The organism is Belliella filtrata, from assembly GCF_022549775.1.
GTDB classification, from domain to species: domain Bacteria; phylum Bacteroidota; class Bacteroidia; order Cytophagales; family Cyclobacteriaceae; genus Belliella; species Belliella filtrata.
Genome location: NZ_JAKZGP010000001.1, coordinates 1 through 57,671 on the forward strand (window position 1 = coordinate 1; position 57,671 = coordinate 57,671).

General features: G+C 38.6%; 55 protein-coding genes (1 of these 55 running past the window's edge). 18 read left to right on the forward strand and 37 right to left on the reverse strand.

The window, feature by feature from the left end; all coding sequences use genetic code 11:
* Positions 1-640 precede the first annotated feature (640 nt).
* The 5 genes from MM239_RS00005 to MM239_RS00025 all read right to left on the reverse strand — a co-directional run bounded on the left by MM239_RS00005 (position 641) and on the right by MM239_RS00025 (position 6,426).
* A complete protein-coding gene (locus MM239_RS00005) occupies positions 641-1,438 on the reverse strand; it encodes a DUF3050 domain-containing protein (protein ID WP_241345705.1) in 798 nt (265 codons plus the stop codon).
* 59 nt (positions 1,439-1,497) lie between these two features.
* A complete protein-coding gene (locus MM239_RS00010) occupies positions 1,498-2,028 on the reverse strand; it encodes a hypothetical protein (RefSeq protein ID WP_241345706.1) in 531 nt (176 codons plus the stop codon).
* A 9-nt stretch (positions 2,029-2,037) separates the two neighbouring features.
* Complete coding sequence (locus tag MM239_RS00015; RefSeq protein ID WP_241345707.1) at positions 2,038-3,828, reverse strand: ABC transporter ATP-binding protein; 1,791 nt, start codon at positions 3,826-3,828, stop codon at positions 2,038-2,040.
* Between the two features lie 206 nt (positions 3,829-4,034).
* Entirely contained in the window at positions 4,035-4,367 is a 333-nt protein-coding gene (locus tag MM239_RS00020; RefSeq protein WP_241345708.1) for a DUF6787 family protein, read from the reverse strand.
* A gap of 313 nt (positions 4,368-4,680) precedes the next feature.
* A complete protein-coding gene (locus MM239_RS00025) occupies positions 4,681-6,426 on the reverse strand; it encodes a M14 family metallopeptidase (protein ID WP_241345709.1) in 1,746 nt (581 codons plus the stop codon).
* Between the two features lie 268 nt (positions 6,427-6,694).
* On the opposite strand from MM239_RS00025, the gene MM239_RS00030 reads away from it, so the two are divergent.
* Both MM239_RS00030 and MM239_RS00035 read left to right on the forward strand, forming a co-directional pair.
* Positions 6,695-7,198: an ATP-binding protein gene (locus tag MM239_RS00030; protein WP_317235591.1), complete on the forward strand. Its 504-nt coding sequence runs from the start codon at positions 6,695-6,697 to the stop codon at positions 7,196-7,198.
* Between the two features lie 69 nt (positions 7,199-7,267).
* Positions 7,268-7,597 (forward strand): hypothetical protein, encoded by a 330-nt coding sequence (locus MM239_RS00035; RefSeq protein WP_241345711.1) that lies wholly within the window; start codon positions 7,268-7,270, stop codon positions 7,595-7,597.
* A gap of 291 nt (positions 7,598-7,888) precedes the next feature.
* Here the strand turns inward: MM239_RS00035 and MM239_RS00040 are convergent, their stop codons facing one another.
* The 4 genes from MM239_RS00040 to pdhA form a co-directional block, all read right to left on the reverse strand.
* Positions 7,889-9,208: an aspartate kinase gene (locus MM239_RS00040; RefSeq protein ID WP_241345712.1), complete on the reverse strand. Its 1,320-nt coding sequence runs from the start codon at positions 9,206-9,208 to the stop codon at positions 7,889-7,891.
* Between the two features lie 31 nt (positions 9,209-9,239).
* Positions 9,240-9,716: a 6,7-dimethyl-8-ribityllumazine synthase gene (gene ribH, locus MM239_RS00045; RefSeq protein WP_241345713.1), complete on the reverse strand. Its 477-nt coding sequence runs from the start codon at positions 9,714-9,716 to the stop codon at positions 9,240-9,242.
* Between the two features lie 99 nt (positions 9,717-9,815).
* Positions 9,816-10,523 (reverse strand): tetratricopeptide repeat protein, encoded by a 708-nt coding sequence (locus tag MM239_RS00050; protein WP_241345714.1) that lies wholly within the window; start codon positions 10,521-10,523, stop codon positions 9,816-9,818.
* 173 nt (positions 10,524-10,696) lie between these two features.
* Complete coding sequence (gene pdhA / locus MM239_RS00055; protein WP_241345715.1) at positions 10,697-11,716, reverse strand: pyruvate dehydrogenase (acetyl-transferring) E1 component subunit alpha; 1,020 nt, start codon at positions 11,714-11,716, stop codon at positions 10,697-10,699.
* 105 nt (positions 11,717-11,821) lie between these two features.
* Between pdhA and recF the strand changes: the two genes are divergently transcribed.
* Positions 11,822-12,934: a DNA replication/repair protein RecF gene (gene recF, locus MM239_RS00060; protein WP_241345716.1), complete on the forward strand. Its 1,113-nt coding sequence runs from the start codon at positions 11,822-11,824 to the stop codon at positions 12,932-12,934.
* Here recF and MM239_RS00065 read toward each other — a convergent pair.
* Entirely contained in the window at positions 12,928-13,344 is a 417-nt protein-coding gene (locus MM239_RS00065) for a DoxX family protein (protein WP_241345717.1), read from the reverse strand. The two genes, recF and MM239_RS00065, sit on opposite strands and share 7 nt — an antisense overlap.
* 105 nt (positions 13,345-13,449) lie before the next feature.
* Here MM239_RS00065 and MM239_RS00070 point away from each other — a divergent pair, with 105 nt between their 5' ends.
* Positions 13,450-14,592: a TlpA family protein disulfide reductase gene (locus tag MM239_RS00070; protein ID WP_241345718.1), complete on the forward strand. Its 1,143-nt coding sequence runs from the start codon at positions 13,450-13,452 to the stop codon at positions 14,590-14,592.
* Between the two features lie 374 nt (positions 14,593-14,966).
* On the opposite strand, the gene MM239_RS00075 is transcribed toward MM239_RS00070, so the two are convergent.
* On the reverse strand, positions 14,967-15,872 hold the full coding sequence (locus tag MM239_RS00075) for a nucleotidyltransferase family protein (protein WP_241345719.1): 906 nt from the start codon (positions 15,870-15,872) through the stop codon (positions 14,967-14,969).
* Positions 15,873-16,192: 320 nt separating this feature from the next.
* Between MM239_RS00075 and MM239_RS00080 the strand changes: the two genes are divergently transcribed.
* Together MM239_RS00080 and MM239_RS00085 are read left to right on the forward strand one after the other, a co-directional pair.
* Positions 16,193-16,531 carry a P-II family nitrogen regulator gene (locus MM239_RS00080; RefSeq protein WP_241345720.1) on the forward strand — a complete coding sequence of 113 codons (339 nt, stop codon included), beginning with the start codon at positions 16,193-16,195 and terminating at the stop codon, positions 16,529-16,531.
* Between the two features lie 47 nt (positions 16,532-16,578).
* Positions 16,579-17,811: an ammonium transporter gene (locus MM239_RS00085; RefSeq protein WP_241345721.1), complete on the forward strand. Its 1,233-nt coding sequence runs from the start codon at positions 16,579-16,581 to the stop codon at positions 17,809-17,811.
* A 57-nt stretch (positions 17,812-17,868) separates the two neighbouring features.
* Here the strand turns inward: MM239_RS00085 and nadC are convergent, their stop codons facing one another.
* Together nadC and MM239_RS00095 are read right to left on the reverse strand one after the other, a co-directional pair.
* Entirely contained in the window at positions 17,869-18,729 is an 861-nt protein-coding gene (nadC, locus tag MM239_RS00090; RefSeq protein WP_241345722.1) for a carboxylating nicotinate-nucleotide diphosphorylase, read from the reverse strand.
* A 41-nt stretch (positions 18,730-18,770) separates the two neighbouring features.
* On the reverse strand, positions 18,771-19,169 hold the full coding sequence (locus MM239_RS00095; protein WP_241345723.1) for a DUF4783 domain-containing protein: 399 nt from the start codon (positions 19,167-19,169) through the stop codon (positions 18,771-18,773).
* A 306-nt stretch (positions 19,170-19,475) separates the two neighbouring features.
* Between MM239_RS00095 and gpmI the strand changes: the two genes are divergently transcribed.
* Both gpmI and MM239_RS00105 read left to right on the forward strand, forming a co-directional pair.
* Positions 19,476-21,002, forward strand: coding sequence for a 2,3-bisphosphoglycerate-independent phosphoglycerate mutase (gene gpmI, locus MM239_RS00100; RefSeq protein WP_241345724.1), 1,527 nt, complete (start codon positions 19,476-19,478; stop codon positions 21,000-21,002).
* Positions 20,999-21,559 (forward strand): hypothetical protein, encoded by a 561-nt coding sequence (locus tag MM239_RS00105; protein WP_241345725.1) that lies wholly within the window; start codon positions 20,999-21,001, stop codon positions 21,557-21,559. Before gpmI ends, MM239_RS00105 begins: the two co-directional genes overlap by 4 nt.
* A 133-nt stretch (positions 21,560-21,692) precedes the next feature.
* Here MM239_RS00105 and MM239_RS00110 read toward each other — a convergent pair whose 3' ends face one another.
* From MM239_RS00110 to dxs, 6 genes are all read right to left on the reverse strand, one after another.
* The gene (locus MM239_RS00110) at positions 21,693-22,454 is read right to left on the reverse strand and encodes an alpha/beta fold hydrolase (protein WP_241345726.1); all 762 of its coding nucleotides are present in this window, start codon (positions 22,452-22,454) and stop codon (positions 21,693-21,695) included.
* Between the two features lie 105 nt (positions 22,455-22,559).
* Positions 22,560-22,775, reverse strand: a complete 216-nt coding sequence (locus MM239_RS00115; protein ID WP_241345727.1) for a (4Fe-4S)-binding protein — start codon at positions 22,773-22,775, stop codon at positions 22,560-22,562.
* A 77-nt stretch (positions 22,776-22,852) separates the two neighbouring features.
* Entirely contained in the window at positions 22,853-23,716 is an 864-nt protein-coding gene (locus MM239_RS00120; RefSeq protein ID WP_241345728.1) for a pirin family protein, read from the reverse strand.
* Between the two features lie 456 nt (positions 23,717-24,172).
* Complete coding sequence (locus tag MM239_RS00125; protein ID WP_241345729.1) at positions 24,173-24,664, reverse strand: VOC family protein; 492 nt, start codon at positions 24,662-24,664, stop codon at positions 24,173-24,175.
* 41 nt (positions 24,665-24,705) lie between these two features.
* Positions 24,706-25,287 (reverse strand): Crp/Fnr family transcriptional regulator, encoded by a 582-nt coding sequence (locus tag MM239_RS00130; RefSeq protein ID WP_241345730.1) that lies wholly within the window; start codon positions 25,285-25,287, stop codon positions 24,706-24,708.
* A gap of 132 nt (positions 25,288-25,419) precedes the next feature.
* Positions 25,420-27,336, reverse strand: coding sequence for a 1-deoxy-D-xylulose-5-phosphate synthase (gene dxs, locus MM239_RS00135; protein ID WP_241345731.1), 1,917 nt, complete (start codon positions 27,334-27,336; stop codon positions 25,420-25,422).
* 177 nt (positions 27,337-27,513) lie between these two features.
* Between dxs and MM239_RS00140 the strand changes: the two genes are divergently transcribed.
* From MM239_RS00140 to MM239_RS00150, 3 genes are read left to right on the forward strand one after another with little or no spacing between them, the layout of a single operon-like run.
* The gene (locus MM239_RS00140; RefSeq protein ID WP_241345732.1) at positions 27,514-28,263 is read left to right on the forward strand and encodes a segregation and condensation protein A; all 750 of its coding nucleotides are present in this window, start codon (positions 27,514-27,516) and stop codon (positions 28,261-28,263) included.
* Positions 28,264-28,266: 3 nt separating this feature from the next.
* A complete protein-coding gene (locus tag MM239_RS00145) occupies positions 28,267-29,328 on the forward strand; it encodes a lysylphosphatidylglycerol synthase transmembrane domain-containing protein (protein ID WP_241345733.1) in 1,062 nt (353 codons plus the stop codon).
* Positions 29,329-29,347: 19 nt separating this feature from the next.
* The gene (locus MM239_RS00150; protein ID WP_241345734.1) at positions 29,348-31,819 is read left to right on the forward strand and encodes a bifunctional UDP-N-acetylmuramoyl-tripeptide:D-alanyl-D-alanine ligase/alanine racemase; all 2,472 of its coding nucleotides are present in this window, start codon (positions 29,348-29,350) and stop codon (positions 31,817-31,819) included.
* 117 nt (positions 31,820-31,936) lie between these two features.
* On the opposite strand, the gene MM239_RS00155 is transcribed toward MM239_RS00150, so the two are convergent.
* From MM239_RS00155 to MM239_RS00210, 12 genes are all read right to left on the reverse strand, one after another.
* Positions 31,937-34,936, reverse strand: a complete 3,000-nt coding sequence (locus MM239_RS00155) for an AsmA-like C-terminal region-containing protein (RefSeq protein ID WP_241345735.1) — start codon at positions 34,934-34,936, stop codon at positions 31,937-31,939.
* Between the two features lie 124 nt (positions 34,937-35,060).
* Positions 35,061-35,864, reverse strand: a complete 804-nt coding sequence (locus MM239_RS00160) for an inositol monophosphatase family protein (RefSeq protein ID WP_241345736.1) — start codon at positions 35,862-35,864, stop codon at positions 35,061-35,063.
* Positions 35,865-36,069: 205 nt separating this feature from the next.
* The gene (gene rsmI / locus MM239_RS00165; protein ID WP_241345989.1) at positions 36,070-36,759 is read right to left on the reverse strand and encodes a 16S rRNA (cytidine(1402)-2'-O)-methyltransferase; all 690 of its coding nucleotides are present in this window, start codon (positions 36,757-36,759) and stop codon (positions 36,070-36,072) included.
* Position 36,760: 1 nt separating this feature from the next.
* The gene (locus tag MM239_RS00170) at positions 36,761-36,988 is read right to left on the reverse strand and encodes a 4a-hydroxytetrahydrobiopterin dehydratase (protein ID WP_241345737.1); all 228 of its coding nucleotides are present in this window, start codon (positions 36,986-36,988) and stop codon (positions 36,761-36,763) included.
* Positions 36,989-37,036: 48 nt separating this feature from the next.
* Positions 37,037-37,303 (reverse strand): DUF493 family protein, encoded by a 267-nt coding sequence (locus MM239_RS00175; RefSeq protein ID WP_241345738.1) that lies wholly within the window; start codon positions 37,301-37,303, stop codon positions 37,037-37,039.
* Between the two features lie 116 nt (positions 37,304-37,419).
* Positions 37,420-39,531, reverse strand: coding sequence for a peptidylprolyl isomerase (locus tag MM239_RS00180; RefSeq protein WP_241345739.1), 2,112 nt, complete (start codon positions 39,529-39,531; stop codon positions 37,420-37,422).
* 74 nt (positions 39,532-39,605) lie between these two features.
* Positions 39,606-40,892: a hemolysin family protein gene (locus MM239_RS00185; protein ID WP_241345740.1), complete on the reverse strand. Its 1,287-nt coding sequence runs from the start codon at positions 40,890-40,892 to the stop codon at positions 39,606-39,608.
* Positions 40,892-41,101 carry a hypothetical protein gene (locus tag MM239_RS00190; RefSeq protein WP_241345741.1) on the reverse strand — a complete coding sequence of 70 codons (210 nt, stop codon included), beginning with the start codon at positions 41,099-41,101 and terminating at the stop codon, positions 40,892-40,894. The genes MM239_RS00185 and MM239_RS00190 overlap by 1 nt, the downstream gene beginning before the upstream one ends.
* An 8-nt stretch (positions 41,102-41,109) precedes the next feature.
* Positions 41,110-41,652 (reverse strand): LPS export ABC transporter periplasmic protein LptC, encoded by a 543-nt coding sequence (gene lptC, locus MM239_RS00195; RefSeq protein ID WP_241345742.1) that lies wholly within the window; start codon positions 41,650-41,652, stop codon positions 41,110-41,112.
* Positions 41,653-41,736: 84 nt separating this feature from the next.
* A complete protein-coding gene (locus MM239_RS00200; protein ID WP_241345743.1) occupies positions 41,737-43,041 on the reverse strand; it encodes a tetratricopeptide repeat protein in 1,305 nt (434 codons plus the stop codon).
* Positions 43,042-43,052: 11 nt separating this feature from the next.
* Entirely contained in the window at positions 43,053-44,336 is a 1,284-nt protein-coding gene (locus MM239_RS00205; protein WP_241345744.1) for a hypothetical protein, read from the reverse strand.
* Positions 44,320-45,045, reverse strand: coding sequence for a type III pantothenate kinase (locus MM239_RS00210; protein ID WP_241345745.1), 726 nt, complete (start codon positions 45,043-45,045; stop codon positions 44,320-44,322). Before MM239_RS00210 ends, MM239_RS00205 begins: the two co-directional genes overlap by 17 nt.
* Positions 45,046-45,212: 167 nt before the next feature.
* On the opposite strand from MM239_RS00210, the gene MM239_RS00215 reads away from it, so the two are divergent.
* The 3 genes from MM239_RS00215 (at position 45,213) to MM239_RS00225 (ending at position 49,410) form a co-directional block, all read left to right on the forward strand.
* Positions 45,213-46,274: an anhydro-N-acetylmuramic acid kinase gene (locus MM239_RS00215; protein ID WP_241345746.1), complete on the forward strand. Its 1,062-nt coding sequence runs from the start codon at positions 45,213-45,215 to the stop codon at positions 46,272-46,274.
* Positions 46,275-46,488: 214 nt separating this feature from the next.
* On the forward strand, positions 46,489-47,715 hold the full coding sequence (locus MM239_RS00220; protein WP_241345747.1) for a Glu/Leu/Phe/Val dehydrogenase dimerization domain-containing protein: 1,227 nt from the start codon (positions 46,489-46,491) through the stop codon (positions 47,713-47,715).
* A 192-nt stretch (positions 47,716-47,907) separates the two neighbouring features.
* Entirely contained in the window at positions 47,908-49,410 is a 1,503-nt protein-coding gene (locus MM239_RS00225; protein WP_241345748.1) for a sodium:proton antiporter, read from the forward strand.
* A gap of 58 nt (positions 49,411-49,468) precedes the next feature.
* Here the strand turns inward: MM239_RS00225 and MM239_RS00230 are convergent, their stop codons facing one another.
* Complete coding sequence (locus MM239_RS00230; RefSeq protein ID WP_241345749.1) at positions 49,469-50,881, reverse strand: DASH family cryptochrome; 1,413 nt, start codon at positions 50,879-50,881, stop codon at positions 49,469-49,471.
* A gap of 133 nt (positions 50,882-51,014) precedes the next feature.
* On the opposite strand from MM239_RS00230, the gene MM239_RS00235 reads away from it, so the two are divergent.
* On the forward strand, positions 51,015-51,599 hold the full coding sequence (locus MM239_RS00235) for a hypothetical protein (RefSeq protein ID WP_241345750.1): 585 nt from the start codon (positions 51,015-51,017) through the stop codon (positions 51,597-51,599).
* Positions 51,600-51,617: 18 nt separating this feature from the next.
* Here MM239_RS00235 and MM239_RS00240 read toward each other — a convergent pair whose 3' ends face one another.
* The 3 genes from MM239_RS00240 to MM239_RS00250 all read right to left on the reverse strand — a co-directional run bounded on the left by MM239_RS00240 (position 51,618) and on the right by MM239_RS00250 (position 54,435).
* Positions 51,618-52,574 (reverse strand): Fic family protein, encoded by a 957-nt coding sequence (locus MM239_RS00240; protein WP_241345751.1) that lies wholly within the window; start codon positions 52,572-52,574, stop codon positions 51,618-51,620.
* A 244-nt stretch (positions 52,575-52,818) separates the two neighbouring features.
* A complete protein-coding gene (locus MM239_RS00245) occupies positions 52,819-53,241 on the reverse strand; it encodes a secondary thiamine-phosphate synthase enzyme YjbQ (protein WP_241345752.1) in 423 nt (140 codons plus the stop codon).
* Positions 53,242-53,421: 180 nt separating this feature from the next.
* Positions 53,422-54,435, reverse strand: a complete 1,014-nt coding sequence (locus MM239_RS00250) for a dipeptide epimerase (RefSeq protein ID WP_241345753.1) — start codon at positions 54,433-54,435, stop codon at positions 53,422-53,424.
* An 80-nt stretch (positions 54,436-54,515) separates the two neighbouring features.
* Here MM239_RS00250 and MM239_RS00255 point away from each other — a divergent pair, with 80 nt between their 5' ends.
* The 3 genes from MM239_RS00255 to MM239_RS00265 all read left to right on the forward strand — a co-directional run bounded on the left by MM239_RS00255 (position 54,516) and on the right by MM239_RS00265 (position 57,334).
* Positions 54,516-55,988, forward strand: a complete 1,473-nt coding sequence (locus tag MM239_RS00255) for a M14 family metallopeptidase (RefSeq protein WP_241345754.1) — start codon at positions 54,516-54,518, stop codon at positions 55,986-55,988.
* 77 nt (positions 55,989-56,065) lie between these two features.
* The gene (locus MM239_RS00260) at positions 56,066-56,797 is read left to right on the forward strand and encodes an SIMPL domain-containing protein (RefSeq protein ID WP_241345755.1); all 732 of its coding nucleotides are present in this window, start codon (positions 56,066-56,068) and stop codon (positions 56,795-56,797) included.
* 75 nt (positions 56,798-56,872) lie between these two features.
* Entirely contained in the window at positions 56,873-57,334 is a 462-nt protein-coding gene (locus MM239_RS00265) for a YehS family protein (protein ID WP_241345756.1), read from the forward strand.
* An 89-nt stretch (positions 57,335-57,423) separates the two neighbouring features.
* On the opposite strand, the gene MM239_RS21125 is transcribed toward MM239_RS00265, so the two are convergent.
* On the reverse strand, positions 57,424-57,519 hold the full coding sequence (locus MM239_RS21125; RefSeq protein WP_394801469.1) for a helix-turn-helix domain-containing protein: 96 nt from the start codon (positions 57,517-57,519) through the stop codon (positions 57,424-57,426).
* Between the two features lie 85 nt (positions 57,520-57,604).
* Positions 57,605-57,671, reverse strand: partial view of a hypothetical protein gene (locus MM239_RS00270; RefSeq protein ID WP_241345757.1) — the final stretch only. The gene runs 1,070 nt beyond the window's last position; only the last 67 of its 1,137 coding nucleotides appear in the window; the start codon falls outside the window, past its right edge; it ends in the stop codon at positions 57,605-57,607.

Below are 57,671 nucleotides of genomic sequence, written 5' to 3' on the forward strand. Positions count from 1 at the left end.
TGTTAATAAGGTTGTCGGCATTGTTTCTGGATCCCATCTTGAACAATGACAGGCAAAGGCCTGCCATGATGATTTCGGCAACGGAGTAGGTACAGCGTTTCCTGTGGTCGGGAATGGAATCCAACAACGTTGTAAAGTCGGGGTAATGCCTTTTTAACACTATAAGAACAAAGATGACCAGTTGTTTTCCCTGGAATTTTCCCAGTTTTTGTCTGCACGAGATTTTTGATTGCTTCCTCTAATTAAAAAGAATGAAAACACGAAAAAAATCGACATAAAACGGCCAAAAAGTGGGTTATTCAGCCAGAAATCGCTATTTTAGAAGAAGAAAAAGGGGCTGAATAAGTCTTGCAAGACCAGCCCCTTTTAAAACATATAATAAAATATGAGACCAAAGATAGGTATTTCCACTGGAAAGTGGAAATTCTATGCATGTGACTCAGGTTCAGTTATATAGGATTTTTTACGTTCCTTTTGAATAGCCCGAAGATTAATTCTTAAGCATAGTTGTAACAACCTAACAATCAACTTGAAAATTTATGCTCGGAATTGCTGTAATTCAGAGAATCAATTCACCAAAAAACCTGATTTTTGGTGAATTGAAACTAGCAAAGCCTCCATTCGGGAAATCTACCTGATATTAATGAATGGGATTTTCAGCAGCTATTCTATTTCTTACTGCTGCATGTATACCATCCCAAAGGACTTTTCTAGCCTCCAAAGCTTCAATGGCTGCTTGCTTCGTTTGATCCCACTTTAGCTCATTATCTCCACAAAGATGTGCAAGCATTTTCATGGCTAAAGGTCCGTGATGATCTTCATCAAGATGAATATGTCTTTCAAAATAGTACTCTAATGTCTTCAACTCACCTGGCTTACTTTGGATCAAGTCATTGACAAGTTGGCGAAACAAGTCTGGGATCAATTCTTCTCTTCCCAAAGTAAAGGAAGCTGCAATTTGATGAGGCTTTCCTAATTGAACTACTTCATAATTGACTTGTAAAAAATGTTTGACTTCACTAGACAGATCGGCATTTTTCAAAATTTCTTCGAAAGTACTTCCACTTTTTATGCTTTCAATTAAATCGCTGATTTTGGATGTGTCAGCACCAGCTTCTTTCATAGCTCTTAGGTATAGCTCAAAGTGACTACAATACCCCCCTTGACCATCTTCGTCACTTTCTTCTGCGAGCACGATATCATTGATCAACCTGGTGACCATCGGCTCGTCAGACGGAACCCATGGTATACTGACACCAGTTAGTTTCAGTTGCAAAGCCTTCAATAAGGTCATAAAGTCCCAAACTGCATACACATGCTGCTCCATAAAAATCCTAAAGTCTTCCAAACTTTTCAGGTCATTATAAATCGGGTGATTTAATAATGCATTTCTATAAGGAGCTACTTCCGCAAGAAGTTTATCTATTCTTTGATTCATTGTATTTTAGGGTGTTTTAATTCTAAGTGTTAACCTTCTGCAAAACGATATGTTTATGATCAGAACATTAGACCAACCTTGATAGGGATTAAGCTTGCATTTTGTTGTATCATCATACCAGATTTGAGAGAAATACGAGTACTGCCTGTCAAACGAATCATCGGGCCTACCAATATTTCTCCATAAAAATTTTGTGTTCCACTTTCATATTGATTCCATAGTCTAGCAGTTCCCAATTTCAAATTGAATACTGGGGAAATCTTGCTCTTGTAATTTGCAAATTCGAAGCTAAAAAAACCTGACAACCCATGATATGATCTTGAAGCACTATCGAAAAAATTTTGATACCCTAAACCTAATCCCGCATAGAAGAACTCCTTCCATACTAATCCATTGATCAAGGAAAATTCAAATCCATCTCTATTTTCCAAGTGATGTCCTTGCCAATTAGGCCCCGGATCAACATCTAGCAGCGTATTTTGAAATATAAGGTAACCAGTCTCTACACCTAAAGCGTATCTTGCTTGGCATAAAGCTAAATTACTAAATGCCATCAAACAACAAAAGAATACTAGTATAGATATTCTCATTTCATTTTTCTATTCTGCAAACTGCAACCTTACCAGATTAGCATAAAACCCCTGATCTTGGTTGGCTAGGACATCATGAGTGCCTTCTTCTACAATTTCGCCTTCTTTGAGTACGTAAATCTTATCTACCTTTCGGATAGTAGATAGTCTGTGGGCTATGATGATGGTTGTCCTATTTTTCATCAACTCGTCCAACGCTTCCTGTACCAACGCTTCAGATTCTGCATCCAAAGAAGATGTCGCTTCATCCAAAATTAAAATTGCAGGATTTTTCAATATTGCTCTTGCTATGGCAACACGTTGTCTCTGACCACCAGATAACTTGATCCCACGCTCACCTACTTTGGTCTCAAGCCCCTCTGGAAATTGCTGGATAAACTGCCAGGCATTGGCTTTTTTGGCTGCCGCAATGATTTCAGCTTCTGTGGCATCGGGTTTTGCATAGGCTATGTTTTCCCTGATACTTCCACCAAACAACAGCACCTCCTGTGGGACAATACCAATATTTGACCTCAATTGTCGAAGGTTCCATGCATTGACAGACTTTCCATCGACAGTCAGTTCACCACTACTTACTGGATAGAAATTCAACAACAACTGAATGATCGTAGATTTTCCAGCTCCACTGTGCCCCGCCAGTGCCACTTTTTCTCCAGCAGCTATATTCAAATTAATGTTTTTGAGAACTTCAATCTCTGGTCTTGTTGGGTAATGAAATCTGATAGAAGAAAAAGAAACTTCACCTCTCATAGGCACCTGTTGAAAGTCCGCCGTAGCAAGCTCTGGCGTCTCTTCCAAAATCTCCAACACACGTTCTGAAGAACCAATTGCCTTCTGAATCTGTCCATAGATATCACCCAGACCAGCTATGGATCCACCAATAAATGTGGTATATAACACAAAAGAAACCAAATCACCTATACTCATCGCTCCAGAAGCCACCAGACTAGCACCATACCACATTACAGCTACTATGCCACCAAACAATGCGAAGATGATAAAGGATATAAATGCTCCCCTATAACCTGCAGCTTTCAAAGCAACCTTAACTACCCTGTCAAGCCCTGTTCGGTATCTAGCTGACTCATACTCTTCACCAGCAAAGGACTTGACCGTCATGATAGACTGCAAAGTTTCCTCCACAATAACATTGGCCGCAGCTAGCTCATCTTGTGCTTGCTTGGAAAGTGTACGAATAAACTTCCCGAAAACGATGGCTATAATCACCAGGATAGGAAATGTGGCCAACATAAATAAAGTTAGTTTTGGAGTAGTCAGCATCAGAAAAATTACGCCAGCCACAAGGGTAATCAGCTGTCTAAATAGTTCTGCCAAGGTCGTCGAAAATGTATCTTGTAGCATGCTCACATCGGCAGTAATTCTTGAAATCAGCTCACCTGTCCTTCTTTTGTCAAAAAAAGTCATCGGTAATTGTACCAGCTGTCTATAAAGGGATGTCCTCACATCTCGCATGCTACGCTCCGAGACCTTTGCAAACAACCACACCCTAAAGAATGAGAAAATACTCTGAATCAATAAAATCCCTAGCAAAAGCATCGCAATGCTGTTGATCCCATTGATCAGCCATGTTTTGCCAGATGCTGTATCAATTAGCTTACCTGCTACAAATGGAAATGTCAATAGTGTAAGACTAGATAGCAACAAAAAAAACAGACCTAAAGCAAATGTCCATTTATAAGGCAAGATAAACCTGAAGATACCCCCTAACTTCCCTAGACTCTCTTTGTTAAGCTTACGCTTTTCGTGTTCTTCTAGGGCATTACCTTTCTTCTTAGCCATTATTATTTTTTTTCAAAATTAAAATAGTCCGCAAATTTACACAATGATTGCTGCTAAGACTACCTGAGATATGATTTTTTTGAAAAGATTGATTTGAGTAAATTTCACTGAGAAATAGCTTTTTACAATTTCTAAACGAGAAAACCTTGAGGCTTTGCTAAACCTCGAAAGGTTTTATGGCCAAATGAAATTGTCTGGAGTTGACATCACTCTTTTTTCTTTCTCCCAAAGATTCTTCTAAAGAATTGCTTCTCTTTCTCCCAAAAAAAATCAAATTGGCCTAAAACAAAACCCCAAAACAATAACACCAACTGATATAAAGGAAGTACGAGAAGTAAATAGAGAACAGTTTTCCAAAAACCACCACGGTCCATACTCACACCAAGCAAATCAAAAATTGGCTTTTTGATAAACAAAATTGTAAATCCTGTCAAAGCGAAAACCAACAAAACCAAGAGTACTTGCTTAAGACTCTTCAATTTCCATTTTGCTTGAAGTTTTTGCAAAAATGTGGGTGATTCGTTTTTTGATTCAGACATACCTGTTTTTTTTCATTTGATTCTTTTCAACATGCACTTTGAGAAATTGGTTTATAGTTTGGTAAATTATGTGGTATTAAAATGAAATCATCAATCTATGTCGATTAGTTTAGACCTGCCAGGTGGCGTGTTAAATTTGACAGAAATTTCAAAATTTCTTCAGCCCATTTATAATATGGTGTTAATCAAAACATGGGAAAACAGCGTATTTGATCCAATTTTCAAATGTTCCAGTACAAGCAATGAATTCACTTTTTGTCATAGTTTACACCCCACTTGGCAGGTCTTCCCAACTTAACTAATCAACATTAAATTATCTATTACCATTATATTCGAGTCTGTAGACTGGATATCTATTGTGCTCTTTTTCTTTCCATGGAGAGCGATCATATACCCATCTCAACTGAGCTGATCCGTTGCTTGCCAACTTCTCATCTTCTTTTTTGGCACGCTCCAGCTCCTGGCGCAAGCTAGGGTTTTCTTTCAAAAATGCTGCTGCCAAATCTTCAAAAACATAAGCCGAATATCCTTCCTTGGACTGAAGAATCATGTCAAAATAGTTCCAAGCAAAAAAACTATCCTCACCCTCTGGTTCTAATACTTCGATTATGAAATTATTAGCTTCTTGGTCCATCATTACCACTACATCTCCTTTGCGAAAAGTAATTGACTCTGAAGATTTCTCTACTGTTACATTACTGTGCATAAAATGTCCCTCATATGGTCTCTGACTTGTTTGAAAATCTTTGATCTGATATACAGTCACTACCATACTCGAATCTTGCTGTAAAGCCTTCACCTGAACACCATTCCTACGAAGATTATCTATCACGGTATGCCATCCCTGTGGAATGATATAAGCTTTGGGCTTTTCTATCGTCAAGCCTGACTCGTAAGCATCATAATACTTGATTTCGGTACTGAATGGTTTTTGTCTATCATAAAATAACCTAGGGTGTCCAGAGATTTCAGAGGGCTTTTGACCTGATTCATAACCATGAAACTCCATCAGCTTGAACTTACTCCTGTCAGACTTGTGATTAAGTTCAAATACGCTCTGTTGCTTGACTGCTTCCCTGTCTGCCTTCGACATGGAGACGATTTTCTCCCCATCTCGCTCAAACATGTCGACAAAAACCTCAAAGAGTGCATATGTAGAAGCAACCCTTTGATCATAAGACTTCAGCATGTGCGTCTCAGGCATGAAGCTCAAAGTCTTAAACAAAGCCGCATACCCACTACTGTACCGACCTATATCTTTGAACTGCGGCCACCCATCTTCTGGCTTGCTGCCATAAGCATTGACATATGGGATCATTGGAAAACCACGATCTTTCATTCTGGAGTATAGCTCAGGATTCAATGATTTCTCCAAATATGCTCCCAATTGCCCTCCCAATCTATCATGCTGTGTAGAGATCAAGGTCATCACATGCTGATAGTCTGCTCCATTACTCACATGTGTATCTATGAATACATGCGGCTTCATCCAATTGAAGATTTGATGAAATGAACGTGCGTTTTTGGTGTCTGCTTTGATGAAGTCTCTATTGAGATCATAATTTCTAGCATTACCCCTAAATCCAAATTCCTCTGGACCATTTTGGTTGACACGACTATGAGAGCCCCTGTTGAGGTGACCTCCGATATTGTATACAGGAGTGATCGCTAGTACAACATTGTCAGGAAAAGACTTCTTTCCTAACAGGATGTCTCTAAGCAACATCATCGATGCATCTATTCCATCTGGTTCGCCAGGATGTATGGCATTATTGATATATACTACTAGCCTATCGTGATCATGCCAAATACCTGGATCAAATTCACCCTTGGTATCATAGATCACGACATGAAGTGGTAGCCCTGCATCAGTGACTCCCATTTCCACCATCTTGACATGTTCAAAATCCTTTGCCAATAGCGCAAAATATTCTATAACCTCTTCATAGCTTGGTGTTTTTAGCCCTTGAGATTTTTCAAATAAAGTCTCGTAAGATTCTTGCGCAATGATCTCAGATCCAAAAAGACACGCAACAGCTATCAATAATAATTTCTTCATGTCCGAATTTGATAAAAAAGTACCTAAAACGCTAAAAAGATTTTATAATCGGTTTTGAAAACGCAAGATTCATTGCGTAAAGTGCTTAACGCAAAGTAAGTAACACAAAAAAAAACTACATGTTCACGGAAGCGTATTCATAACGCCAATAAAGTATGAAAAAGCCAGACAACCTATTTGTACTCAACACCTATCACGGAAAGCATACTTCTGAGACAGAGAGGAAGACCTCATCAGACTAGTGTGACATATTAGAAACGGACGAAATATCGAACTATATGCTTGGAGAAGACTGGGGAAATCAGCACTGGTGCATAGGTTCTTCGAGGAGCTAGAAAGTTCAGGTGACCATGAAACAGTATATGTAGACTTTCTTGGTGCTATCTCCATGGGTAATGCTGTCAATGAATTGGCCAAAGCCATTTTTGAAAAATTTGGAAAAACAAAAACTGGTCTTCATACAACCATTCAAAAAATGATCTCACCCATCGGAGCCACTGTAGGGTTTGAACCCATATCAGGAACACCTACACTGAATATTGGAGTCAACAGTCCCCAAAAAGAAGAGCAATCTCTACATGCACTAGGGGAATTTCTCAATGAAAGAAAGAAAAAAATTGTAATCGCAATAGATGAGTTTCAACAAGTATCCACGTACAACAAAGCCAATGCTGAAGCCATATTCCGAGCCTGGACACAGAAATTCCCAAGTATCGGATTCATATTCTCAGGCAGTCACAGAGGGGTGATGACGGAGATGTTTTTAGAATAAAACAGGCCCTTCTATCTCAGCGCACAGCTTCTTTCATTGACTCCTATCCCTGTTGAAAAATACATTCCTTTGATCCAAGGACACTTGCAAGCTAAGAGAAAATCAATCTGTAAAGAAATTATCCAATCTATCATTCATTGGGCTAGAGGGCAGACATATACCATGCAATTGATTTGTAACTTCCTCTACTCCCAATGTCAAGACGTAAAAATGACTGACGTAGAAAGGGTAAAGGCAGATATCTTGGGACAACAACAGGCAATTTTTGTTAACTTTCCAAAAATGTTCAACAAAACCCAATGGAAAGCCTTTCAAGCCATTGCTAAAGAGGAACCCCTACAAAATCCACTTTCAAAGGATTTCATCAATAAATACAGACTTGGGCGACAAGCTCGGTGAATACAGCGATCAAGTCTCTTCAAAAACAAGAACTTGTCGTTGTAGCCGATAACATTTACCTGGTTCGTGAAGTATTACTAGCCAGGTGGATGTCGAGGATATAAAAAGCCCTCTTGGAAAAATTTCCAAAGAGGGCTTCTTTCATTTATTGACTAGCTAAAATCCGCAAGGGAATGTTGTAATCGATTGATTTACATTGACAATAGACCTTCCAGTTTTCACTCGATTATCTAATAACTGATTAGTAGTAAATAAAAACCCGAATGGTCTGCGGATTTTATTGACTAGGTTTTACCAAGTAAACAAGCCATCATTGAGGCTTTGTAAAGCTTGCTTTTTGTATTGTGTATCTACCAAGAGAGATACATTGTGCCTACTACCACCATATGAAACCATACGAACTGGATACTCAGTAAGGCAATTCATGATTTGAGCAACACTACCTTTGGACTCAGCTATAAGGTTACCTACTATAGAAATGATTGCTTGATCACTGTCTACTTCCACAGAACCATAAGTTTCTAATTCTTTTATGATCTCCTTTAAATGAGTCGTATCATCTATGGTGACAGACACCGCTACTTCCGAAGTTGTGATCATATCGATTGAAGTCTTATACTTTTCAAATACTTCAAATACTTTTCTCAAAAAGCCATACGCCAAAAGCATTCTGCTTGACTTGATCTTGATAGCAGTAATTCCATCTTTAGCTGCCAAAGCTTTTACTCCTGTACCTTGCTCTTTGGCAGTAATCGTTGTACCGGCTGCGTCTGGCTCCATGGTATTGAGAAGTTTGACTGGTATATTATATTGCTGGGCAGGCCAAATGGACGCTGGGTGTAGAATTTTGGCACCAAAATAAGCCAACTCAGCCGCTTCATCAAATGAAAGTTGCGCGATAGGACGAGTCTTGTCTACGATTCGAGGATCATTGTTATGCATCCCATCGATGTCCGTCCATATTTCTACAACCTCTGCATTGATCGCTGCACCCATGAGAGAGGCAGAGTAATCAGAACCTCCTCTCTTGAGGTTATCCACTTCATTTCTGTGATTTTTACAAATGTATCCTTGAGTGACAAAAATGCTTTCTTCCGGGTAATTAACCAGAATGCTTTTAACCTTGTCTGAAATCTTTTTGAGTTCTGGCTCATTGTTTTCATCAATGCTCATAAAGTCTAATGCAGGTAAAAAAACCGCTGGAACATCAAGTTCTTGAAGTAAAGTGTAAAACAGCTTGGTGGACAAGAGTTCCCCTTGCGCAAGAATATCCCTGTTGATAGCTTCATTGAAAGAAATCTTGAGGATAATATTCAAAAACTCAAAATGTTCTGCAATGATCTTTTCAGCTTTTTTCTGTGCAGGGCTTGTCTTTAGCAACTCCTTATAGAAGGCCAAATAATGCCTATGCAAAGTGTCTATTCTCTCTTTTGCTAAATCCTTATTAGCATCTGCAAGTGCTTCCCCAATACCAACTAGCGCGTTAGTCGTTCCGGACAATGCCGAGAGAACAACAATCTTCTTCTTGTTATCTCTTGTGATCAAATCTTTGACTTGATGCATTCTTTCGGGTCTACCTACAGAGGTACCACCGAATTTCATGATTTTCATGGTTTATACTAGGTTTGATTTGTTTTAATCCTTAAAATCCAAGCATTTTGACAGCTGTTATGGCTGCTTCATCGCCTTTATTGCCATGTTTACCACCTGCTCTATCTAATGCTTGTTGCATTGTATCTGGAGTCAAGACTCCAAAAATGACTGGTTTGTTATATTTCAATCCCACATTGGTAATTCCATGAGCGACTGCATCACATATGAAATCAAAGTGCCTTGTCTCTCCTTGAATAACACAACCTAGGCATATCACTGCATCTATCTCTTCTAATTCAGCTAGCCATTGCGCACCAAGCGTCAACTCAAATGAGCCAGGCACCTCCTTTTTAAAGATATTCTCCTTTTTCACACCATATTTGAGTAAGGTTTCCAATGCGCCACCAAAGAGAGCTGAAGTGATTTCATCATTCCATTCTGATACTACAATACCAAACTTTTTGTTTGACATGTCTACAATATTATTCTCAGAATATTCACTGAGACTTTTGAGAGAAGTTGCCATATGCTGATTTTTTTTTATTTCTGATATAAGATATGTATATAAAAAAAGAGTAAGACCTGTGAGGCCTTACTCTTCTCTAATGCTTCATGTACACAAGCATTACCTAGAAGCAAGACCTTCTAAGCGCGCTTTGTGCTTTCGTGCATTTGTAAATTCGTATGATTCGAAGTATTTCTCTTCAATAGTTTCATAAGTTTTGATCGCGTTCTCATTATCTCCAGCTTCCTCATAAGCGACAGCTAACTTATTCAAATATCTAGGCGTAAAATATTTGTTTTCATTTTCACTTGCAGCTCTCTTATAATATGCGATCGCTTCTTTTGTATTATTTAACTCTAAGTATGCATCGCCGATCAAAGCATATGCTTTGGCCTGAACAAAGTAATCATCAGATGAGAATTTCTTTAAATAATTGATAGCATCGTCAAACTTACCCTCAGAAAGATAAATTGACCCAATGTAGAAGCTAGCTAGTTTTGCAGCATCAGTACCTGAATACTGATCTGCAATTTTGATCAAACCAGCATTGCTACCATCTCCATTCAAGGCTAAATCTGTCTGATCTTGCTCAAAGTAATAGACAGCTTGGAACATTTCTGCTTGTGCTTTTTTACTTTGATTCTGCTTGTTGATCTGTATGAACAATACTCCTGCTATGACAAGCACAAGGACGATTAATATCCCGCCAAAGATCTTTGAGTTCTGCTTCACAAAATTCTCTCCTCTCTCTAATCTGCTTGCAATCACTTCTGGGTTTTCCAAAAGTTCGTATTCTACTTCGCTATTTTTTGTCTCTTTCTTAGCCATTCTATGAAAATTATTGGCGCAAAGATATATTTCTTTAAAACAAATGCAAAGTTATAATTAGAATACATAAAAACTTCTGGAAGTATTTAATATAAATAAGCTGATCTAGCCCTAGAAAAGCAAAAAACCTCTGCAAATGCAGAGGTTTTTTAATATATATTAAATTTCAAGACTTACTCCATGACGAATGGATAATCTTCCTGAATATAAACATCTTTGAATGCATCTTTTCCATCAGGCCATGGTGACTCCTCAGCAAACTTCACAGCATCATCCACCTGCTTTTTCACCTTTTTATCGATTTCCTTGATTTCTTCTTCAGTGAGAATGTTGTTATCAAGGATTGTAGCTTTTACTTGCTCGATTGGATCCCTCTTTTTGTATTCCTCTACTTCTTCACGGGTTCTATACTTCTGAGGATCTGACATAGAGTGTCCTTTATATCTATATGTCCTGAATTCAAGTAATGTAGGACCATCACCTTTTCTCGCTCTTTCAGCTGCCTCTACTACTGCTTCATGGATTGCCTCTACATTCATCCCATCTACAGGGAATGAAGGCATGTCGTAAGCTTCACCAATTTTATATAGTTCGGTAACATTAGAAGTCCTAGCAACTGAAGTACCCATTGCATAGCCGTTGTTTTCTATAACAAAGATCACGGGTGTTTTATATAGCATTGCAAGATTGAGTGCTTCATGGACGGCACCTTGCCTTACAGCACCATCACCCATGTGACAGATACATAGGTTCTTTGTTCCTTGATATTTTTCAGCAAATCCAATACCTAATCCCATTGGTACTTGAGCACCTACGATACCATGACCACCCATGAAATTTCTTTCTTTGTCAAAGATGTGCATGGAGCCTCCTTTACCTTTGGTAGTACCAGTGGCTTTTCCATAAAGCTCGGCCATCACAGCTCCCGGATCAGTTCCGAGACCTAGTGGATGAGCATGATCTCTGTACGCTGTGATCCATTTGTCGTCTTTTTCCAATGCCGTAATCGCTCCAGAAGCACAAGCCTCCTGACCAATGTACAAATGACAAAATCCTCTGATTTTTTGCTGACCATATAGTTGACCCGCTTTTTCTTCAAATCTTCTCATCAACAACATGCTTTCATACCAGTAAGCATATGTTTCTTTGGAATATTTCGCTTTTGACTTTGCAGTCGAACTCTTCTTTGCCATATCGTTTGTTATAAAATATGCTAAATTTAGGCCTCAAATATAATCAAAAGGGCTGAATTTTAAGGCTGAATGCGAAAATACTCCAAAAACCCTAAGTTTCTAAATATGCACTTAAAAAATCTCCACTTAAATCAGTTTAAAAATTATCATTCTGCTAAGCTTGAGTTTTCAGAGGAGATCAATTGCATGGTAGGGATCAATGGATCTGGCAAGACAAACCTGCTAGATGCGATTCACTACCTATGCTTAACCAAAAGTGCATTGAATACTCAGGACAATCAGAATATCCTCCATAATGAAGCTTATTTCTCCTTATTCGGATCATTTGAATCGGAAAACAACACTTTGGATGTAAGGTGTATTGTGGAGTCTGGAAAGAAAAAACAACTCTTGCAAAATGGGAAAATTATAGAAAAAATGAGCGATCATGTAGGTACATTACCTGTAGTAATGATCGCCCCAGATGATACATCGCTGATCAAAGAAGGTAGTGAAGAAAGAAGACGATTTTTTGACAACATGCTGTGCCAGCTAGACAAAAGCTATATGATTGCATTGGTAAGGTATCAGCATTTTCTAAAACAAAGAAATGCACTACTTAAGCAATTCGCCGAAAGTGGTCGAATCAATAAATCGCACTTAGAGCCCTATGATGTAGAATTGATTCGACTGGCAAAACAAATCTCCATAGCTAGACAGAATTTCATCGAAGCTTACAAGCCAATGCTTTTGAATCATTATGCAGAGATTTCTGAATCACGTGAGCATGTGGATATACAATACACGACCACGTGTATGGAAGATTCATTTGAACAACAATTTGTTCAAAATCAAAGTAGAGATATCTTGCTACGTCGGACATCGGCAGGCATTCACAAAGATGATTTCGTATTTGAAATCGACCAATACCCTATCAAGAAGTTTGGTTCACAAGGTCAGCAAAAGTCCTTTTTAATTGCCCTCAAGCTAGCACAATTCGAAATCTTTCATACCAAGAAAGGAACCAAGCCTATCTTGCTACTTGACGACATCTTTGATAAGCTTGATGACCATAGAATCGAAAAGCTCATGCTACTCGTGGGAGATCATCGCTTCGGGCAGTTGTTTATCACAGATGCAAGACCTGAGCGATCTATTCAGATTCTCAAAGGCTTGGACTCTGAGATCAAATTCTTCCGAGTAAATCAGGGCATAGTAGAAGAATTTGCTGATCAATAGCGACTTTTCCTCCTAATCTGAGCATCTAGTGAATATCCGCCAGGACCTAAAAGAAACAAACTGACAAACACCGTCAGATACATCAATGACAATTCCTTGTCACCAAATGGATCTCCAGCATGTGCTACAAATGCAGCCACTAGCATTGCGATGATCAAAGGAACTAATGACACCCTTGTCAAGAATCCAATAGCCAAAAATAGTGCACAGAAAAACTCCGCAAATATCACCAACTGCAGAGATACTGCTGGACCGAGGCCTATAGGGTCTGCAAAGTTTTGGAGATTGCTAGAAAAATTAGATAGCTTGGCCCATCCATGGGTAGCCATCATCAATCCAGCCCCAGCTCTGAGTATCAATAGCGCCAGGTCTTTTAAAATCGTGTTACTAAAGAAAATAAGTCTTTTCATTCTTAAAGTTGGTTAAGCGTTTTCTTATTGCAATATCAAATTAACAATATTCCGTATGAATCGTTAATTTCACATCTTAAATCATGAAGATAATTCCTTAATTCTATGAAGTCAATAAAATGTTTTTCTAAAATCCTTTTTGGGTTTATCATATTTCTCATCACGTGCGCACCGAGCGTTGGTCAACAAAGCTATTCTGATGATTTTGTCACCTACATGTCGGGCTTAGAGCGCTTCGTTCAAAATGAACTCTATAATAAAGTAAGCCAATTTCTATACGACGTTGAGGAAACACCAGAGCCAAAGGCATACATAGATTTTGTCGAAGAGATCAAAAATGAACTCGAGGAATATCACCAGTCGAACAAGTCCAACTTAATGAATGATGAAGTTGACGCTGCTAAATCCTTTATACAAACCATGCTCGTCCAGTTGGCCGAACTTTACCTTGACAGAGCACAAGAATATGAAGTAGGTGTAAAGCAAAAGTTTCTACATGACTACCTCCAAACTTTAGGTCTCAATAAAGAAATCAACAACCTTACAGATGACGTAGCAAGATCAATCATGATGGCACTCCACTCTGCCATGAAGATTCCATTTGGAATGACAAATGATGAAATTGCAAACTATGTAGCTGCCAATAGAGAGGCAGATAGGGAGTTGATCTTAGCTTCAAGTATCATCAACGATATGCTTATGCTGGCCAAAAGTTATGATCAAAGTGAAAATGCTATTGCAACATTCAAAAAAGAGTATAACGGATCCAACTTTACACCATCTATGGAAGAGCTGCTAGTTTCTTTGGAGAAGCTTAAGCCTGGAGCCGAGGTGGAGAATTTCACTTTTGTGAACCTAGAGGGTGAAACCGTCACTTTGGAAAAGTATAAAGACAAAATAATCTACCTAGACCTATGGGCAAGCTGGTGTGGACCATGTATCCAAACTTTCAGAACAAAAACACCAGACTTCGAAATGCAACTGAGAGATCAATCAGACATCGTACTTCTGTATGTGTCTATAGATGAGAAGGAGGAATCATGGAAGAATTTTCTTGACAAAAACCCTATGCGAGGGGAGCATTTATACGCTGGAAAGGGTTTTGAAGCGTCAATAATGAAGTACTTCAAAGTATGGGGCATCCCAAGGTACTTGATTATAGGAAAAGATAATAAGCTCGTCAATCCAAATGCCCCAAGACCTGGAGATGAAGCCCTTTCTGCCTTGTTCGAGTTGGTCGGCAAATAGGCTTTTTTAACACTACATTCAACGAATTCGAGGTAAGGTATTTTGCTGAATTGTAACATTTTTAACTTAGCTGTAATTCATAAATTGTATGGTAACCTTCCCCTTGAAAAAGTTAAAATAGACAGCATTGAACTTTCATTGACTGCAAAAAAAAGGACTCTTCAAATATACACGAAGAGTCCTTTTTTTTTAAGAAATAAAAAAATTTTCGACAATTATCATCAGCCCCACAGGGAAAAAGCCGTAAGGAAAAACCCTTTGAAGGTTTGAGCTAGAATTAATGCCGTCTAACTAAATTAGACCTATTGTCTTAGAAAAAGATCAACCCTCGAAGGACTCCTTCGCTTAGAGATTTTCAATAGCGATTTCCCTAATCAGCCCCAAAGTGAACCTGGATATTCACCTGATTCATGTAGTGATTTGAGAGATGCTATTACTACTGGCCTATCTTCTGTGTAGGTAACACCAAACCAAGTTTTTCCGCCTTCCAAAATTTCTACTGCAGCTTTTCCAGACTCAATAAGATTATTTGCAACTAACGGGATAAAGAATTCAGATTTGATATTTTCCTTGTTTTCTGGCAAAAACTCAAGCCACATAGATTCAATATCTTTGAAAATAGCTGGGTGAAAACCCCAAAAATTCATAGAAACAGGTGTATTCTCTGCGATTTCAATAGCTTCATTGTTTCCTCTGGCGACAATTTTCCCGGATTCACGTGCTATCGAGGTTCTTTCCACCATACCGATAAGTTGGTTTGAAGCATTTGTAGTACACACTCCCCTACTCACTGTACCATTTTCAGACAATACATTCTGAATAGCATAACCAACCATAGCATGAAGGTTTGGCTGGACTCCAGCCTGGAGAAACTTACTCAATATCTCGAATGCTTCTTTGCCATAAAAATCATCCGCATTGATCACAGCAAAAGGTTCTTTGACAACATCCTTTGCACAAAGTACTGCATGTGCTGTACCGTAGGGCTTCACCCGATCTGGGTTTTGATATTCTTCTGGAACAAATGATGTAATAGACTGCAGTACAAATTCCGCTTCAATCTTTCCTTCGATTTTTGGCAAGAATTTCCCTTTGGCAAGTTCCAAAATCTCCTCACGAACGATAAAAACTACCTTTCCAAATCCAGCTCTTATAGCATCATATATAGAATATTCTAAAATAGTTTCTCCATTTGGGCCAAATCCATCGATTTGCTTATTTCCTCCGTATCGACTGCCCATTCCAGCAGCCAATACCAAAAGCGTTGGTTTTTGATTCATTGTTGATAATATCGGTTTTGATTCCACACATTCAAAATTAACCCTTTCACTCTATCATCAAAACCTATTTAAATAAATATATACATATTATCCATTGCTTTAAGGCTCAAACTAGAAACAACTATGTTATAAAAACACCCTATAAATGTATATTACAATATACTTAAGGAAAATAAAGGGTATATTTTAACCTTAAAAATGATTTATAATATCAAATTCTTTGATTTTAGGTTTATTTTTTACCTTCAATTATCTATTTATCAAATTTTATTTTAGATTTGATGTTGAAATTCAAGAAAACCACTAATTCTTTGTCTAAAATGAAAAAAATTGAAGCAATCATTAGAACATCAAAATTTGAAGACATCTACAGATGTGTAGCAGGTTTAGGAATCAAATTCCTTTCTTTCTACGATGTCAAAGGTATGGGACTAGAGCATGCCAAGCCTCAAACATACAGAGGAGTTGCCTATGAGCCTTCTTATATTCCTCGTACCAAAATAGAAATAGTCACCACAGAAGATTTGGTAGAGGCAGTAGTGAATTGCATCCTCAAAGAGGGAAAGACTGGTGAAATCGGAGATGGAAAAATTTTCATTTCTGATATTCAAGAAGCTTACAGAATCAGAAATAATGATACAGGTGCTTCAGCATTATAACACCCCATCAAGAACCTATTCAATCAATATAAAATCTTTACAAACCTATGAATCAAGAAATATTTACTATAAACAACCTCTGGATGATGGTGGCCACTATACTGGTGTTCATCATGCACTTAGGGTTTGCAAGTTTGGAGGCAGGGCTTACACGAGCCAAAAATACCGTAAACATCCTCTTCAAGAACACCATCATTCCAGCTATTGGTTTGTTGACCTATGCTTTTATAGGCTTCAATCTCATGTACCCTGGAGATGACTTTATTGGAAGCTTCTTTGGCTTTGGTGGTATTGGAATATCACTTCCAGAGGGTGGAAACACATTTGCATATAATGAAGGCTACACATTTTTCACAGATTTTATCTTTCAGGCCATGTTTGCAGCGACTGCTGCTACCATTGTATCAGGTGCAGTAGCTGAAAGAATCAAATTAGGGCCATTTATATTCTTTTCAATCCTTTATGTAGGTATCATTTACCCAATAGTGGGTATGTGGAAATGGGGAGGCGGATTCCTAGATACACTTGCTACACCTTTTTATGATTTTGCAGGTTCTACAATTGTCCATTCAGTAGGTGGTTGGGGAGCTTTGGTTGGTGCTTACCTTTTAGGCCCAAGAATTGGAAAATACACGGAAAAAGGCATGAGCGCTATTCCTGGGCACAATATTCCAATGGCGACTATAGGAGTGTTCTTATTGTGGTTTGGTTGGTTTGGATTCAATGGTGGATCTGTGTTGACAGCTGACCCAGGTACTGTTTCATTGGTTTTTGTTACTACAGCCATTGCAGGTGCATCAGGTGCATTTGGAGCGTTATTAGCCTCATATTTGAAATTCAAATCTTATGATATCACCATGGTTCTTAACGGTATCCTTGCTGGACTAGTCGGTATCACAGCTGGTGCTGATTTGATGAGTGTAGGTGAATCAGCCATTATCGGCTTCATTGGAGGCACTTTGGTTGTATTTGCTGTAGTGTTCTTTGACAAGATAAAAGTAGATGATCCTGTTGGTGCGATCTCAGTCCACTTAGTAGGTGGTATTTGGGGAACCTTGGCAGTGGGTATATTTGGTGATCTAGCCAGCATGAGTCAGCTATGGTCACAGTTTATAGGAATAGCTGCAGTAGGTGCATTCTGCTTCGCTACCAGCTGGGTTCTTTTCTTCTCTATGAAGCGCACTATTGGTATCCGAGTAGATGAAAAAGAAGAAACGGAAGGGCTAGATATCAATGAGCACAGTATGCGTGCCTATCCTGATTTCGCTACAAAAGATTAATTTCAGCCATATTTATACAAAAAAAGGGGCTTAACCAATGGTTTTGCCCCTTTTCTTTTAATATGCCTTAAGACTAATGTCTAAACTTTTAATTTGATGGGTAAGTGCACCTACAGATATAAAATCAACACCACATTCTGCAACTTCAGAGAGTGTTTCTTCCGTAATACCCCCCGATGCTTCTAATAGATACTTACCATTGACCATATTGACAGCTTTTTTCATGGTATCATAATCCATGTTGTCCAGCATGATAAAGTCAATACCACCTATCCTCAACACTTCCTGTACTTCATCTAGGTTCCTTGTCTCTACTTCTATTTTAAGGTTTAGCTGATTGTCTTTAAGATATTTTTTTGTGGAAAGAATGGCCTGCTCTAATCCTCCTGCAAAATCCACATGATTGTCTTTCAGCATTATCATGTCATAAAGCGCATATCGATGATTGACACCACCACCGATGACCACTGCCCATTTCTCCATCATTCGAAAATTCGGTGTTGTTTTGCGTGTATCCATTAGTCTTGTTTTGGTATGAGCTATGGATTGTTGCAATTTTGATGTTTTAGTAGCAATACCACTCATTCGCTGCATGCAGTTTAGCACAAGTCGCTCTGTGGTCAATATGGAAATTGATTTTCCTTTTACTATTAACCCAATATCACCAGCTTTCACTTTATCACCATCTTCCAAAAGCAATTCAACTTCTAAAGTTGGGTCGTAATGTTTAAAAATTTTTTCAGCTAATGTCAAGCCAGCAATGACACCATTCTCTTTTATAAGTAGTTTTGCTTGTCCAGTACTTTGCTCTGGAACAGCGGCTAGGGAAGAGTAATCTCCTGGACCTACATCTTCCAACAGTGCTGCTTCAATGAATTGTCGAATAGCCGACTCGGTTAAATATGGCAGATTTTTCACAGCCCAAAATTAACAAAAAATGTCCGAGCACCTTCCAAAAATCAATATTTCATGATTTCGATATTGAATATTCTCATTTCATCTCGGAAAATCTTTCCTTTTATCAATATCCTGTATGGTTCTCCCATTGATTGATAAGTTCCTATGTAATTTTTAATTTGCTCTCCAGAATTACTTTCATGTAATATTTCAAAGTCTTCTGGAGGATATTTCTTGAAAAAATCTCTTAAAACCAATTCAGCTTGATTCTTTGAAAACTCTCCTTGGTTACCGTTGATGTTTAACTCTACACTTTGCTCCATGAATTTTGCGATCTCTCTGCTTGAGCCATTTTTGAAGGTAGTCAATATGGCATTATTAGTCTGATCGTTACTTGAAGGAGCGGTAATCGTACTAAAAGAAAGCAAAATCAAATACAATATGGGTACTAACTTAATCATGTCAACAAAAAAAACAAATTTTAAGCCAATCCATAAGCCGATTGTGTAAAATACCAGTAGATGGGAATAAGTTCTTAGAATCTGTTAATCAAATCTTGTAATAATGATGAAAGGATGATTTTTTTTTTAAATGGCAAAACAATTTTTTAACAAAAAGGATAACAAAGACTAAAATAAAATGGTAGTACACCTGAAACTTCAAGAAATAAAATTTGCATGAGTTTTGGCTTGATGGATAAGAATTTTCATTTTTGAACTTTTATTACTTATACGGACAATCCTATTAGAAAAACCTATATTTGAGCTATGAACAAGAAAGTATTATTGATGATTTTGGATGGTTGGGGCATTGCTACCCGACCAGAAGTTTCTGCAATTGAGAAAGCAAACACACCATTTATTGATGGGCTTTTCAAAAAATATCCTCATGCTAAACTAGAAGCATCAGGACTAGCTGTAGGCTTACCTGAAGGTCAAATGGGTAATTCGGAAGTAGGACATATGAATATCGGAGCTGGCCGAATTGTTTATCAAGACCTTGTTAAGATCAACAAAGCGGTAGAAGAGGGCGACCTAAGCAGCAACGATATTCTAAAAGAAGCTTTTCAATACGCAAAAGCTGAAAACAAAAAAGTCCACTTTATAGGTCTTGTATCGGACGGAGGTGTTCATGCTCATATCAATCACCTCAAAGGTCTATGCGATGCAGCCAAAGCAAATGGATTAGAAGAGGCTTTCATTCATGCTTTCACAGACGGAAGAGATACAGATCCTAAAGGTGGCTTACAATACCTTAATGAAATAGAAGATCACCTTTCACATTCAACTGGACAAATCGCCTCGGTAGTAGGGCGATACTACGCGATGGACAGAGATAACAGGTGGGAGAGAGTTAAGCTTGCATATGATGCGATGGTACTTGGTGAGGGTGAAAAATCTAAAGACATCTTAGCATCCATCAAGAAATCATATGACAATGGCGTAACAGATGAGTTCATTAGACCTATCATCAAAGCAGATTCAAAAGGGAATCCTGTAGGGTTGATTGAATCAGGTGACGTGGTGATCTGTTTCAATTTCAGAACGGACAGAGGTAGAGAAATCACACAAGTTCTTACTCAAAAGGATTTTGAGGAGTACAAAATGAAAAAGCTGAAGTTGAATTACATCACCTTCACCAACTATGATGAAACATTCAAAGATATAAAGGTGCTTTTTGAGAAAGATAACCTACAAAACACACTAGGCGAAGTACTATCTGCTGCTGGCAAGAAGCAAATCAGAATTGCAGAAACTGAAAAATATCCGCACGTCACATTTTTCTTTTCTGGTGGTAGAGAAAAAGAGTTTGAAGGAGAAAGTAGAATATTGTGCCCTTCTCCTAAAGTGGCAACATATGATCTAAAGCCTGAAATGAGTGCATTTGAAATCGCAAATAAGATCAAACCAGAATTAAAGAAAGCAGAGGTAGACTTTATCTGTTTGAACTTTGCAAACCCGGATATGGTTGGGCATACAGGGGTATTTGAAGCTGCAGTCAAAGCATGTGAGGCTGTCGACAAATGTGCAGAAGACGTAATCAGTCAAGCATTGGAAAGTGGATATACTACCATTGTGATAGCTGATCATGGTAATTCTGACATGATGATCAATGAAGACGGCTCACCTAATACTGCACACACAACCAATTTGGTCCCTTGTATCATGGTAGATGATCAGGATAGCTTAGCGGTAAATGACGGGAAGCTGGGTGACCTTGCTCCTACTATATTAAAACTTATCGGAGTAGATATACCAAACGAAATGTCTGGGGATATTTTGTTAAAATCATGATAAAAAGAACGATTATATATTGCTTTGCGCTTTTGCTTATGGCATGTGAAGACGAGCAAGTGAATAGGGGGGAATATGTACCCCCCTATTTTCAATTGGACTCCTTTGTACTACTTCAGGATAGCCTATTGCAAGATTATGGGCTGACAAAGTCTGTCCAGCTGAATGAAAAAAAGGAAGATGTGAAATTAACTCCCCAAAATGTCGATTGGCTTGGAGAGCTTGATTTTTTTTCAAAGGCAGATATCAATAGTCCAGCATTAGCTACTGCTTATCTCGAAGAGATTAAAGGGGATAGCACTGTCTACACTTTAAAAAAAGGAGAAAAGAATAAAGTCAAAACTTTGGCTGTAAGGTTCTTTGACGATAAGCGTCCTAGAAGTATCAGCTTCGTCATGGAAAATGATAATATTTTTTACCAATCAAAAACAAAAGGAGATATGCAAATAGACGCCAACACAGGACTAGTCAGTGCTTACCAAATCTCTGGAAATCAAAAAGTAGTTTTTCTATCACCTATAGAAATGAAAGTAGAAGCAACTGTTACCAAAGATTAGGTTTTGGTTTAGTGTAACTCCCCAAAAACACAATACATTTTTGTTATTGGTCAGTTGTTATTGATAAAAACTCTTCCTGAATTCATTCGAACATTCCTCAATCATATATTGAGATTTTCCAATTGGTTTTAGTTTAAATTGAACTTAGAAATTGCTTCACGATAGCAAGACTTTGGGTGGGAGCTTCATACATACCCATGTGCCCTACTCCTTCAAGCTCATGATATTGTGAAGCACTCGATTCATGAGCTTTACTTGCCTCTATCTTTACAGCTGTATCTTGCACACCTGCAATTATGAGCTTTGGTCTATCAAATGATCCCCACACTTCAAACCTACCTTTGCGATCTCTCATCGTCTCTATATAGGTGATCACGGTATTGGAATCATTCATCTTTCCATAAGCTATCAATTCTGCGATTTCCCTTTCTAGTTTTGATCGACTAGGCTCTGGGAATAGAGGAGGTACAAATGATTCAATAAACTTTTCTACGCCATGCTTATGGATGAAATCTATAGTCTTGTTTCTACTATGACGCTTTTCTTCATCATCGGCAAAAGAAGTCGAATGAAACAACCCTAAGCCAGCTATTTCATTACCCATCAGCTCCACCATGGCTAATCCAACATACCCTCCCAATGAATGTCCTATCAAAACAGGTTGATTTATTTCCATGGATTCTAGCCATTCTTGAAGCAAAACAGCCACTTCTTCGAGGCTTCGAGGAAGTGGCTCATGGTATATATCTTTACCAAACCCAGGCAGATCAAGGCAATAGATTGTGTATAAGTTTGAAAGTTGACTAGCAAAACTACTCCACATTTCCTTTGCTTCACAAAAGCCGTGAAGAAAGATGACAGGTTTCCCTTTTCCTTGTTTGGTATATGAGATCATAGGTCTTTTATGAAATGATTTTCAATTTAAAACTTTAAAAGCTAAATATTACCAGGTTTAATTTGTATTCTGAATAGGGCACTTTAGTATTTACCTAGGCTTTCATTATGCTTCGTCTTTTTTGATGCTCAAGGCGCCTGAAGGACATTTTGAAACCTGATCGATAAGTTCATCCTTGGAGGCATTGTCAGTCTGTATCCATGGCCGAGCTTTAGGATTGTAGACTTTCGACAAAGTTTTCACACATACACCAGCATGAGTACATAGCTTGGGCTTCCATAATATGGTAATGTCCTCTTTGGGATATTCATGAGTTTCCATAGTTTTCAAATTTCGGTTAAAGATCTAGTTTGCATTATCGCAATAATTTCGTGAATTTGATTCTATAATTCAAGCGTTTACCTATAATTGATCGTGCCATACTTTCCTGCGTAGAAGTCCTGATATGCAATGATGATCTCCGACCTGCTATTCATTACAAAAGGCCCTTCTGCAACCATTGGCTCTGCATATGGCTCTCCACCGAAAAGGAGTATATCTGAGGGTCTTTGCTCTTTATTTTCTATGGTAATCTCACCAGCACGAGAATCAAAACTTACAAATTCACCACTCTTGGCTTTTACATTGTTGATTATTGCCTTTTCATTCGGTAAAAAAGCTGCAACCTCTATCTTTTCATCAATAGTTATGGTGAAAGCTCTTTTTGGGGTTACTTGAATATGATATAGAAACTGCTCTGAATAGCTTGGAATACTAGAAACCAAGTTTTCATATGCCCCTGCTATTACTTTGATCCATCCGCTATTTTCTGAGAGATTCATTTTTGGAACTTCATCACTTTGAATGGCTAGATATGCAGGTTTTTCTGCCTTATTTTTAGCTGGAAGATTGATCCAAAATTGAAATGCATGGGTTGTATTGGTACCCGTGCGGGAATCAACATTCAATGTTTCATCATGGATAATTCCATTACCTGCCTTCATCCACTGAACCCCACCAGAATATACTTTGGCATAGTTCCCAGCACTATCAAAATGCTCATCTTCTCCTTCTATGATATAACTCAATGTAGCTATACCTCTATGAGGATGAGCACCAGTCCCACTATTCATTAGCGATGGAGCGTGCATTGGCACAATGTGATCTAGAAAAACAAAAGGGCCAACCGACCTTCTGTAGTTATTGGATAGCATCCTGTATATAGTCAAGCTGCCTATATCTGCCCTTTGACCTTTTATCGAGAAATTAATTTTCTTTTTCATAAATCGACTCATTTAAACGTTTTTTCGAATGGTTACAATCCTTGATTGAAAGCATTACAACTTCTTGTATTAATACCAAATATCAGATCGTATATACCTATCATGAGATAGTTGGTACTTTTTAAAACACTTGTTTGATGAATCAAATTTATTCCAAATCACAGGAAAAAAAGTAGACAAATGACTAAATAACTTATAGACAATTAGCTACTTCAAGAATGAAGATTTTTATAAAAATCAAAGTAAATACGAAACTTTACTTGTGACTATAGAAAAGATCGATTTAACTTAGCTTTGATATTAGTGGATCTTAGATACTCATTGATAACCTATTTTGATTTTTTTGGAATTGACCAATAAATAGCAACCGGTTTAACCTATGAATTGATATTTTCAGGAAAGAAGAGTATTATCAAAAATAATTTTAAGCAAAGTATTTTAGATGCCGACCTGAAGTTAATCCAGCTCCTTCAAAAGGTCTGTCAGGCTGAGTGGGTGAGTGTACATTTGAAGCCTTCCATCACTCTTTTTCGGCCATTCTTCCTTCGGTCTATCCCAATAAAGTTCAATACCGTTTCCGTCTGGATCATCAAGGTAGATAGCTAAAGAAACACCATGATCAGAAAAGCCTGTCAAAGGATAATTCTTAGATTTCAATCTTTGATAGATAATAGCTAAATCTTTTTTAGTGGGATATAATAAAGCTGTATGAAACAATCCAACTTGATGCTTTTGAGCTTTAGAACCATTCTTGCTAAACCAAGTATTCAGACCAATGTGGTGATGGTATCCTCCAGCAGATATAAATGCAGCCTCTTCCCCATACATTAAAGTAACCTCAAACCCCAATAAGTCACAATAGAAATCAATCGAACGCTGTAAGTTTGCTACCTTCAAATGGACATGTCCGATTCTTGTAGCCTTAGGTATTGTATATTTATCTTCCATCGAGGATCTTTGCATTTTGTTAAAAGACGATTTTATACTGTTTAATTTCTCAGCATTTTCCTGCGAATTCGGCTCAAAGTATCCTTTGTAATTCCTAGGTATGAAGCCACGACATGTTGAGGAAATCGATCAACGAAGTACGGATGACTATCTAAAAAAAATTGATACCGCTTTTCGGCATTGAAACTCACAGAATAAGTGATTCTTTTCTGAGAAGCAATACTATTGCGCTCATCAAGTTTGAGAATGAACTCATTAAATGCAGGACACTGCTCACACAATGCCGTTACACTTTGTCGAGATATAAGGAACATTTCACAATCCTCCCAAGCGTCTATAAAATAAATCGAGGGGGTCTGCATCACAAAACTCTCTCTGTCTCCAGCCCACCAATTTTCAATGTATAAATCTATAACATGCTCAGTCCCCTTTTCATCCATGTAATACTTGCGCATCGCACCCTTGACAATGAATGCCATATGTTTACAAATCTCACCTTCTTCCAAAAAATACTGTCTTTTCCTTAACGTTTTCTCTGAAAAGTGACTTAATATGACCTCAAAATCTTCATCTGAAACTAAGGTTGAAACATATTGACTGATGTAGTTCAAAAGTGGATGCATCGATGTTAAATGAAAACTGGCTACTGAAAATGCTTCTATGGATTACGAAGATTAAGTTCGTAATTTAATCTAGAAATACCAAAACAATTAAAAAGCCTTGCTGAATTATCCAACAAGGCTTTTTAAACTTTCTTAAGCTTTCACTTCTAAAGTTATTATTTCTCTCACTGCGTGGGCTATTCCTTCGGGATCGAAACCACATTCTCTGTGTAGCTCTATTTGATCACCATGCTCTACGACTCTGTCTGGAATTCCCAACCTCTTTACTTGTGCACTATAATCTTGGTCTATCATCCATTCAACTACAGCAGAACCAAACCCTCCCATCAATGCGCCATCTTCTATAGTTATCACCTTTTTGAATTTCCCAAACACTTCATGAAGTAGGTCTCCATCCAGTGGCTTTACAAACCTCAAGTCATAATGTGCTGGATTTAATCCATCCTTAGCCAACATTTCGCAAGCTTCCACTGCATAATTACCAATGTGACCTATTGTCAATATGGCGACCTCATCACCTTCTTTTACAATTCGTCCTTGACCTATGGGTACTTCTCGCATTGGTGTCCTCCACTCTGGCATCACACCCTGACCTCTTGGATACCGAATGGAGAAAGGACCTTGATATTGCGTGGCTGTATACATCAAATTACGAAGCTCTTCCTCGTTCATTGGAGCAGATACTACCATATTTGGAATACACCTGAAGTAAGGGATATCATAAGCACCATGGTGAGTAGGCCCATCAGCACCTGCAAAGCCAGCTCTGTCTAAGCAGAGTACAACTTGAAGATTCTGCAATGCTACATCATGCACTACTTGATCGTAAGCACGCTGCATAAATGAGCTATAAATATTACAAAAAGGAATCATGCCTTGAGTTGCGAGGCCAGCTGAGAAAGTAACCGCATGTTGCTCCGCGATACCCACATCAAAGGCCCTATCTGGCATAGCTTCCATCATGATATTCAAGGAAGATCCTGAGGGCATGGCTGGTGTGACACCCATCACTTTGGCATTCTCTTTTGCCAACTCTACAAGGGTATGTCCAAATACATCTTGGTATTTTGGAGCTTGAGGTATTGTTTGGACTTTTTTATAAATCTCACCAGTGACCTTATCAAATAATCCTGGCGCATGCCAAGTTGTTTTGTTACCATTTTCGGCAGGTGCATAGCCTTTGCCTTTTACTGTTACACAGTGAAGTATTTTAGGACCAGGGATATGCTTAAGGTCTTCTAATATTTCTGCTAGATGATTGACATCGTGTCCGTCTACTGGACCAAAATATCTTAAATTAAGCGATTCGAATAAGTTACTTTGCTTAAGAACAGCAGACTTGATAGCTCCCTCTACCTTAGAAATAACTTCTTGAGCTGAGGTTCCAAACTTGCTGAATTTACCAAGTAGGTTCCAAACCTCATCCTTGACTTTGTTATAAGTATGAGAGGTAGTGATATCTGTAAGGTAATCTTTCAATGCCCCAACGTTGGGGTCTATCGACATGCAGTTATCATTCAAAATTATTATAAGGTTGGTATCGGAAACTCCTGCATGATTCATGGCTTCAAAAGCCATCCCTCCTGTCATGGATCCATCACCAATCACTGCCACATGCTGCTTTTGCTTTTCTCCTTTATATTTGGATGCAACTGCCATGCCTAAGGCAGCCGAGATTGAAGTACTTGAATGCCCCACCCCAAAAGCATCATATTCACTCTCTTTTCTTTTAGGAAATCCTGAAAGACCTCCGTAGAGTCTATTGGTATGAAAACTGTTTTTTCTACCTGTAAGAATTTTGTGTCCATATGCCTGATGACCCACATCCCACACCAGCTGGTCCTCAGGTGCATTGAGCACATAATGCAAAGCAACCGTCAACTCTACAACCCCAAGACTAGCTCCAAAGTGCCCTCCATAGATAGAGACATTATCTATGATAAATTGCCTCAGCTCTTCACAAAGTTGCACAAGCTTTTCTTTGGGAAGCTTTTTCAGATCTTTGGGTGAGTCGATCTGTGCGAGTAATTTTCCTGGAGTTATGATCATCTTAGTACCTTTGCGTCATTCAAAAATTATAAACACTTTCCAAATGAGATTGTTTTCAAGGACTCAAGATTCAAGCCAGCAATCCAATTTTTTTTAACACTTATTAAATTTAGCATTAATTTAAATATCTTTGAAAGCATTTGGAATGCAAAATTAATATAAATTTAATAGTATCCAGTGAGTTTCGAGATCAAATTACCACTATTCGAAGGGCCATTCGATTTGATGCTCTTTTTCATCGAGAGAGATGAGCTGGATATTTATGATATTCCTATCTCTAAGATCACCAATGATTTCCTTGAGTACATCCACCAATTGGAGAAAATGGAAATTGAAATTGCTAGTGATTTTATCCTTTTTGCTGCAACCTTGATGAAGATCAAGTCCAAAATGCTCATCCCAAGACCCCAACTCAATGAAGAAGGCGAAGAGATTGACCCAAGAGAAGAGCTGGTCAGACATTTACTGGAATACAAAAAATATAAATCTGTCATTGGTGACCTTGCTTCTTTAGAAGAAAATAGGTTGTCTAAAGAAAAGCGAGGTAATATTGCCAGAGAAATCAAGCAACTTTCCAAAATTGACGACGTAGAAGCAGAGGTTCAGGATTTGGATTTATATAAGCTATTAAAAGTGTACCAACGTGTTATGTCTAAATTTGCATCTCGGACAGATGATACCAAACATACAGTAATTCAATATCCTTACACCATCGAGCAACAAAAAGATTTCGTTTTGGAAAAAGTCAGTTTCAGAGATAGAGTTCCTTTTACTGAATTTATCGAATACAAACCAGATAAGATTTTTGTGATTTATACTTTTTTGGCAATTTTGGAACTCCTTCAGCTTTCTATGGTTACTATCAAGATAGGAGAAGGATTCAATAATTTCTGGGTGGAAAAAACAGAGCCCATCAACGCGGCGTAAGGTATGAAGCTAGACAACAAGAAGATTTTTGAGACACTCAATCCCAATAAAGTGTGGGTACCGGTTTTAATCGGTCTTGGGATTGTATTTTTAATGTTTTATTTGGATCCAAATGTAAACGCTAAAACACTTCGAGGTGTGTTTGATGCATCTTTTCATGGTGTATTTATAGCTATTCTATTCATTCTCTTTAGAGATATTGGATACATTTACAGGATAAGAACGATTACGGACAAGCACTTGACATGGACAAGGGCATTATATGTGATCATACTGTGGGAATTTGCTTCTGCAGTTACTCCATCTATCGTTGGTGGGACTGCGGTAGCTATTTTTATCTTAAATAAAGAGGGAATCAAGCTAGGTAAAGCTATCGCATATGTGATGGTTACTGCTATACTTGACAACCTATTTTTTGTAATCGGAGCTCCAATCATCTTATATTTAGCAAAAGGTGAGATCTTCCCGAGCTCGAGGGTTATGGAAATGAGACTGGGTAATAGCCTAGAAATACTATTCTGGGCTAGCTATGCACTTTATACCATTTATTCCATCATCATGGCTTCTGCTCTTTTTTTCAGGCCAAGAGTCTTCAAATGGGTTCTCCTTAAAATCTACTCCATCAAATGGCTTCATAAGTGGAGACACAGTGCCCATGAATATGGAAATCAAATCATAGAGGCATCGAAAGAACTAAAGGGAAAAAAGAAGGAGTATTGGTTACCAATAATTGGAGCGACAATATTCATCTGGAGCTCGAGGTATCTGATGCTAAATGCATTAATATCTGCCTATGAAAGCTTGACCTTGATGGATCACATTATAGTCTTTGCACGACAAGTGATCATGTGGATTGTAATGATGATCTCACCTACACCAGGTAGTAGTGGGACAGCGGAGTTTTTCTTTGCACAGTTTTTCAGGGAGTTTTTAAGTGGTTATACATTTGTGACCAGCATCCTTTGGAGAATGCTCACCTACTATCCATATTTGATTTTGGGTGCGATATTCCTACCAAGGTGGGTCAAGCAAGTATTCTTCAAAAAGAAGAAAAAGAAAAACTAGAAGCAGATTCACAATACAGATGATCCAAAATCTTAGCCTGCACAATATTAGAAAAGCACTTGGTGAAGAAGATGTCGAGTTGGCTGATTCGAACCCTGTCATCGAGACTATAGTTATTGATTCCAGGTCGGTAATAGCGCCGAAAAACACACTTTTTGTGGCACTGAAGGGGGCAAAATTTGACGGCCATTCTTTTATCCCAAGTTTGTGTGATCTAGGAATAAAATATTTCTTGGTAAGATCTGATTACGAAGCTCCTTTTGATCTCGTAAAAGAAATCGTTTTGATTCGAGTTTCAGATACACGAATAGCACTCCAAAAGCTTGCTACCTATTTGAGGGATCAGTATGATCGACCAGTACTTGCTATCACTGGCAGCAACGGAAAAACCATTATCAAAGAGTGGCTAGGTCAGGTTTTGAGTCAAAAATTTTCAGTAGCCAAAAGCCCAAAAAGTTACAATAGTCAAGTTGGTGTCCCTTTATCTGTATTTGGGATAGCTCCTTACCATCAGGTAGCCGTGCTAGAAGCAGGTATTTCTAAACCCAAAGAAATGGAGTTTTTAGAAAAGATCATTAAACCTGACATTGGAATTTTCAGCAATCTCGGCACTGCACATGAGGATGGTTTTATTTCACAAGAGCAGAAATTAAAAGAAAAAGCAAAACTCTTCACCCACTCCAAATTTGTGATCTACCGAAAGGATCATATAGAAATAGCGACATATTTAGAGAGTCATTTTGAACAAAATAAACTCATTGCATGGTCTGATATTCCTGGAGTAGACTATACCTTGACTGTGAAAAAGGAAACAGATCACTCTAAAATTATTCTGATCAAGCCTGATTTTGGTATGTTTACTTTTCGCGTTCCATTTTTTGATGAGGCTTCTTTGGAAAATATCCGACATGTCGTAGTCGGAGCCATAACTTTAGGGATGAAAGAGGAGGAAATCCAAAAAGGAATCGATCATCTCAAGGCAGTAGACATGCGTCTTACCCTAAAGGCTGGATACCATGAAAGCCTTATTATAGATGATACTTATAACAATGATTTGGCAGGACTAAAACTTGCTCTAGATTTTATGGCGGCACAACGTCCCAAGAAAAGGAAGGTCTTGATCATCTCCGACTTGATGCAAGTTGGGAATGTTGAAGAAGTCTATCAAGAGGTACAGCGGCTTATCAACTATCATGAAATAGACCTTCTGCTAGGAGTTGGTCAGCAAATTTTACTTTTGAAAAAGGGCTTAACATGTGAGCAAAAATATTTCCAAGATACAGCACATTTACTTGACGACTTACGAGAAGATTCTTTCGAAAATGATTTGATACTGGTAACTGGTGCTCGGGTTTTTGGATTTGAAAATGTAGTCAACAAACTTCAGCAAAGAATTCATGGTACTACCCTTGAAATTAACCTAAATGCCTTAACACACAACTACAATTTCTACAAAACAAAAATACTACCCAATACAAAAATCATGGTCATGGTGAAAGCCTTTGCTTATGGTGGTGGTGCGACTGAAATAGCAAATCACCTCCAACAACTCAAAGCGGACTATTTGGCTGTGGCTTATACAGATGAAGGCGTCGCTTTAAGAGAGCAAGGTATTAGCCTCCCTATCATGGTTTTGAATCCAGCACAAGAATCTTTCCACATGTTGCAAAAGCATGATTTGGAACCAGTGGTATACAGTCCTTCATTTTTCACCCAACTTGGCAAATATTGCCAAATCCATCAATGCAAAATGTCGATTCATTTAGACCTAGACACAGGGATGCATCGGTTAGGATTCGACTTGAGTCAATTGAGTGATCTCAAAGTGCTAACGGAACAGTTTCCCGAACTACATGTGGCGAGTCTTTATACACATTTGGTCGGTGCAGATGAAGCCCTACATGAGGATTTTTCTTTGAAGCAGCTTTCCTTATTTTCAAAAATGTGTGAACAAATTGCTGCATTTCTAGGCCATGTACCGCTCAGGCACGCACTCAATTCGGCTGGTATCATAAGGTATCCAGCTTACCAATTCGACATGGTGCGATTGGGTATCGGGCTTTATGGAGTAGAGGTGAATGGAATGCATGATGCCGCATTGAGACCCATATCATCCCTGAAGACGACTATCTCACAGATCAAAACTCTTGACGCTGGAGAAACTATTGGCTACAGTCGCAAAGGAAAGATGAAAGTAGCTGGCAAGATCGCCACCATTGCAATAGGATATGCGGACGGCTATGATCGGCGATTTAGCAACGGCACAGGCTATGTCATGATACAGGGTCAAAAAGCTCCAATCATAGGAAATGTATGTATGGATATGTGCATGGTGGACATCACTTCCATCCCAGCAAATGAAGGTGACGAAGTAATCATTTATGGTCCAAGCATATCCCTCAAAGAGCTTGCAAAAAGCATAGGAACCATCCCATATGAGCTGCTCACAAACATCAGCAGCAGGGTAAAGAGGGTTTATTACTTGGATTAATTTCATACAAAAACACATTGTAAAAAATCATTCTGATGAAATGTACCACTTTTAATAATATCGATTTAATGAAAAAGCCTTCAAATACATCAATTTAGATTTGAAGGCTTTATGGCTTTAGTTTCCTGATTTTGTAGTGTCTGGCTTTGCGGCTGGTTTTGCCCTGTTACCAAGTACACCTTTGAGTACATTTTTGGCTTCTTCCACTGCCTTGTCTTTGGTATCAGACACTTTACGCTCGGCTTCTCTTTTTGCTGAATCCTGCAAAGCTTCTGCCCTAGACTTAAGTTCGCTTTTCACACTATCCTCTGCAGCTTTGAATTGCTCTGTGGCCTTTGCTTGTAGATTCTCCCTTTCGGCATTGACCCTAGATTTGAGCGCATTGGTAAGCAAAGTCTCTATCGAATTGCCACCTGCCAATCCAACCCTAGGGCTTCCATAAGTGCCCCCCAATGTGATCGCTACAGGTATCAAAGTAGAAGTACTTGCCTCTGTTCCTGATATGGTCGCAAGTAGATTGTTTGCTTGAGCTCCAAACTTCCCAGCAGGAACTTGCATATTGACTAAATAATTTATACTTCCATCGAATCCTGTGCTTCCTTGTACATTAGCTTGATAATCCCACAATCTTAGGTCAACGGGGCTTAGGTTTAACACACCATTGTCAATTTTGATAGGCAAGTTGAGGTTTCTGAACTGTAATGTATTCGTATCATTCAATCTGGTGAGGTTGGTGACACTTTGAACTAGCGGGCTATTTTGATAAGCCGCTTCGAGCACTCTGAGTACTCCCTTTCCATCAAGTGAAGATAGGATCGGCATCATATCTTGACCCAATAGACCCGAAAAGTCCATTTTCGTAGAGAATTTACCAGTGAGATGTTGCGCCACTGGGGCAAGAACTTTGACGGTGTTAAGTTTATCAAATGCTTCAGCTATACTCAAGTCTATAACATTGAAATTGAAATCAAACTTCGGTGCAGTAAGGTCTCTGGGATCATAAGCACCATTCATTACCAACTGCCCTCCTAAAGCATTCATTGATGCGTCTCTGAAGCTTAACACACCATCTTTTAGTGTCATATTACCTTTTACTTGCTTCAGGTTCAAATTATCATAAATCACCTCCGCTGCACTTACAGACATGGTAAAGTCTATGTTTTTTGGCAATTCAATCACAGTAAGCTCAGAAGACTCCTCCGTTGTCTCGGATTCAGTAAGCCATTGATTTACATTGAATTTGCTGGATTGTAAAGTTAACTGACCTTGCAAGGTCTCGTTCTCTTTTAAGAAATAATTCATGTAATTCGACAAGAATCCTGAAGCGGTCAGTGGGCTTTCACCAACCCTTGAGTCAAACTTGTTCAGGTTGATCCTAGAAGGAATAAAATCTGCTAAGGCTTCATTGATCCTGATGCCTTGTGGAAGATCTAAAGATGTAAAATAAAACTTCTCCACTCCTAAGCTACCTCTTGTGTCAAGTCTATCAAATCTTTCGAGTTCTATGTCTTTATAAGAACCTTTTGAATTCAAATCAGCATGGATTTTCCCCTCCATTATGGTGTTTTCTATAGGGAATATCGCCATCAACTTTCCTAGATCGACTGTACCTTTGACAGCTCCGTCCCACTGTAGCAACTCAAAATCTCTGATCTGCATATTTCCACTAATGTCCTCATCTTCCAGCTCAAACTCGAACTTGCTCAAATCGACAAGGAAATCCGTCATTTTCCCAGAATTATTGATAATGTTTGCGTTGACATTTAACTTTTCGATTGGAGCTGGATATTCATCACTCTTAATAAATCCATTGCTAAGTAGCATTTTTGCATTGACAGCAGGCAACATATTCGCCACTGAATCATAGCGCCCTTTAGCAGTGGCATTTACATCCAGCATTCCTTTAAGCGCCATGCCTTCTATCGGAAATATTGAAGTAAGTTCCTCCAAATTGAGCTTACCTACCAATCTTCCGTCAATATCATAAGTCACCAAGTTCTCCAAAAGCAAATTACCAGAAATTGGATTACTTCCAAAGTTTAAGGAGAATGTCGGTATATGGACTCTTGTAAGGTCAAGATTGTTGGTAGTATTTACGATTTGCATGTCGAGCTGTACCTCACTTACAGGCCTTGGCAAATCAGGATATTGGAACATTCCATCTACTACCTTCAGCCCAATATCAAATGAAGGGAAACTTTTTTCATTCATTATTCCTCTAAAATAACCCTTGAAATCCATAGTTCCTGAAGTATTCAAGCCTGAAAAGCTCTCTGTATAAATGCCTGGTACTAGTGATAGGATGCTTTTGAAGCTGTTATTTTTTCCTTCAAAATTCAAATCAAAATCAATATCGTCCGAAGGAAGTGCTACATGACCATATAGATCAAAAAGAAAATCATTCAACTGAAAATCACCATCAGCAAAAGCAAATTTCATATTGGCCATATCTACATCTACAGCAGTCTTTCCTTTGAAGGTCTTATTCTTGAGGTAGTTAGTACCATCGTAGGTGACATCAGCAATCAAGGCTTCCATGGTCACTGGAAGTCGGTATTGATCTGACGTGAAATCACCCTTACCTTCAAGCTGTACATTTCCCAAAGCCATGATAAAACCTAAACTTCTATCATTATAGATGAAATCTAAGTTCTTAACCTCTATCAAATCTATCCCAATTTCAAAATTGCCCTCTGATACCTCCTCAGATTCTGAAGGGTATGTAATGTCATAGTTAGCTTGACCATCTTCCAATACTTTCACATATATACTCCCTCCATCTAAATGAACCCCTGTCAAAGAAGGGGTGTCCGCAAATAGTATCGACCAAAGGTTTAGATCTACTTGTAGCTGATCCACATGGACTAGGGTATCATTTTGAAAAGGTGGGTTGCCTGTGATGCCAAATTCCCTCAAGGTAACACTGATATCAGGAAACCTTCGAAACACACTCAAACTAATGTTTCTAAAATCATAATGTACTTGAGCATTTACAGACTCAGAAATCTCTCGATCTACGCGCTCCAATATTTTATCTTTAAAAATAAATGGTGTGGCTACTAATGCCACAAGTAAAAATGCAAAAATTGATAATGTGATGTAGATTGCCTTTTTCATGTTTTGGAAAATTAATGTTAACAATGCTATTCAACGAAATTCATCGATTCGAGGCGAAAACTCATTAGAAACTTTAAAGATGATTAACACACTAAATGCGTAAAGCTACTACACCATAGTCAATTTACTTCTTGACTTTCCAATGCTGCTGAAGCTCCTGCCAAAATTCCGCATGTACTAACCCATTACTTGCTAAAATTTCCCTACCAAATATAAAGTCATCATCTTGTTTGAAGTCAGTCACTCGGCCTCCTGCCTCTTGAACTATCAAAGACCCTGCCGCAACATCATAAGAGTTCAGGTTGTACTCAAAGTAAGCATCCATCCTTCCACAAGCCACATAGCATAGATCAGCTGCTGCACTTCCTAGTCTACGCAAGCCATGTGTCTTTTGCATCAGTGTCTTGAGTATCGCAAGGTACTCATCTATACTTTCAAAAGCACTATAAGGAAAGCCTGTAGCAACCAAGCATTCTGACAAGCTAGGAGACTGACTTACTTTGATCTTAGTGTCATTGCAATAAGCCCCATGGCCTTTGAGCGCATAGAAGCATTCGTGAAAGTTGATTTCGTAGACTACACCCAAGACTATCTCTTGATCTTTCATCAGCCCTATGCTGACACAAAATATGGGAATACCGTGGATGAAATTGGTAGTCCCATCAAGCGGATCTATAATCCAAGTATATGCTTTTGTTTCGTCTGACTTTGTGCCTTCCTCTGTGATAAAACCTGCTTCTGGCAAAATCTCGCTCAACTTACCTACAATGATTTTTTCAGCTTCTTTGTCTACATAGGAAACCATGTCATTGAGGCCTTTTGACTCAACTTTGGAAATATCAAAAACTTGACGCTCTCTTCTAATAAATGCTCCAGCTTCTTTTGCTATGCTCTTAGTCTGATCTAGGATCAAATTTAAATCAATCATAATAGTTTACAGGTATTTTAATTAGGTTTTAAAACAATCAATATGGTATTCTATGATTATACGCTTTTACACCAGAAGAAGCATTTCAAACAAGTAATAGATTACTTCGGATTGGTATCTATTAATGGCTAAATCTTGAAAACATCTTATATGATTTGGTTACTGGTATCATTCTGGATATACATAATATATTTAGCAGCAGGCTCTATTTAGATTTTCCTTGTACGGTCAAGACAATTTCCCCTTTGATCGGATGCTCTTGGTAGTAACTGATGAGTTCTTCAAATGTACCCCTTACGTTTTCTTCATATATCTTGGTCAACTCTCTGGACACGCAGGCCATTCTCTCTAAGCCAAATGCTTCAGAAAATTGCACCAAGGTCTTCATCAAGCGATGTGGGGATTCATAGAAAATCATGGTTCTTTCTTCCTCCATAAGGTTCTCTATCCTTGTTTTCCTGCCTTTTTTATGAGGCAGAAACCCTTCGAAAACAAACCTATCATTGGGCAGGCCAGAATTTACCAAGGCAGGAACAAAAGCCGTTGCGCCTGGCAAACAGTTCACTTCTAATCCAGCATCTCTTGCAGCTCTCACAAGCAAAAACCCAGGGTCAGAAATAGCTGGTGTGCCAGCATCACTGCAAAGCGCTAATACTTCTCCTTTTTCCATCCTCTCGACTAATTTCTCGACAGTCTTGTGCTCATTGAAGATATGATAGCTTTGGAGAGGACGCTGAACCTCCAAGTGCTTCAGTAATTTGCCTGTAGTTCTAGTGTCTTCCGCTAAGATAACGTCTACAGATTTGAGCACTTCGATTGCTCGCAAAGTAATATCTCCTAGGTTCCCAATGGGTGTAGGGATCAAATACAAACTAATGTGCTTATCTTCACTCATATCAGATCTCATCGATCGCTTTTGCTAATTTGTGATCTTTTTCGGTGACTTTATTGCCTTCATCATGCGTAGTGAGCTCAATGGAGACTTTGTTGTACACATTGCTCCAGTTTGGGTGATGCCCTTGCATTTCAGCCAAAAAGGCCACTCTAGTCATGAAAGCGAAAGCTTCTTGAAAATCTTCAAATTCAAAAGTCTTGGTCAACTTATTGTCTTCTTCTTGCCACATATGCTTCTTCTTTAATCTTTTCTATACAATTCTACACAAATCAAGCCATTAAAGGGAAATCACACCTTCAATCTTGGCCGCTCTCTCATATACATCAAGTACAGCATCACTTGAACCCATCATGGCCTTTATGGTTGCACTCACATAAGTGCCTTTACTTGAGTTTTTCAACTCCATTTCATTATTCGGGAGTAGCGCAGCTACTTCATCTTCCTTCCCTGCTTGGACGATAAATTTGAACATATATAATGCAGGAAATGTAGTCTGGGCTTCAAGCTTTTCTTTGAAAGCCTCTTTATCGAATGTATTTTTCATATTTAATCCTAAGTTACCGCTTATAGTCTATTGAACCTGAAAATTAGAAATAAAATTCAGACACAAAAAAACCCGTGAAACTATCACGGGTTTTGATTTATGTCAATCTTCCGATCTTAGAAGAATTTATATCTATAATCTTTCACCTTGGCCAAGTCTTCCAATGCCATCATGATCATGTATGAAGCTCTTTGAGAATTGTTCTGTGCGATAGATGCTTGATAGCTGCTATAATCTGCCACTTCATTTGCTGGAGTGATAGCATTAAGCTTTGCCACGATCACACCTACATCTTCTGAGATAGGCTTTGTAATATCACCAGCATTTTTCAACCCAAAGATTGCACCTATAGCTTTTGGAGCAAATCCAACACCTGGAAGCACACTAGTTGCCAGTGTAAGGTCTGGAGAATTGTCTAATGAAGCATCATCGCCGAACTCAGCTTTGATCTCTTCCAAAGAAGTCTTGCCTTTGATTTTCTCGATGATTTTAGCTGCTTTTTTCTCATTTCTCACTTGTACAGTCGCTTGAGCTCTAGCTTGCTCAAGTGAAGCAGTACCCTCATCATACTTACCTCTAAGCAATGCTACTACATACGTATTATCCAATTCAAATACTTGAGATACCTTACCCACAGATGCATCATTGAATGCCCATCTTACGATTTCTCTGGCATTGGTTTGATTGTTTAGGTTTCTAGAAAATGCTCCAATACCATTTGCTTGAAGAACTCTATAGCCTTCTGTTTGTGCATTCGCTTGGAACTCCTTAGCATTCGATGATTGTGCAGCAAAAGAATCTGCCTTTCTAAAAATATCATTTCTTGTAGCATCACTCGGACCTAACTCCAATTCGATAGCTGCAATTTTGAATGTTTCTCTCTTAGGTAGTTCTGTTACGTTGATGATGTGGAAACCATACTCAGTTTCTACCAATTTATTGATCAATCCTGTAGATTTGGCATCATAAACCGCATCGGCAAACTCCGTAACGAAATCGTCTTTTGCAAACCAGCCAAGGTCTCCACCTCTTTGTGCAGTACCATCTTGACCATATTGAGTAGCTGCAGTCGCGAAATTCAATCCACCTTGAATTTCCTTCAAGATATTTTCAGCTTGTGCTTTCACCTCTGCCTTAGCATCCTCCTCCAATCCTTGAGTACCAAACAAGATATGGCTTGCTCTCATTCTAGGTGTACCATCGTACTTGTCAGTTACCTTGTAGGTGATGTAAGTAGATCTAGAAGTAATAAATGGCCCATATGTCTCTCCAGCTTGAATATCATCTACGTTACTTGTCAAAGACTCTGGTAAAGCCTCTCCTGGTAGATATGTTCTGAATGGATTTGCACCCTCTGTGTTTCTGATTGCAAAAACAGAATCAGATTCAGAAGTTCTTAACTCATCAGTCAATTTTTGAATATCAGCAATAACTGCAGTAGAATCTTCACCACTTGCATATAGATTGAAGACTACGTAATCCAAATCAGCAGCATCCGATACTTGAAACTTATCTTTGTGCTTGTTGATGTAAGTTTTCAATTCTGAATCAGAAACCTCAACTTCTGCATCAGGAATTACATAGAATGGAATAAAGACATGATCAACATCTGCGATTGTATTAGCCATTTTGTGCTGAAGCTTACCTTCCGCTTTGGTAGCATACTCAGAAGTCGATAGCAAGTTGTCATACTTGATTCTCAACCTGGCATCTGCAAAAAGCTTCTCCTGTTGTGCCCAAAAAGCTCTTTGCTCAGGGCCAGCCGTTTCTAGATTTTGAAGAAACGCGATCAATTGAGACCTGTCAAATTCTCCTGTGGCTGGATTAACGAGCTGCTGTCTAAGTTCTGGAATAATGTTTTCTCCTTGAACCATGTCCACTAACTCTTCATCAGAGATAACTAGACCAAGTTCATCATACTGCTTTTTGAATACCTTTTCGACAATCAATGCCTGCCATGCTTGCTCACGTATGCTGTACATTTCGGCTTCGGAAGGTGTTCTTCCTGTATTTTGTTGAAAAGAGAATTTGGTTTCTTCGATTTTCTGAACGTACTCTTCATAAGAGATACTTTCACCTGCAATCTCACCTACCTTATTTGAACTCCCACCCAAAAGGGTTGAATTCGGACTCAATATATCTCCTCCTACAAGGAAAAATATCAAGCCTACTGCAATTACACCGATTGCAAGACCTGTTCTCTGTCTGATTTTTTTAATTAATGCCATTCTTCTGGTTTTTTGAAGTGCCGCAAAATAATTACATCTAAGGGATAATTCAAAATAATATCGCTCTCAATAAATTACTTCTTGGAAATTGTTGTGAAATTGACCTTGATTTTCAAAGTATCTATGCGATGATCCTGCTTGGACACCACGGTGAAAGTGTAAGGTCCATAGGTAACGGACTCACCTTTATTGGGAATATTTTCTGCCAAAGAAATCACCAAACCAGAAAGTGTTTCAAACTCTCCATAAGGCAATTCCCAATTGTATTTTTCATTCAAATAATCTATTTCGTGCCTAGCACTCAGTAGGTATTCATGATCAGACACCTTCTGCTCTATCAGATCGTCGTGATCATACTCATCCTCGATTTCGCCGAATATCTCCTCGATAATATCTTCCATAGACACTATACCACTCGTACCTCCAAACTCATCGACTACTAAGGCCAAGCTTTTGCGTTCCTTGATAAATTGTATCAGGAGCTCATTGGCCAATGCCGATTCTGGTACAATGATAATCGGTGTAAGTATATCTGCTATCGTCTTGGGCTTCTTAAAAAGCTCCAGCTGGTGACAATACCCAATCACATCATCTATGCTCTCTCTGTAGACGATTATCTTCGAGTGACCGCTATCAGCAAAGACCTCCTTGAGTTCTGCTATGGGCTCATCAATCTCAACGGCTACTATATCTGTCCGAGGAACCATACATTCACGCACCCTGATCGTCTTGAACTCTACGGCATTGTCAAAAATTTTAGTATCTACTTCCATCTTCACATCATCTCCAGACTGCTGCACATTGGTTTGGAGAAAACTATTCAAATCTGTGACTTTAAAGACAGGCTTATCTTCACTGTATTCTAACCTCAGCACTTTGGTAATAAAAAATCTAGAAAGCCCCACTACAAACCAAACCACTGGATACATCAGATAGTAAATGATCAAATATGGTATAGACAATGCTGAAAGCAAAATATTGGGATTCAGCATAAAAATACTCTTGGGAATAAATTCGGCTGTGACTAGCACCAAAATTGTAGAGATTACTGTCTGAATCACCATTACTGTGGCTTGATTATCAAAGCCTTCAGGCAATAACTCCTTGATCTGAGGCTCAAGCAAACTCGCCATAAATATACCATACAGCACAAGAGCTATAGTATTCCCTATCAATGTAGTGCCAATAAACTGACCTGGCTTTTTTACAAACCTTGAGAGGATTCTCCCAGATAGATGTCCTTGCTTACTTTGCAATTCGATCTGAAGCTTATTGGAAGAAATAAAGGCTATTTCCCCGCCAGAAAAAAGGGCTGAAAAGATCAGTGTGATCATCACATAGGATAAATATTCATATTCCATTACTTCTTCTTTTTAGACTTCCCTTTTGCCTTACTTTCTTCCTCTTTGATCAATTGTTCATTCTTGCGATACCTATACCAAAAAAGTAAAGCTACCGCTAGCATAAATACTGGGTAAGACAATGAGATACCAGAAGTGATCGTCAAATGGGTACCTACTACAACCAATGCCGCAGAAAGTGATAAAAGTATAATATCTGTTAACTTCATTATCTCATTTAATTTCCTTCTCCAGGAATGATCGTCCTACTGTCTATTACTGAGTAAATCTCATACTCACTAAAAGATTCATCTGCCTCCATTCCAGTACCCTTGATCAATCTTTGAGGATCTTGGATAGTTACAAATTTCTCTGTGTATATTTTTTTCTTTGTTGGATTCCAAAATAGCTCTTCAGAGGCAAGCTTCTGCTGCTTTTCCAAATTCTCAACTTGCACATCTCCTTCACCCCTGTATATATCTTCTTTTCTGATATAATACCCACGATCTGCTCTAATGGTCGTGGTCAACTCTCCCTCCTTACTATAGAAGTAAATCTCAATACCATCTGGGAACTCATTATCACCATTGCTAAACTCCAATTGCCTTTTTGCCTTGAGGTTGATCTTGATCACAGTGCTGTCTGAATGAGATAGATCTACATCATATGCAATCGAAGTAGGCCCCAGATAAGATTCTAGAAAACTCGTGTCTTCCTCCCCTCCACAAGCCGTGAGTATGAAGAAAACTAAGAAAATAAAAACTACCTGAAGCTTAGTCATGTGGCAAATATACATAAAGCATACAAATCAAAAAAGACGGCTAAAAAAGCCGCCTTTTTCAATAACTCAAATATCGTTAATTTCTTAGTCTCTTGTTGCTAAAGTAACAGTCTCTCCAATCCAACATCCAGTACTGATACTGCCACCAACTTGAAGTCCTTCAGTAAAAAGTTCTTCTTTGGAGGGGAATCTTGACTTTGCTTGAGCCATTCCCGAAGAGTCTCCAGCCCTTTGATAAGCATTGTAAGCTGCGATAAACACTGAATAATCTTTAGCTCTACTTTCTCCACCTTTACAATCGTTGAAAGATCCCATGTAAAGCTGAGCTATAAGTCTCCAAGCATCCTTAGTTTTACTTTCATCTAATTTAGCTGCTTCTAAAGCTGCTGATCTTGCAGCACTTTTTCTGTTTGCTTGACCATGGATTTTAGCTAAATCCATATGAACATCAGCTTTTTGTGAATCATTTTCAGCAAGTGTTAAAGCTTTTTCAAGAATTGGTTGAGCTTTTTCATAATCTCCACTCTGCATCAATCTCATACCTCTTACCTGGGAAGTTGAAAATGAAGGCTTGTTCGTATCGATATACTCAAGAGCCATTGAGAATGCTTCAGTACCCAAACATTTGTATTGAACTGAATACTTGAAGATCTGATTGGCCAATGCCTCATTGCTTTGATCCGCTTTGAATTTTGGACCCAATGTCTTCTCGATAAAATCACAATCGATCAAATCCATCGCTACGATCAATTGATCTCTGATGCCTTCCGCTTGAGATACATCACCACCATTGGCTTGTGCCTTGTCTACCATCGCATTGATCTCATCGTATTTGTTTACAACTTCTTCTTTAGAATAGGCATTATTCAAAGCATAGTTTCTATAAATCAAATCATAGTAACCACCAAGAAGAGACGGTGTACGGAATTCTCCATTTACTTCAATTACTCTTTCGAAAATCTCAATGGCTGCTGGAACTTTGGACTTATTACCTCTGTAGTAATTGTATGCATAGTAAGCTTTATTTTCTATCCAAGCTTCTTCTCTTCCGAAGTTCTTCTCTCTCAATTCAAAGATAGTGATCACAGAATCCTGATATGCATTTTTCTTAGCTGCATCATCTGTAGCAGCCTGAGCACCATGATATACATTCACCCCTTTGATGTATATTGATTCGTTAAGATTCGGTGCATTTACTAAAAGCCAGTGGAGTGGCTTTGTAGCATCTACAAATTGCTCAGAGTTTAAATAATCAGAGTAAGCTGCATTGTACTCTCTTGCTTTTTTTTCCATCTGTTCGTCAGATGGCCAATTCCAGCCGTCTTGCGCCTGCGCAATTCCCGCCACCATGAAGGTCACTAATCCGGCTAATACTAATTTAAGTTTCATAGGTGTTTTGTTTATTCAAATGTTCGTTTATAAAACCACGTGTTATCGTTGAGAGAAAATCCAAAACTAACGTTGAAGTAGTTTTCTCTAATGAGACCGTCTCCAGTTGATCCTCGAGTACCAACTTTCAAAGCCACGTTCACCAATGACAGAGAGTTTACTGGTATCGATCCTCCAAAATTAATGCCAATATCTGTGATCTGTGATTGGTTAACTACATAGGGAGTTTGAATATATTCTACCCCCGCTCTGTAAGTTCCTCTTTTGAAAATATTGTCCATAGAGAAGACATCTGGAGTAAACTGAGCCCCTAGGCCAATTTTAAAACTCTCCCCTAATTCCCCAAATTCTCCAGAAAAATTCCTGTATTGACTGAAGTCCTGGTACTGCGCTTCTAGACCAACTACAAACTTATTGATTTTTTCAAAAGACACACCATATCCCATCCTATTTGGCAAGAAAATGGTTCCAGGATCATTATTAGAGATGATATCACCTGGTGAATCTGGATCGCTAGCTTCGCCCAAATCTGCAACTTTGGCAAATTGTTTTCCTTTAATGTCTCCAAATGAATGATAGAAGGCACCAAAATGGATATTACTTTGTTTTCCTGATCTGAAAAAGTAATGTGCTCCTGCTTTAAAAGAAACGTCCGATACTGTTAATCTTTCATAATATTCTGATGTAGCTCCCACTACTGCACTTGCGGTATCTCTTAGCGTCAATTGATTGGTTCTGATGGTTGAGCCAAACAAATACGAGCCATGAAGACCAATGCTTAAGTTTTTGGCCAAAACATAACCAGCCGAAATGTAGCCTTCAGTGATACCTCCATCTCCACGGATCTGATTGATCGCATTCAGGTTTGAATTGGTAACATCACTATTTACGATGATGTTATAATTCACGCTAGAAAGCTGGTTTATCCCCATCCCCATGGTGAACTTATTCGGCTTGAAAGGCAGGGACATAGCCAAATAAGAAAGTCCCCCACTTGAGAGTGATTCATTTTCTGTACTACTTGAAGCTTCGATGGATCTGTAATTCAAGGCAGCTTGAAAATTAAATGCTGTATTTCTCGTAGAAAGAGCTGGGTTTACATTGTTGATGGCATAGCCAGTCCCGTAACTGACTCCAAGTCCTCCCATAGCTTGATTATGCGTAAGTCCACCGTAACTGAATTCTCCTAGACCTAAGGCACTATACGTAGAAGCACTTGTCTGAGAAAAAGCGTTGGAAAATATGAAAAAGACACCAATAGTGCCGAGTAATCGCAGTCTATTTTTTATTGACATTGTATGTTAATATTCTATCCAATCCGTATAGTACCAAATTGGGGATTACAAATATGTGGTCTTTTGTTAAAGTTTCAAAGTAAATTGAGTCTCCTCCGCAAATAATGACCTTTAAATCTTGATGTTGCTGCTTTAATGCATCCACAAAACCTTCGATTTCGAATCGAATACCGTGATAAACTCCGCTCTGCATGCATCCTTCAGTATGCTTACCAATCAATTGAATTTGTTCCAAATTTGGAAAATTCACTAAAGGAAGTCGAGCTGTTTGCTGGTGCATGGCTCGGAATCTCATGCTCATGCCTGGAGAAATCCCTCCACCTTGATATACATTTTGATCGTCCAAGAAATCAAAAGTAATGCATGTACCTAAGTCAATAGCCAATAGATTCCCTATGGGGAAATTGGCCCTGGCACCGACCACGGCAGCTTTTCTATCCACTCCTAGGGTCTCTGGAGATTCATAGCCATTTGCGATGGGTAATGGAGTATCTTTTGTCAAATACAAATATTCAAATGCCAAAATCTCCTTAAGCAATTCATTATCCTGATTTACTGAACTCACTAAGCACGCGTCAAAATTAAGCTTGTTTGCGTATGCTGCCAAATCCTCCAATCTTTCAAAATTTCGGGCTTCTGGAGAATTATTCTCATCAAAAACAGCCGACTTGATCCTCGAATTGCCAATATCTACGATTAATCTTTTCACTTTGAACTTAAGCCGTTTGTTGAATTTATTTGCTTCTACTTATTTGATTGTGTTCAAATTGACTCATCAATCAACTCGGCTAAATTAGTCATTTTCGATGCAGCCATGATTTGAAAGGAATATTTTTAACTTTATGCCTGCATATTTAACATAAATTAACCAAGCACATGTCACAAACTTATCATATCATCGGACTTATGTCTGGCACATCTTGCGATGGACTTGACATTGCCTATTGTAGATTTGACCATAATGATGGGTGGGGTTTTCAAATCCTAGAGGCAGATACAGTCACCTTTCCGATGGATTTGGAAGTTAAACTGAAAAGAGCTCACCTCATGTCTGGTCTGGATTTACACTTGCTAGATGTTGAATTTGGAAAATGGATGGGTGATCAAGTAAAAACCTTCATCAACCTTCATCAAATTCAAGTAGACGCAATTGCTTCTCATGGACATACTATTTTTCATCAACCACAACAAAAGCTCACCCTTCAGATCGGAAACGCATGGGCATTACATGTGGCAAGTGATAAACCTGTGATTAATGATTTTCGAATGCTCGATGTACAGCTCGGTGGTCAAGGCGCTCCGTTAGTTCCAATAGGTGATCAGCTGCTTTTCCCTTCCTTTTCCTACTGCCTGAACTTAGGCGGCATCGCCAACATCAGCATGGATATAGATGGCAGAAGAAAAGCATTTGACATTTGTCCTTTCAACATCCTCCTAAATCACTATGCCAATCAACTCAATTTGCCATACGATAACGGTGGAGAAATTGCCAAATCTGGGATTATAATACCAGAAATACTCGCTGAACTCAACGCACTTCCTTATTATCGACAAAAAGACGCTAAATCTCTGGGCCGTGAAGACTTGGATATATACTTTGAAATATTGGATAGGAATGAGCAAAATAAGGTTGAAGACAAGCTTCACACATTAGTAACTCACTATGTGTTTCAGGTTAAAAAATCTATCTCCAACTACACTGGAAACATGCTAATCACAGGTGGAGGGGCCTACAATGAGTACTTTATAGAGACTTTAAGAAAAGCTTTTGAAGGACAAATTCATATCCCTGATGCTGAACCAACCATCATAAACTTCAAAGAAGCTTTACTTTTTGCTTTTCTTGGCGTTCTCCGACTTAGAAATGAGACAAATTGCCTAGCATCAGTCACTGGAGCTAATAAAGATAGCTGTGGGGGAATGGTAATAGGTATGTAAAAGTAAATTTTACGTCTAACTTCAAAGATACGAATATCCAAGTATTCTATATCCAAGCCATGTGTGATGGATTCAGGTATTCTTAAAGCTTAAGTATTTTTGCATGTAAAGAGAAATTAAGGGTCAGTTATAAAATTTCATATCCCCACAAACGCAATACTTATCTCCGAAATATTCCTATTTTTGTTTGCATAAAAACCCAAATATTAGAGATATGAAAGAGTTACTCAAAAGATTTGAGAACAAACAACCTGAGATTGTATTTGAATGGAGTGACAGCGAAACTGAAGCAGAGGGCTGGGTAGTGATCAACTCACTCAGAGGTGGAGCAGCTGGAGGAGGTACCCGAATGCGTAAAGGACTTGACAAAAGAGAAGTAGAGTCTCTTGCCAAAACGATGGAAGTGAAATTCACCGTCTCTGGTCCAGAAATTGGCGGTGCAAAATCAGGCATCAACTTTGACCCAAATGATCCTAGAAAACCTGAAGTGCTTAAGCGCTGGTACGCCGCTGTGATGCCGCTTTTGAAGAATTACTATGGCACTGGTGGAGACCTCAATGTAGATGAGATCCATGAGGTCATCCCTATTACTGAATCTTACGGCTTGTGGCATCCACAGGAAGGTGTGGTCAATGGACACTTTCATGCTTCAGAGCCACAGAAAATCAGAAAAATAGGACAGCTACGTCAAGGAGTCTCCAAGGTGTTGGAAGATCCTCACTATACCCCAAATGGCCCTAAAAAATACACTGTCGCTGACATGATCACAGGCTTCGGTGTAGCAGAAGCGGTAAGACATTACTACAAAATCTGGGGTGGTCAACTCAAAGGTAAAAGGGCAGTCATCCAAGGATGGGGAAACGTAGGTGCTGCTGCGGCATGCTTTCTCGCAGTAGAAGGAGTAAAAATCGTAGGAATAATCGATAGAGATGGGGGATTGATAAATCAAGAAGGTTTTTCACTTGACCAGATCAGAGAGCTTTTCATCAGCAGACATGGCAATAAGCTGGTAGCACCAAACATGATCCCGTTTGATGAGATCAATTCTAAAATATGGAATTTGAAATCGGAGATTTTTATCCCTGCAGCAGCCTCGAGGCTAGTCACAAAGGATCAAGCTGAGCGCATGGTAAATGCAGGTTTGGAAGTTATTTCATGCGGAGCTAATGTGCCATTTGCTGATCCAGAGATTTTCTTTGGCCCTACAGGCTTATGGGCTGATGAGCAAGTATCAGTGATTCCAGATTTTATAGCAAATTGCGGTATGGCTAGGGTCTTTGCCTATCTCATGTCCGACACCGCAGAATTGACAGATGATGCAATATTCAAAGATGTCAGCAAAACTATCTCCAAAGCGATGAAAAAAACATTTGTGGCAAATCCAGCTAAAACTAAGATAGCGCAATCATCTTTTGAAATTGCACTTAAACAACTCGTATAATAATTTCACCAATCATCAGCCAGTAAGCAAAGATCAAAATTATTTGCTGCTGGCTGATTTAATTTCACTAGTGGTTTTCATTCAAAATAAGTAGTTTAGCAAAACCATATCTCTAAAAAAACATAACCGATAGAGATAAAAAAAAGCTGAAAACTAGGCTAATCTTTCGATTTACCCTTTAATATTATTTGAATGAAGAATTTTATTGCGGCAATTATCCTGATTTCTGGGGTTTTATTTGCCATACCTTTTTCAGAGGCTCAAGCACATGCCTCTCCTCAAACTGAGCAAAAAGATAGCATAGATGCTACCGACCCCATCACGAGTGTAGCGGCTCATATTCATGATGATGTCAATGATATACATCACGATGCGCCCATGTGGTTAGTTATACCTTTTGTGATGCTACTTTTGATGATTGCAACAGGACCATTGTTTTATGAGCATTTCTGGCATCACAATTATCCAAAAGTTGCTGTGGGCTTAGCGATGATTGTCGTCTGCTATTATTTGTTTGTATTAGGCAATGCACATGGCCCAGTCCATGCACTAGCGGAATATGTCCAGTTCATAGCATTGTTAGCTTCTTTATACATAGCTTCTGGTGGTATTCTTATCGAAATAGATAAGAAATCTACCCCATTGGCAAACGTTAGCTTACTACTTATCGGAGCAGTAATCTCCAATCTGATTGGCACTACTGGAGCATCCATGCTTTTGATCAGACCTTTTATCAGACTCAATAGAGGAAATATTCAAGCTTATCATATCATCTTTTTCATTTTCATGGTAAGTAACATTGGTGGCTCATTGACACCTATTGGTGACCCTCCTCTATTCCTTGGGTTTTTGAAAGGTATTCCTTTCTTCTGGACGCTGGAACACAACTGGCCTGCGTGGATTTTGGCACTAGCCGTATTAGCGATTATTTTCTACTTCATAGATAGAAAATACGGAAAGGCTAAGGAAGAAGAAATAGAAGAAGTAGTATATACCAATAAATTTGGATTGATTGGTGCAAAGAATTTTGGTTGGTTAGCAATCGTTATTGGCTCCGTATTTTTAGATCCAAATGTAATTGATTGGGTACCTGCTATACGATACGATGGGCAAAAATTCTCTTTCTTGAGAGAGATCATCATGCTATCTGTAGCTTATCTTTCTTATCGATTTGCAGATCAAAAAGCAATCAAAGGAAATGAGTTTAACTTCGAACCAATCAGAGAAGTAGCATTCATCTTTATCGGTATCTTTGGAACGATGATGCCAGCACTAGAGCTGGTGGGGAACTTTGCAAAATCTCCTGAAGGTGCAGAACTTATTACACATAATACCCTTTACTGGGGAACAGGCCTTCTATCTGGATTCTTGGACAATGCACCAACTTACCTGAACTTCCTCGCAGCGGCAATGGCCTCTCAAGGTGCTGAAATCAGTAATGTCGCAATGGTCAAGACATTTGCTATGGATGGATACCACGACTCCGCTTTCGAATTGATGGCTATATCTATAGCTGCGGTATTTTTTGGAGCCATGACATACATTGGTAATGGACCAAACTTCATGGTAAAATCTATTGCTGAGCAAAGTGGCATCAAAATGCCTTCATTCTTTGGCTATATCATAAGGTTCTCTATACCAATTTTATTGCCCATTTTGTTTATCACTTGGTTAGTGTTCTTTGCATTTGTATAGATAATTCCTTTCGGTTTTGTTAACTATTTAAGTCTAACGGCTAATATTGCAGTTAGGATCACCAAGACAAATCTTTGATTGGGTATGGGTACTTATCACCTATACCCAATTTTTGTTGCTCAGATTTTGGCAATAAAAAGGGATGATGAGCTGCAAATCCCTTCACTTCCTGTAATTCTTCGATCCAGTGCCTGATATAAGCTCCTTCACCATCATACCTTTGAGCTTGGTTTGGAATATTGAAATAGCGATTTTCTCGAGGGTCATTACCAACCCCTGCGACATAGAGCCAATTGCACCAATTGGAGCATACATCGTAGTCTACCAGCAAACTTTCAAAGTATAAAGCACCCCATCTCCAATCTAGGCCCAAGTCATTCACAAGAAATGAAGCCACAAGTTGCCTACCTCTATTAGACATAAATCCCGTTGTATTCAATTCTCTCATATTAGCATCGATGAATGGAATCCCTGTAAGACCACTTGCCCATTTATCAAATAAGTCTCTATCACGATTCCACTTCTCTGATTTTGACTTTATTCCTTCAAGTTGAAAAATCTTTGCACCATGTTTTTTGGCAATGAACTTAAAATAATCTCTCCAAATCAACTCAAATATCAGCCAGTAGGTAGATTGATTTTTCACACGCTTGTCTTCATAAGCTTTAACTTCCTCATAAATATACCTAGGAGAAATACATCCAAGAGCAAGCCAAGGAGAGAACTTACTACTGTAATCTTCTCCAAGCAAACCATTCCTAGTGTCTTTATAATTTTTTAACCGATCTCTATTCCAAATATATTCTTGGACTCTCTTTTTCCCCGCCACTTCCCCTCCTTGGAATCGAATTGCACACCTTTCATCTACTATTGCCTCAACTTTCAACCATTCTGGCATTTGAAAAGATTCATCAAATACAGCTGATGGAACAGGAATCGCTATTGGCTCTGGAAAAGATGGCCTTACATCTACGAATTTTTCACATTCCTTTCGGAATTTTGTAAAAACTTCTGGCGTATGAGCGACAGGAAAAGGCAAATCCTCAAGATGAAATAAGGTGCTTTGCCAAAAACTAGCAGTTTTGATACCTGCTTTCCATAAGTTTTGTTCGAGGGCATTTTCTACCTGCTTTTCTTCAAAAGTGATCTCTTCTGAAAAGAAAACATGTTCGACATTGTATTTTAGCGCAAGCTCAGGGATTACTTCCTCTGGTAAACCATCTGTCATATACAAATTCCCTCCTTTAGCTTGAATCTGCATCTGAAGATCAAATACTGACGCTAACAAAAACTGCGAACGAAAAGGCGCTGTCCTTGGAACCCCAATTTCTGTATCGACAAAAAATCTAGGATCAAAGCAATAAACAGGTACAATTTCTTCCGAGCGTTCTAAAGCTACGCATAACGCTTCATGATCATGTATCCTCAGATCATTTCTAAACCAAACTAAAACTCTTTTGTATCGCTTCACTCTCAAAAAACAGCTTGTTTAATTAAAGTGTTTGGGCTATTCAAGAATTTATTCTTTAATTGTTGTGAAAATGCTATAAATGAAGATTCCATCTAAATAATTTTATTCAATTTAATTGCTCAAAACTTAAATCATGAAAAAATCAACATTGCTTATTATCCTTCTTTTCATTACAATATACACCTATGCACAAAGAGATCAGACCAATCAGGAACCTGGATCAACTGCTTTCTGGGAAAACCTAAGCAAATTGTGCGGAAAGTCATTTGAAGGAGAAATGCTCAATGCTTCTGAAAAGGATCAATTTTATGGTAAAAAATTAGTGATGCATGTAAGAACTTGTGAAGATGGAAAGATAACTATCCCTTTCCACGTTGGAGATGATCACTCCAGAACCTGGGTACTGACCATGGAAGAAGGGGGCATGATAAAGCTAAAACATGACCACCGCCATGAAGACGGAAGCGAAGATAGGATTACTCAATATGGAGGAACGAGTTCAAATTCAGGAATGTCAAAAATTCAGTTCTTCCCTGCTGACCAGGAAACTACTGACTTGATTCCTTATGCAGCGACTAATGTATGGTGGATCACTTTAGATGAAACCTCATTCACTTATAATTTAAGAAGGATCAACAATGACACTGCTATCAATGTCAAATTTGACCTTACCAAAGAGGTAGAGACACCTCCTACACCTTGGGGCTGGGAGGATTAATACAAATAAAGGGAAGAATCAAGATTTCTTCCCTTTCTTCCCTTGAAGGTAACTTTCAACTGATTTTTTGGATGTGTACCACACACGACCTTCTTTGTATGCTTCTATTTTTCCTTGTCGCGCCAACAAACTGATGTACTCTTGACCATATGGAACATCAGGCTCTTTGACGATATTCGAAATTGCATCAAAATCACCAGTGGTATCCTCCAAGCTGTTGAGATAGATGGTCAGCGACCTATCAACAGCTTGAACAATAAGAAACAATAATTTATCAAAATTGCCATTGTTAGCCAAATTCAGCGCTTGATAATATCGCTTTCTATCCACTCCTAAAATAATAGCTGGAGGAAAACCTTCCTTCATAAGCAGTAAATTCATAAGTAGCCTAACCGTACGTCCATTACCGTCAAAAAAGGGATGAACCCATACAAAACGATGATGAAACAAGGTGACCTTTTCGAGGATATCTAACGTACTGTTATTTTCCCAATAAATTAGTTCAGAAATAAGGTCTGGTACTTTATGCGCATTGGCCGGTATAAAATTAGCTCCTCCAATACGTACACCAGCTGTTCGAAATCTTCCAGCAAAATCCTTTTGGATCTTATTGAGCACTATTTCGTGCACATCCAACAAGTCTCTTTCTGTAAGTCTATAATCTGGTGACACCAAAGACTGAACATAATCTATGGCTTCTCTGTGATTTACAATTTCCAAATGCTCATTTAAGGATTTTCCACCTACAGTAACCCCATCTTCAAGCACCATACGGGTCTCTTGCAATGTAAGTGTATTTCCTTCAATATGGTTGGAGTTATAGGTCCACTCTACATTCAGGTTCTCTCTAATATTGCTCAATATGGCATAGGGAATAGGGCGAAACTCATCCAATCTTAGCTTTTTCTTGTGCACAGACTGCATGAGTTGCGTGGTGTTTTCACTCAATTGCCCTATATTAAATTCAAATTTCATACCTCAAAGGTATTACTTTTTCATTAAAATCGGAAACATGTTTTTTTATTCTATCCGATATTTACACTAATTCCTTTGGACAAAAAATCTTTTTACCTTATTGCTGGATTGATAAATCGGAGCCATATTTTTTCTACTCCTCATGATTTGCCAAACTCATTTCAGTATCGGTAATGAAAAGTTTACTTTTTAGCTAACAAAACTTTGTATGTTTCTAAAAATGATTATCTCCAATTCAAATTTATCATACACCAAAAGCAGTCAAAACCAGCCCTCTAGATCCACCAAAATCTCTAAATTCACAAAGATAAATTCCTTGCCAAATTCCGAGGTTAAGTTTTCCACCAGTTATAGGTATTTGAAGACTATTTCCCAAAAAACTGCTTTTCAAGTGCGCAGGCATATCATCTGGACCCTCATACGTGTGGATAAATCGTGGATAACTTTCTGGAACTAGCTCATCAACAAAGGTTTCAAAGTCCTTTCTTACGGTAGGATCTGCATTTTCGTTGATCGTCAATCCTGCTGAGGTATGTTTGATAAAAATCTGTAACACCCCTTGATGAACCTGCTTGAATTCAGGAAATTGGTTTTCAATCACATCAGTAATCAAATGATAACCCCTAGGGTAACTTTTTAGCTTTATTTCTTTTTGGAAGAGCTTCATAGTAAATAAATCCTATTGTTCTTGATCAACTAGTTTAAATAGGGCGCGCTGAAAACCTAACTAGAGAATAAATTCTTGAAATTTTGATGAATACCCTGTTTAACGTTAATGAGTATAGTCTTTTTAGACAGGAGCTAGTTTATTCAATGATCCAGCTTGATTTGCGTGCTCCTGAAAATCTCAATGTACCAGTTCTGCACCTATCCCATTTCCCTCTGGAAAAGTAATCGAATTCGAAGTGATCACAACCCCACGTGCTATATCATCCTTCAAAAGCATAGCCCCATCCATATCTACATAATCTAGCAAAGCCGCTATATGAGCTATGGCAGTGATTCCAACAGAAGATTCCGTCATGCAACCAACCATAGTCTTCATTCCCAGACTTTTGGCCTCAGCAATCATCCTCAAACCAGGAGTGATGCCACCTGCCTTTACCAGTTTGACATTGATACCGTGGAAAAGACCGTGACATTTCTTTACATCTGACGCTACAATGCAGCTTTCGTCAGCTATCACTGGTAGCTTGCTGTATTTAAACACCTCCTTCATTCCTTCCAAGTCGTCTTTCCCGAGTGGTTGCTCCATAAATTCAACGTTGAGCATTTTCAATTCTTCTGAGAACAAAATAGCCTGTTCAGCTGTCCAAGCACAGTTGGCGTCTATTCGGAAAATAGCATTTGTATGCTTTCTGAGCTCTTTGATGATCTCTAAGTCATGATCCGTCCCCAATTTGATCTTATAAAGTGGCCAGTCTACCTCTTTCATCTTCGCTACCATTTTTTCGACAGTGTCTATACCAATAGTGAAGTTAGTCAATGGAATATTCTTTGGGTTTAGCTTGAGAAACTCATAAAGCTTCATTCCCTTCTTCTTAGAATAAAGATCCCAGGCAGCCATATCGAGTGCACATTGTGCAAATGGGTTATTTTCGAAAACCCCCTTACATAGCTCCCATAACTCCTCAGGACTTTCCCAGTTCCCAGACAAAACCAAATCCTTGGAAGCCTCTAATGATGAGCAAATATTTTCTTGAGTCATTCCATAAAATGGATTGGTAGTAGTCTCTCCAAGACCCATAAATCCTCCATCTTCCAACATGACTATTACGGTATCTTGTATATCTCGACTTTGATGAGCAATAGTAAAGGTGTGTTTGAGAACGAGGTCTTTGACAAAATAGCTAAGTTTCATATTTGATAGGGTTTGGAACAAAAGTAAATGTATTTTTTTGCCTAAGTTTACATTTTAATAAAATTCTTGCCCCTTTCAACATGAATAAAACCCTAACCTCACGCTATTTGCTCCTGCTATTTTTAGTCTCTTCTTGTCAAACTGAAAATGTTAATAAAGCTCCCGTTGACCTCAATGCATATCATGAAGCATACGATAATTTTAAGGAGACTAGCATTAATAAGCGCAGATTCAAATACGATGAAGTCATACACTTAGTAAATGATAGAAAAGGCACATTCGAAACCATAGAAATAGGCAAGTCTGTTCAAAACAGGCCTGTGTATCAAATGACCACTGGAAAAGGATCCACCAAAGTAATGCTCTGGTCACAGATGCATGGAAATGAAAGCACGGCTACCATGGCTTTGTTTGATTTGATGAACTTCTTGGAAGGTTCAGCTGATGATTTTGATAATATCAGGAATAAGATTCTCCAGAACCTCCAAATTCGAATCATCCCAATGGTAAATCCAGACGGAATGGATTTATGGACGAGAAGAAACGCACTCTCCATAGACCTCAATAGGGACGCTATAGCCTTGACTTCTCCAGAAGCCAAGATACTAAAAGAGGCACGGGAATCATTCGAGCCAACATTTGGATTCAACCTTCACGATCAGCAAACCTACTATAATGTCAGCCAAACCAATAAACCTGCCACCATTTCCGTACTTGCGCCTGCATTCAACTATGAAACTGAAGTCAATGATGTCAGGAAAAAAGCCATGCAAGTGATCATCGGCATGAATGAAGCCTTGCAACTAAGTATTCCTGGACAAGTGGGTAAATATGATGATGCTTTTGAACCTAGAGCTTTTGGAGATAACTTTCAAAAATGGGGTACTAGCACCATTCTTATAGAATCAGGTGGCTACCCAAATGACCCCGAAAAACAGCAAATAAGAAAATTGAACTTTATAGCAATGCTTCACGCACTTGTTTTGATTGCTGATGATGCTTATCAACAGTACAAGATTAAAGACTACTATGCCATACCTGACAATGACTTGAAATTAATGGATGTTTTGATCAAAAACATCACCTTAGAAAATGACGGCTTGCCTTACCAAGCAGACTTAGGTATCAAAAGAAGAGAAGTAGAGGCAAATGGGGACTATTTTGTCAATGGAACAATAGATGACTTAGGAGATCTTTCAGTATTCTTTGGATATGAAGAAATAGATGCCGCAGGCATGAAAGTAGTAGAAGGAAAGCTTTTCCCAAACACTTTTGAAGATATCGATAGCATAAATGAAGAAAGAATAATTGAACTGTTGAGGGCCGGATACTTTGCCGTAAGCGTAAATCAAGTGCCAACTGAATCCATGCTGCACAAGCTCCCCGTACAAATCTTATATCAAAAATCAGAGCTTTCTTCATCCCTTGAACTTGGCTCTGGAGCAAACTTCTTTTTGCAAAAAGATGATGAGCTAAAATATGCAGTAATCAATGGTTATTTGATAAATTTAGAGAATTCTATCAAATCAGATTTCAAGATGAGGATCTATTAAGCAACTTCACGCTAATATCAAAAATCTGGCAAGAAAATGGATAGCAAATCCTTACTCAGCATCTAAAACAAATTCTCATGAAAAAGCACCTTACTGCAGCCATTTTTGCACTTTCAATTATCGTCGCAGCCGCCATTTTAGGCAATGCAATCATCAATAGAAATAAGAAATCAGGAACAGTCGATGTGACGGGATTAGGAGAACAAAATTTCTCCTCAGACTTAGTCGTCTGGGAGGGAAACTTCAGTAGGGAAAGTTATGATATCAAAGATGCCTACGCAGACCTAGAAAAAGATCGTAAAGCTGTTACAGATTACTTGGTAAAAAAAGGAATTCCCACAGAACAGATTATCTTTAAAGCAGTAAATACAAACCCACGCTATCAACAAAACTATAACAGCAGCGGCAATTACATGGGTCAGACATTCCTAGGGTATGAACTGAATCAATCTCTTCAAATAGAATCTAAAGAAGTAGAAAAAGTAGATCAGATATCTAGAGAAATCACCGAGCTACTTTTACAGGGCGTACGCTTCTATTCTCAGCCACCAAGATATTATTATACCAAGCTAGAGAGTCTGAAAATAGAAATGATCTCAAAAGCCACTGAAGATGCACGCCTTCGAGCCGAAAGAATAGCCGAAAACTCTGGATCAAAACTTGGAAAACTCATCTCTGCCAACATGGGAATCTTCCAAATCACAGGCCAAAACTCCGCCGAAGATTATTCTTGGGGAGGTACACTCAACACCAGCTCCAAAGAAAAAACCGCATCTATTACCATGAGGCTGAGCTATAGTGTCAAATAACTTAAAATGAGTAAGAAAGGTAAAACGACAAAAGTGTGACCTTGAATATTCCCAAACAGCATCAATAAAGCATATATGAACAATAACGACATTCTCAGAAGCCTTCGGTACACATTTAACTTTAATGATGAACAGATGATCTCCATTTTCAAGAAAGGAACACTAGAGGTCAACAGAGAAACAGTAAGCAATTGGCTCAAGAAAGATGATGACCCCGCATTCAAGGCGATATATGATGTAGATTTGGCGTCATTTCTTAATGGACTGATTGTCAAAAATCGTGGCAAGAAAGATGGAGAAGATCCAAAGCCAGAAAAGAGCCTGAACAACAATATGGTATTCAGAAAACTCAAAATTGCACTGAATATGAAGGATGAAGATATCTTGGATGCTTTGGACTTGATAGGTTTTAGGTTTAGCAAACATGAGCTTAGCGCACTATTCCGCAAACCCACTCAAAGCCAATTCCGCCCCTGCAAAGACCAGGTTTTGAGGTATTTTTTGAAAAGTTTGCAAGTTAAATATAGACCAGAATGAGGGGTTGATTAGGGTGAAAAATAGGGCTTAGCTTGATTATAAGAAGGTTAACCCAATTCTTCTATTTAATCCTTGTTCAAGGATCCGAATCAATGTTGACAACTATTCCTGTTTCCTTTTCCAGTTTCCAGTTTTGAAATATAACTTTTCTCTGTCCCTACCTTTTTCGCTAATTGCTCTTGCATCAGGTTTGCTTACTTTCACTTCCTATTATTTTTTGTTCCATTTTTATCAGTCTATCGAATGTTTTGACTTTAAAATAATCTTTCATTAATCTTCCTGCCTTCTCAATTCATAAATAGCATACCTGGAATAATCTTGCTCTACCTCTACACTT

What these genes read in the sequence shown, in the direction of transcription:
- MM239_RS00005 (WP_241345705.1), bottom strand. Translation starts at nt 1,438, where the DNA reads ATGAATCAAAGAATAGATAAACTTCTTGCGGAAGTAGCTCCTTATAGA.
- MM239_RS00010 (WP_241345706.1), bottom strand. Translation starts at nt 2,028, where the DNA reads ATGAGAATATCTATACTAGTATTCTTTTGTTGTTTGATGGCATTTAGT.
- MM239_RS00015 (WP_241345707.1), bottom strand. Translation starts at nt 3,828, where the DNA reads ATGGCTAAGAAGAAAGGTAATGCCCTAGAAGAACACGAAAAGCGTAAG.
- MM239_RS00020 (WP_241345708.1), bottom strand. Translation starts at nt 4,367, where the DNA reads ATGTCTGAATCAAAAAACGAATCACCCACATTTTTGCAAAAACTTCAA.
- MM239_RS00025 (WP_241345709.1), bottom strand. Translation starts at nt 6,426, where the DNA reads ATGAAGAAATTATTATTGATAGCTGTTGCGTGTCTTTTTGGATCTGAG.
- MM239_RS00040 (WP_241345712.1), bottom strand. Translation starts at nt 9,208, where the DNA reads ATGAAAATCATGAAATTCGGTGGTACCTCTGTAGGTAGACCCGAAAGA.
- ribH (WP_241345713.1), bottom strand. Translation starts at nt 9,716, where the DNA reads ATGGCAACTTCTCTCAAAAGTCTCAGTGAATATTCTGAGAATAATATT.
- MM239_RS00050 (WP_241345714.1), bottom strand. Translation starts at nt 10,523, where the DNA reads ATGGCTAAGAAAGAGACAAAAAATAGCGAAGTAGAATACGAACTTTTG.
- pdhA (WP_241345715.1), bottom strand. Translation starts at nt 11,716, where the DNA reads ATGGCAAAGAAGAGTTCGACTGCAAAGTCAAAAGCGAAATATTCCAAA.
- recF (WP_241345716.1), top strand. Translation starts at nt 11,822, where the DNA reads ATGCACTTAAAAAATCTCCACTTAAATCAGTTTAAAAATTATCATTCT.
- MM239_RS00065 (WP_241345717.1), bottom strand. Translation starts at nt 13,344, where the DNA reads ATGAAAAGACTTATTTTCTTTAGTAACACGATTTTAAAAGACCTGGCG.
- MM239_RS00070 (WP_241345718.1), top strand. Translation starts at nt 13,450, where the DNA reads ATGAAGTCAATAAAATGTTTTTCTAAAATCCTTTTTGGGTTTATCATA.
- MM239_RS00075 (WP_241345719.1), bottom strand. Translation starts at nt 15,872, where the DNA reads ATGAATCAAAAACCAACGCTTTTGGTATTGGCTGCTGGAATGGGCAGT.
- MM239_RS00080 (WP_241345720.1), top strand. Translation starts at nt 16,193, where the DNA reads ATGAAAAAAATTGAAGCAATCATTAGAACATCAAAATTTGAAGACATC.
- MM239_RS00085 (WP_241345721.1), top strand. Translation starts at nt 16,579, where the DNA reads ATGAATCAAGAAATATTTACTATAAACAACCTCTGGATGATGGTGGCC.
- MM239_RS00095 (WP_241345723.1), bottom strand. Translation starts at nt 19,169, where the DNA reads ATGATTAAGTTAGTACCCATATTGTATTTGATTTTGCTTTCTTTTAGT.
- gpmI (WP_241345724.1), top strand. Translation starts at nt 19,476, where the DNA reads ATGAACAAGAAAGTATTATTGATGATTTTGGATGGTTGGGGCATTGCT.
- MM239_RS00105 (WP_241345725.1), top strand. Translation starts at nt 20,999, where the DNA reads ATGATAAAAAGAACGATTATATATTGCTTTGCGCTTTTGCTTATGGCA.
- MM239_RS00110 (WP_241345726.1), bottom strand. Translation starts at nt 22,454, where the DNA reads ATGATCTCATATACCAAACAAGGAAAAGGGAAACCTGTCATCTTTCTT.
- MM239_RS00115 (WP_241345727.1), bottom strand. Translation starts at nt 22,775, where the DNA reads ATGGAAACTCATGAATATCCCAAAGAGGACATTACCATATTATGGAAG.
- MM239_RS00120 (WP_241345728.1), bottom strand. Translation starts at nt 23,716, where the DNA reads ATGAAAAAGAAAATTAATTTCTCGATAAAAGGTCAAAGGGCAGATATA.
- MM239_RS00125 (WP_241345729.1), bottom strand. Translation starts at nt 24,664, where the DNA reads ATGGAAGATAAATATACAATACCTAAGGCTACAAGAATCGGACATGTC.
- MM239_RS00130 (WP_241345730.1), bottom strand. Translation starts at nt 25,287, where the DNA reads ATGCATCCACTTTTGAACTACATCAGTCAATATGTTTCAACCTTAGTT.
- dxs (WP_241345731.1), bottom strand. Translation starts at nt 27,336, where the DNA reads ATGATCATAACTCCAGGAAAATTACTCGCACAGATCGACTCACCCAAA.
- MM239_RS00145 (WP_241345733.1), top strand. Translation starts at nt 28,267, where the DNA reads ATGAAGCTAGACAACAAGAAGATTTTTGAGACACTCAATCCCAATAAA.
- MM239_RS00150 (WP_241345734.1), top strand. Translation starts at nt 29,348, where the DNA reads ATGATCCAAAATCTTAGCCTGCACAATATTAGAAAAGCACTTGGTGAA.
- MM239_RS00155 (WP_241345735.1), bottom strand. Translation starts at nt 34,936, where the DNA reads ATGAAAAAGGCAATCTACATCACATTATCAATTTTTGCATTTTTACTT.
- MM239_RS00160 (WP_241345736.1), bottom strand. Translation starts at nt 35,864, where the DNA reads ATGATTGATTTAAATTTGATCCTAGATCAGACTAAGAGCATAGCAAAA.
- rsmI (WP_241345989.1), bottom strand. Translation starts at nt 36,759, where the DNA reads ATGAGTGAAGATAAGCACATTAGTTTGTATTTGATCCCTACACCCATT.
- MM239_RS00170 (WP_241345737.1), bottom strand. Translation starts at nt 36,988, where the DNA reads ATGTGGCAAGAAGAAGACAATAAGTTGACCAAGACTTTTGAATTTGAA.
- MM239_RS00175 (WP_241345738.1), bottom strand. Translation starts at nt 37,303, where the DNA reads ATGAAAAATACATTCGATAAAGAGGCTTTCAAAGAAAAGCTTGAAGCC.
- MM239_RS00180 (WP_241345739.1), bottom strand. Translation starts at nt 39,531, where the DNA reads ATGGCATTAATTAAAAAAATCAGACAGAGAACAGGTCTTGCAATCGGT.
- MM239_RS00185 (WP_241345740.1), bottom strand. Translation starts at nt 40,892, where the DNA reads ATGGAATATGAATATTTATCCTATGTGATGATCACACTGATCTTTTCA.
- MM239_RS00190 (WP_241345741.1), bottom strand. Translation starts at nt 41,101, where the DNA reads ATGAAGTTAACAGATATTATACTTTTATCACTTTCTGCGGCATTGGTT.
- lptC (WP_241345742.1), bottom strand. Translation starts at nt 41,652, where the DNA reads ATGACTAAGCTTCAGGTAGTTTTTATTTTCTTAGTTTTCTTCATACTC.
- MM239_RS00200 (WP_241345743.1), bottom strand. Translation starts at nt 43,041, where the DNA reads ATGAAACTTAAATTAGTATTAGCCGGATTAGTGACCTTCATGGTGGCG.
- MM239_RS00205 (WP_241345744.1), bottom strand. Translation starts at nt 44,336, where the DNA reads ATGTCAATAAAAAATAGACTGCGATTACTCGGCACTATTGGTGTCTTT.
- MM239_RS00215 (WP_241345746.1), top strand. Translation starts at nt 45,213, where the DNA reads ATGTCACAAACTTATCATATCATCGGACTTATGTCTGGCACATCTTGC.
- MM239_RS00220 (WP_241345747.1), top strand. Translation starts at nt 46,489, where the DNA reads ATGAAAGAGTTACTCAAAAGATTTGAGAACAAACAACCTGAGATTGTA.
- MM239_RS00225 (WP_241345748.1), top strand. Translation starts at nt 47,908, where the DNA reads ATGAAGAATTTTATTGCGGCAATTATCCTGATTTCTGGGGTTTTATTT.
- MM239_RS00235 (WP_241345750.1), top strand. Translation starts at nt 51,015, where the DNA reads ATGAAAAAATCAACATTGCTTATTATCCTTCTTTTCATTACAATATAC.
- MM239_RS00240 (WP_241345751.1), bottom strand. Translation starts at nt 52,574, where the DNA reads ATGAAATTTGAATTTAATATAGGGCAATTGAGTGAAAACACCACGCAA.
- MM239_RS00245 (WP_241345752.1), bottom strand. Translation starts at nt 53,241, where the DNA reads ATGAAGCTCTTCCAAAAAGAAATAAAGCTAAAAAGTTACCCTAGGGGT.
- MM239_RS00250 (WP_241345753.1), bottom strand. Translation starts at nt 54,435, where the DNA reads ATGAAACTTAGCTATTTTGTCAAAGACCTCGTTCTCAAACACACCTTT.
- MM239_RS00255 (WP_241345754.1), top strand. Translation starts at nt 54,516, where the DNA reads ATGAATAAAACCCTAACCTCACGCTATTTGCTCCTGCTATTTTTAGTC.
- MM239_RS00260 (WP_241345755.1), top strand. Translation starts at nt 56,066, where the DNA reads ATGAAAAAGCACCTTACTGCAGCCATTTTTGCACTTTCAATTATCGTC.
- MM239_RS00265 (WP_241345756.1), top strand. Translation starts at nt 56,873, where the DNA reads ATGAACAATAACGACATTCTCAGAAGCCTTCGGTACACATTTAACTTT.
- MM239_RS21125 (WP_394801469.1), bottom strand. Translation starts at nt 57,519, where the DNA reads ATGCAAGAGCAATTAGCGAAAAAGGTAGGGACAGAGAAAAGTTATATT.